45 protein-coding genes are annotated in these 42710 nt (G+C 69.0%); 31 read left to right on the top strand and 14 right to left on the bottom strand.

Going from position 1 to position 42710, the window contains the following annotated elements:
- Positions 1-215: 215 nt before the first annotated feature.
- Positions 216-1028 (top strand): DUF72 domain-containing protein, encoded by an 813-nt coding sequence (locus tag ACT6XY_RS10950; RefSeq protein WP_444748375.1) that lies wholly within the window; start codon positions 216-218, stop codon positions 1026-1028.
- A 6-nt stretch (positions 1029-1034) separates the two neighbouring features.
- Here ACT6XY_RS10950 and upp read toward each other — a convergent pair whose 3' ends face one another.
- The 4 genes from upp to ACT6XY_RS10930 all read right to left on the bottom strand — a co-directional run bounded on the left by upp (position 1035) and on the right by ACT6XY_RS10930 (position 6385).
- Positions 1035-1664, bottom strand: coding sequence for a uracil phosphoribosyltransferase (upp, locus tag ACT6XY_RS10945; protein WP_444748374.1), 630 nt, complete (start codon positions 1662-1664; stop codon positions 1035-1037).
- A 35-nt stretch (positions 1665-1699) separates the two neighbouring features.
- Positions 1700-2938, bottom strand: coding sequence for a URC4/urg3 family protein (locus ACT6XY_RS10940; protein ID WP_444748373.1), 1239 nt, complete (start codon positions 2936-2938; stop codon positions 1700-1702).
- Positions 2939-3212: 274 nt separating this feature from the next.
- Positions 3213-4466: a GTP cyclohydrolase II gene (locus ACT6XY_RS10935; RefSeq protein ID WP_444748372.1), complete on the bottom strand. Its 1254-nt coding sequence runs from the start codon at positions 4464-4466 to the stop codon at positions 3213-3215.
- 89 nt (positions 4467-4555) lie between these two features.
- Positions 4556-6385, bottom strand: a complete 1830-nt coding sequence (locus tag ACT6XY_RS10930; RefSeq protein WP_444748371.1) for a cation:proton antiporter domain-containing protein — start codon at positions 6383-6385, stop codon at positions 4556-4558.
- Positions 6386-7088: 703 nt separating this feature from the next.
- On the opposite strand from ACT6XY_RS10930, the gene ACT6XY_RS10925 reads away from it, so the two are divergent.
- The 6 genes from ACT6XY_RS10925 (at position 7089) to ACT6XY_RS10900 (ending at position 11214) form a co-directional block, all read left to right on the top strand.
- A complete protein-coding gene (locus tag ACT6XY_RS10925) occupies positions 7089-8234 on the top strand; it encodes a type III PLP-dependent enzyme (RefSeq protein WP_444748370.1) in 1146 nt (381 codons plus the stop codon).
- 126 nt (positions 8235-8360) lie between these two features.
- Positions 8361-8957, top strand: a complete 597-nt coding sequence (locus tag ACT6XY_RS10920; RefSeq protein ID WP_444748369.1) for a GNAT family N-acetyltransferase — start codon at positions 8361-8363, stop codon at positions 8955-8957.
- A gap of 106 nt (positions 8958-9063) precedes the next feature.
- The gene (locus ACT6XY_RS10915) at positions 9064-9399 is read left to right on the top strand and encodes a hypothetical protein (RefSeq protein WP_444748368.1); all 336 of its coding nucleotides are present in this window, start codon (positions 9064-9066) and stop codon (positions 9397-9399) included.
- 128 nt (positions 9400-9527) lie between these two features.
- Positions 9528-9992 carry an Lrp/AsnC family transcriptional regulator gene (locus ACT6XY_RS10910; RefSeq protein WP_444748367.1) on the top strand — a complete coding sequence of 155 codons (465 nt, stop codon included), beginning with the start codon at positions 9528-9530 and terminating at the stop codon, positions 9990-9992.
- 2 nt (positions 9993-9994) lie between these two features.
- On the top strand, positions 9995-10384 hold the full coding sequence (locus ACT6XY_RS10905) for a RidA family protein (RefSeq protein WP_444748366.1): 390 nt from the start codon (positions 9995-9997) through the stop codon (positions 10382-10384).
- A gap of 23 nt (positions 10385-10407) precedes the next feature.
- Positions 10408-11214 carry a creatininase family protein gene (locus tag ACT6XY_RS10900; RefSeq protein ID WP_444748365.1) on the top strand — a complete coding sequence of 269 codons (807 nt, stop codon included), beginning with the start codon at positions 10408-10410 and terminating at the stop codon, positions 11212-11214.
- A 34-nt stretch (positions 11215-11248) separates the two neighbouring features.
- On the opposite strand, the gene ACT6XY_RS10895 is transcribed toward ACT6XY_RS10900, so the two are convergent.
- Positions 11249-11770, bottom strand: coding sequence for a DedA family protein (locus tag ACT6XY_RS10895; RefSeq protein WP_444748364.1), 522 nt, complete (start codon positions 11768-11770; stop codon positions 11249-11251).
- 149 nt (positions 11771-11919) lie between these two features.
- Here ACT6XY_RS10895 and ACT6XY_RS10890 point away from each other — a divergent pair, with 149 nt between their 5' ends.
- The gene (locus ACT6XY_RS10890; RefSeq protein ID WP_444748363.1) at positions 11920-12891 is read left to right on the top strand and encodes a phosphoribosylaminoimidazolesuccinocarboxamide synthase; all 972 of its coding nucleotides are present in this window, start codon (positions 11920-11922) and stop codon (positions 12889-12891) included.
- Positions 12892-13131: 240 nt separating this feature from the next.
- Here ACT6XY_RS10890 and ACT6XY_RS10885 read toward each other — a convergent pair whose 3' ends face one another.
- A complete protein-coding gene (locus ACT6XY_RS10885; protein WP_444748362.1) occupies positions 13132-14208 on the bottom strand; it encodes a transketolase family protein in 1077 nt (358 codons plus the stop codon).
- A gap of 12 nt (positions 14209-14220) precedes the next feature.
- Entirely contained in the window at positions 14221-15075 is an 855-nt protein-coding gene (locus tag ACT6XY_RS10880) for a transketolase (RefSeq protein ID WP_444748361.1), read from the bottom strand.
- A gap of 238 nt (positions 15076-15313) precedes the next feature.
- Here ACT6XY_RS10880 and ACT6XY_RS10875 point away from each other — a divergent pair, with 238 nt between their 5' ends.
- Positions 15314-15796, top strand: a complete 483-nt coding sequence (locus tag ACT6XY_RS10875; RefSeq protein ID WP_444748360.1) for a nuclear transport factor 2 family protein — start codon at positions 15314-15316, stop codon at positions 15794-15796.
- 10 nt (positions 15797-15806) lie between these two features.
- On the opposite strand, the gene ACT6XY_RS10870 is transcribed toward ACT6XY_RS10875, so the two are convergent.
- The 4 genes from ACT6XY_RS10870 to ACT6XY_RS10855 all read right to left on the bottom strand — a co-directional run bounded on the left by ACT6XY_RS10870 (position 15807) and on the right by ACT6XY_RS10855 (position 19161).
- Positions 15807-16337 carry a hypothetical protein gene (locus ACT6XY_RS10870; protein ID WP_444748359.1) on the bottom strand — a complete coding sequence of 177 codons (531 nt, stop codon included), beginning with the start codon at positions 16335-16337 and terminating at the stop codon, positions 15807-15809.
- 77 nt (positions 16338-16414) lie between these two features.
- Entirely contained in the window at positions 16415-17038 is a 624-nt protein-coding gene (locus ACT6XY_RS10865; protein ID WP_444748358.1) for a 2,3-bisphosphoglycerate-dependent phosphoglycerate mutase, read from the bottom strand.
- 22 nt (positions 17039-17060) lie between these two features.
- Entirely contained in the window at positions 17061-17867 is an 807-nt protein-coding gene (gene dapB / locus ACT6XY_RS10860; RefSeq protein WP_444748357.1) for a 4-hydroxy-tetrahydrodipicolinate reductase, read from the bottom strand.
- Positions 17868-17928: 61 nt separating this feature from the next.
- Complete coding sequence (locus ACT6XY_RS10855) at positions 17929-19161, bottom strand: M20 family metallo-hydrolase (protein ID WP_444748356.1); 1233 nt, start codon at positions 19159-19161, stop codon at positions 17929-17931.
- Positions 19162-19352: 191 nt separating this feature from the next.
- On the opposite strand from ACT6XY_RS10855, the gene ACT6XY_RS10850 reads away from it, so the two are divergent.
- Together ACT6XY_RS10850 and ACT6XY_RS10845 are read left to right on the top strand one after the other, a co-directional pair.
- Positions 19353-20000, top strand: coding sequence for a DUF1007 family protein (locus ACT6XY_RS10850; protein ID WP_444748355.1), 648 nt, complete (start codon positions 19353-19355; stop codon positions 19998-20000).
- A complete protein-coding gene (locus tag ACT6XY_RS10845) occupies positions 19997-20971 on the top strand; it encodes a nickel/cobalt transporter (RefSeq protein ID WP_444748354.1) in 975 nt (324 codons plus the stop codon). Before ACT6XY_RS10850 ends, ACT6XY_RS10845 begins: the two co-directional genes overlap by 4 nt.
- A 109-nt stretch (positions 20972-21080) precedes the next feature.
- Here ACT6XY_RS10845 and ACT6XY_RS10840 read toward each other — a convergent pair whose 3' ends face one another.
- A complete protein-coding gene (locus tag ACT6XY_RS10840) occupies positions 21081-21614 on the bottom strand; it encodes a GcrA family cell cycle regulator (protein WP_444748353.1) in 534 nt (177 codons plus the stop codon).
- A 398-nt stretch (positions 21615-22012) separates the two neighbouring features.
- Between ACT6XY_RS10840 and ACT6XY_RS10835 the strand changes: the two genes are divergently transcribed.
- The 3 genes from ACT6XY_RS10835 to argF all read left to right on the top strand — a co-directional run bounded on the left by ACT6XY_RS10835 (position 22013) and on the right by argF (position 25302).
- A complete protein-coding gene (locus tag ACT6XY_RS10835) occupies positions 22013-22987 on the top strand; it encodes an alpha/beta hydrolase family protein (protein WP_444748352.1) in 975 nt (324 codons plus the stop codon).
- Positions 22988-23191: 204 nt separating this feature from the next.
- Positions 23192-24388 (top strand): aspartate aminotransferase family protein, encoded by a 1197-nt coding sequence (locus ACT6XY_RS10830; protein WP_444748351.1) that lies wholly within the window; start codon positions 23192-23194, stop codon positions 24386-24388.
- Positions 24385-25302 (top strand): ornithine carbamoyltransferase, encoded by a 918-nt coding sequence (argF, locus tag ACT6XY_RS10825; RefSeq protein ID WP_444748350.1) that lies wholly within the window; start codon positions 24385-24387, stop codon positions 25300-25302. Before ACT6XY_RS10830 ends, argF begins: the two co-directional genes overlap by 4 nt.
- On the opposite strand, the gene ACT6XY_RS10820 is transcribed toward argF, so the two are convergent.
- Entirely contained in the window at positions 25299-26195 is an 897-nt protein-coding gene (locus ACT6XY_RS10820; protein ID WP_444748349.1) for an esterase/lipase family protein, read from the bottom strand. The two genes, argF and ACT6XY_RS10820, sit on opposite strands and share 4 nt — an antisense overlap.
- Before the next feature lie 175 nt (positions 26196-26370).
- Between ACT6XY_RS10820 and leuC the strand changes: the two genes are divergently transcribed.
- The 12 genes from leuC to ACT6XY_RS10760 all read left to right on the top strand — a co-directional run bounded on the left by leuC (position 26371) and on the right by ACT6XY_RS10760 (position 38712).
- Positions 26371-27780, top strand: a complete 1410-nt coding sequence (gene leuC, locus ACT6XY_RS10815) for a 3-isopropylmalate dehydratase large subunit (protein WP_444748348.1) — start codon at positions 26371-26373, stop codon at positions 27778-27780.
- Between the two features lie 302 nt (positions 27781-28082).
- Positions 28083-28640, top strand: coding sequence for an invasion associated locus B family protein (locus ACT6XY_RS10810; protein WP_444748347.1), 558 nt, complete (start codon positions 28083-28085; stop codon positions 28638-28640).
- Complete coding sequence (locus ACT6XY_RS10805) at positions 28631-29161, top strand: invasion associated locus B family protein (RefSeq protein WP_444748346.1); 531 nt, start codon at positions 28631-28633, stop codon at positions 29159-29161. The genes ACT6XY_RS10810 and ACT6XY_RS10805 overlap by 10 nt, the downstream gene beginning before the upstream one ends.
- A 79-nt stretch (positions 29162-29240) precedes the next feature.
- A complete protein-coding gene (gene rlmN / locus ACT6XY_RS10800) occupies positions 29241-30500 on the top strand; it encodes a 23S rRNA (adenine(2503)-C(2))-methyltransferase RlmN (RefSeq protein WP_444748345.1) in 1260 nt (419 codons plus the stop codon).
- Positions 30501-30632: 132 nt separating this feature from the next.
- Complete coding sequence (locus ACT6XY_RS10795; RefSeq protein ID WP_444748344.1) at positions 30633-32039, top strand: serine hydrolase domain-containing protein; 1407 nt, start codon at positions 30633-30635, stop codon at positions 32037-32039.
- A 114-nt stretch (positions 32040-32153) separates the two neighbouring features.
- Positions 32154-32612: a hypothetical protein gene (locus ACT6XY_RS10790; protein ID WP_444748343.1), complete on the top strand. Its 459-nt coding sequence runs from the start codon at positions 32154-32156 to the stop codon at positions 32610-32612.
- Positions 32609-32911 carry a cupin gene (locus ACT6XY_RS10785; protein ID WP_444748342.1) on the top strand — a complete coding sequence of 101 codons (303 nt, stop codon included), beginning with the start codon at positions 32609-32611 and terminating at the stop codon, positions 32909-32911. The genes ACT6XY_RS10790 and ACT6XY_RS10785 overlap by 4 nt, the downstream gene beginning before the upstream one ends.
- 156 nt (positions 32912-33067) lie before the next feature.
- The gene (locus ACT6XY_RS10780; protein WP_444748341.1) at positions 33068-34681 is read left to right on the top strand and encodes an ABC transporter substrate-binding protein; all 1614 of its coding nucleotides are present in this window, start codon (positions 33068-33070) and stop codon (positions 34679-34681) included.
- 93 nt (positions 34682-34774) lie between these two features.
- Positions 34775-35758: an ABC transporter permease gene (locus tag ACT6XY_RS10775; RefSeq protein WP_444748340.1), complete on the top strand. Its 984-nt coding sequence runs from the start codon at positions 34775-34777 to the stop codon at positions 35756-35758.
- 8 nt (positions 35759-35766) lie between these two features.
- Positions 35767-36723 carry an ABC transporter permease gene (locus ACT6XY_RS10770; RefSeq protein WP_444748339.1) on the top strand — a complete coding sequence of 319 codons (957 nt, stop codon included), beginning with the start codon at positions 35767-35769 and terminating at the stop codon, positions 36721-36723.
- Positions 36724-36730: 7 nt separating this feature from the next.
- Positions 36731-37714 (top strand): ABC transporter ATP-binding protein, encoded by a 984-nt coding sequence (locus ACT6XY_RS10765; protein ID WP_444748338.1) that lies wholly within the window; start codon positions 36731-36733, stop codon positions 37712-37714.
- Positions 37711-38712, top strand: a complete 1002-nt coding sequence (locus ACT6XY_RS10760) for an ABC transporter ATP-binding protein (RefSeq protein ID WP_444748337.1) — start codon at positions 37711-37713, stop codon at positions 38710-38712. Before ACT6XY_RS10765 ends, ACT6XY_RS10760 begins: the two co-directional genes overlap by 4 nt.
- A gap of 188 nt (positions 38713-38900) precedes the next feature.
- On the opposite strand, the gene hppD is transcribed toward ACT6XY_RS10760, so the two are convergent.
- Positions 38901-40031: a 4-hydroxyphenylpyruvate dioxygenase gene (gene hppD / locus ACT6XY_RS10755; RefSeq protein WP_444748336.1), complete on the bottom strand. Its 1131-nt coding sequence runs from the start codon at positions 40029-40031 to the stop codon at positions 38901-38903.
- A 124-nt stretch (positions 40032-40155) separates the two neighbouring features.
- On the opposite strand from hppD, the gene ACT6XY_RS10750 reads away from it, so the two are divergent.
- From ACT6XY_RS10750 to ACT6XY_RS10730, 5 genes are all read left to right on the top strand, one after another.
- A complete protein-coding gene (locus ACT6XY_RS10750) occupies positions 40156-40668 on the top strand; it encodes an Lrp/AsnC family transcriptional regulator (RefSeq protein ID WP_444748335.1) in 513 nt (170 codons plus the stop codon).
- Between the two features lie 54 nt (positions 40669-40722).
- Positions 40723-41247, top strand: a complete 525-nt coding sequence (locus tag ACT6XY_RS10745; RefSeq protein WP_444748334.1) for a hypothetical protein — start codon at positions 40723-40725, stop codon at positions 41245-41247.
- A gap of 75 nt (positions 41248-41322) precedes the next feature.
- A complete protein-coding gene (locus ACT6XY_RS10740; protein ID WP_444748333.1) occupies positions 41323-41685 on the top strand; it encodes a nuclear transport factor 2 family protein in 363 nt (120 codons plus the stop codon).
- A gap of 66 nt (positions 41686-41751) precedes the next feature.
- Positions 41752-42381, top strand: a complete 630-nt coding sequence (gene eda, locus ACT6XY_RS10735) for a bifunctional 4-hydroxy-2-oxoglutarate aldolase/2-dehydro-3-deoxy-phosphogluconate aldolase (protein ID WP_444748332.1) — start codon at positions 41752-41754, stop codon at positions 42379-42381.
- Between the two features lie 90 nt (positions 42382-42471).
- Positions 42472-42710 (top strand): hypothetical protein (locus ACT6XY_RS10730; protein ID WP_444748331.1); only part of this gene is annotated, 239 nt, incomplete at its 3' end.

Raw genomic sequence — 42710 nt, 5'->3', positions numbered from 1 at the left:
AATCTGGCCCCCGCAACCAAACACAAAAGCCCCGCACGGCGAAAGCCCGCGGGGCTTTTTGCTGTTCACGCAGCAGGAATCGGGTCGCGCGGACCCCGCCGCCCCGCCATGCGTTGCCGGAAAGGCCGGCGGCCGGTGACGCGGTTCCGGCAGCGAGGCTCCTGCCACGACCGGGTTCGGTCGGGAGGCAAGGTCGGGTCATCCGGGAGGTTTCGATGGCGAAGAGCGGCGCGATACGGGTGGGCATCGGCGGCTGGACGTTCGAGCCCTGGCGCGGCTCCTTCTACCCCGAAGGACTGACGCAGAAGTTTGAACTCGCCCACGCCAGCCGGCATGTGACCGCGATCGAGATCAACGGCACGTTCTATGGGACGCAGAAGCCGGAGAGCTTCGCCAAATGGCACGACGAGACGCCGGACGATTTCGTCTTCGCGATGAAAGGGCCGCGCTTCTCGACCAACAGGCGCGTGCTCGCGGAGGCCGGGCCGTCCATCGAAAGGTTCGTCGGCAGCGGTATCGCCCGGCTCAAGGACAAGCTCGGCCCGATCAACTGGCAGATGGCGGCGACCAAGGCCTTCCAGCCGGAGGATTTCGAGGCCTTCCTGGCGCTGCTGCCGGCGGAGGCCGAAGGCATCGCGCTGCGCCACGTGGTCGAGGTCCGCCATCAGAGCTTCATGACGCCTGAGTTTCCGGCCCTGCTCGCCCGCTATCGCGTCGGTGCCGTGTTCGCCGACGAGCCGGACTATCCCTTCTTTTTCGATCCGACCGCCGATTTCGTCTATGTGCGGCTGCAGTGCGCCCGCGAGGAGGAGCCAGTCGGCTATCCGCCGGCGGTCCTCGACCACTGGGCTGGCCGTGCGGCGGTCTGGGCCAGCGGCGGGCTGCCGGAGGACCTGCCGCTGCTCGACCCGAAGCGGCGCGTGAAGAAGACCCCGCGGGAGGTCTTCGTCTTCATGATCAACGGCTTCAAGCCGAAGGCGCCGTTCGCGGCCATGAGCCTGATCGAGCGCCTCGGGCGAGGGGCCTGAGGCCCGCTACTTGGTGCCGAACATGCGGTCGCCGGCATCGCCGAGGCCCGGCACGATATAGCCGTGGTCGTTGAGGTGGCTGTCGATGGACGCGGTCCAGATGCCGACCTCGGGGTGATGTGCGTGGAAATTGGCGACCCCCTCCGGCGCCGCGAGCAGGCAGACGAAGCGCATGTTTGCGACGCCGCGCTCCTTCAGCCGGTCGACGGCGGCGATGGCGGAATTGGCTGTCGCGAGCATGGGGTCGATGATGACGACGAGGCGGTCGGCGACGTCCTCGGGCGCCTTGAAATAGTACTCCACCGCGGTGAGCGTCGCTGGGTCGCGGTAGAGGCCGATATGGGCGACGCGGGCGGAGGGGACGAGCTCCAGCATCCCGTCGACGAAGCCGAGGCCGGCGCGCAGGATGGGGGCGAAGACCAGCTTCTTGCCGCCGATCTGCGGCGCCATCATCGTCTGCAGCGGCGTCTCGATCTCGGTCATCTCGAGCGGCAGGTCGCGCGTCACCTCGTAGCAGAGCAGCATGCCGATCTCGTGCAGCAGCTGCCGGAAGCCCTTGGTGGAGCGGTTCTTGTCGCGCATCAGGGTGAGCTTGTGCTGCACCAGCGGATGATCGACGACGGTGACCCTGTTCATGCGCCCCTCCAGGCGGTCTCGATGCGGATGCGATCCTAGAAGACGGTGCCGTCGCTGACGACCCTGATCGGCGGACCGCCGTCGGAGCGCTTCTCGCGCGCGAGCCTGCGCCCGGCCGCCCAGGTGCCGCCCTCGAGGACGCGCGCCAGGGGGAAATCCTCCGCCGACAGGTTCAGGCGTTCGCGGACCAGCGGCGCGATCGCGTCGAGGAGCGCCACGGTGAGGCCGCGCCACTCGACCACGAGGGCGCTGTCGACCGTGTTGTCGGCGCCGGCCATGGCCGGATCGCGCAGGGCGAGGACACCCATGTCCACGAAGAGGCCGCCGTTGCGATATTCCGGCAGGCCCGTCAGCCCGCCGACGTGGGTCACCGTGAGGCCGGCGCTCTCCAAAGGCTCGATCAGCGAGTAGGAGAGCCATTGCGAGAGCTTGTGGAACGGGATGAGGCCGTCGCTGGCGTCGCCCGCGCGGATCAGCGGGTGGTGCCAGCAGTCTCCGAGCGCGATGCCGCCGAGGGTGACCCGGCTCGGCCAGATGGGCCCGAGATAGGCGAGGACCGCGGCGAGGATGGCGGTGGCCGGCAGGCGTCCGTCTTCCGCAGCGGCGGCGAGGTGGTCGAAGAGGCCGCCGGGGCGCGGCGTGTCGCGGTTGCCGAAGACGGCGGGGGCGTTCGCGGCGACGGCGCCGAGCCTGGCGAGCAGGGCGGCACGCCCTTCGAGGCCGACCAGCGGGTTCTCAGGCCCGACCTGGAAGCCTGCCGCGATGTCGGCGGCGGTGATCGCGGCGAGCCGCGCCGCATCGGCGCGCGGGCTCACCCCGTCGGCGGCGAAGGCGCCGGCCTCGAACATGCGCAGGGAGGCGACGGCGAGGCCCTCGGACTTCGAGAGCTCCGCCCCCGTCGCGGCGTCGCGGTAGCGCCAGGCCATGCCGGCGCCGGCGTCGAGCAGGACCGAGACGATGGCGAGGTCGAAGGCGGTGCGGCCCCGTTCCGTGGGATCGGCGATCCGGGCGAGGAGTTCGGCGCCGAGGTCGCGGCCCCCGGCCACGAAATGGCGCCAGCGGGCATGGAAGGGAATGACGAGGTCGGGATAGTTGGCGCGGATCACCTCGACGACGAGGTCGGCAGCGGCCGGCAACCGGTCCATGACGACGGTGAAGGCGGTCAGCCTCCCGTCGATCCCGAGCTCCAGCATCTTGGCCGAGCGCTCCCGCACGGCCGAGGCGGTGAGGAGCGCGCGGGCGGCCCGCGGGGCGTCGAGCATGGCGAAGGCCATCAAGGCGTCTCCGGCTGGAATGTCATGGCACCGTCGGCCCTGCACCGACCAAGTGCGTCCTTCGAGGCTCGGCACCGGACGATGCTGACGCATCGCCGGGGGCCTCGCACCTCAGGATGAGGGGGCTTGTGCCCTGCACCGGCTCCGGATCGGGCAGGGCTGCGACCTGTAGGCCGGATCACGCTGCAGGACGCTTCCCTCCTCATCCTGAGGTGCGAGGGCGCAAGCCCGAGCCTCGAAGGACGCACTTGGGCTGTGCAGTGGCGACGCACCATCAGAAATCTTCGATCTTGCGGCCGACGACGCGCGCGAGATCCTCTGCCGAGGGCGCGGGCTCCGGCGTGAAATAGCCGGCGGCCTTCTTCGCCTCCATTTCCACGGAGGCGTCGGTGGGCACGAGGCCGGCGGGGATCGGCACGCGCTCCACCACGTCGATGCCGGCGGCGACGAGGGCGTCGTACTTCATGTTGGACATGGACATGAAGCGGTCGATGCGGCGGATGCCGAGCCAATGCATGACGTCGGGCATGAGCTGCTGGAAGCGGGCGTCCTGCACGCCGGCGACGCATTCGGTGCGCTCGAAATAGGTGGCGGCCTGATCGCCGCCCTCCTGGCGCTTGCGGGCATTGTAGACGAGGAACTTCGTCACCTCGCCCAGAGCCCGGCCTTCCTTGCGGTTGTAGACGATGAAGCCGACGCCGCCGTTCTGGGCGTCGCGGGCGGCCTCCTCGATGCCGTGGACGAGATAGGGCCGGCACGTGCAGATGTCGGAGCCGAAGACGTCGGAGCCGTTGCACTCGTCGTGCAGGCGCCCGGAGACGAAGGTCTGGGGGTCGCCGAGCTTCGCAACATCGCCGAAGAGATAGACGGTGGTGTTGCCGATGGGCGGCAGGAACACCGAGAAGTCCGGCCGCGTCACGAGTTCGGGATACATGCCGCCGGTCTGCTCGAAGAGCGTGCGGCGGAGGTTCGTCTCCGACGTGCCGAAGCGCTCGGCGATGCCCGGCAGGTACCAGACGGGGTCGATGGCGATCTTGGTGCAGGCGATGTCGCCGCTCTCGCGGACGATGCGGCCGTCGGCCGGCAGACGCTTGCCGATGTCGTGCTGCAGCTCGGGAAGGGTCAGCCGTGCCTTGGTGATGGCGATGGAGGGGCGGATGTCGACACCTTCCGCGATATCGCGGCGGAAGGCCTCGCCGACGAGGTGGCCGAAGGGATCGATGGAGACGATGCGTCCGGGCTCGGACCATTGCGGGAAGGGGCCGATGTCCACGACGGGGTGGGTATTGGTGAGGTCCGGTCGCTGGATCGGGTTGAGGGCGCCGGCAGAGACGGCGAGGGCGCGGTAGAGCGCGTAGGAGCCGCCGTGGGTGCCGATGGCGTTGCGGTCGGAGGCGGCGTTGACGGTTGCGACGACCGGCCCGCGTTCTTCCGGCGTCGCGGCGCCCCAGGCGATCTTGAAGCGTGACGCCGTGCCGGCGCCGGGATGCGAGGTCAGCCTGATGTGACCCGACTTGTTGACGCTCATCCTGTCCTCGATGCCGGAAGGCCCTGCGGAACGGATACGGCCCCCCGTCCGGAATGGCGGAGGGCCGTCAGTGAGCGATGGATCATGGCTCAGCTTCGTGACGTCGGCAAGACCCGCGCCGGAGCCGCGTTTTCGGGATGGGTCGAGCGCACCGCGTTGCGCACCCGGGCTTCATCCACGCCGGCATCCTGGAGTTCGCGGCGGAAGGCGTCGCGCCGCTCGTGCACCGAGGCGATGACCTTGCCGGCGGGCACGCCGAGATCGAAGAGGACGGCCTCGGAGAGCTGGAGGCTTGCCTCGATCGTCTCCGGCACGGCATCGGTGACGCCGAGGCTGTAGAGTTGCTTGGCATGGTCGGCGTCGCGGGCGCGGGCGATGATGGTGAGGCCGGGGTTGAGGCTGCGGGCGACCTGCGCAATCTCGTCCAGGGCGCCGCCGGTGTGCAGGGTGAGGACGAGCGAGGCGGCGTCGCGGATGCCGCACTGCTCGAGGAAGGGGCCGTTGTTGGCGTCGCCGAAGAAGACGGCGTGACCCCTGCGTCGCAGGTGGGCGATCTCGCGCGGGTCGCTGTCGACCGCGACATAGGGCACCTGGTGGCGTGCCAGCATCTCGCAGACGAGCTGGCCGACACGGCCGTAGCCGACGACGATGACGCGCTTGCCGGCGGCGGTGGGCGGGCCGACGGCGAGTTCGGGATCCGGCGCCGCCTTCACCGCCAGGCGGCCGGTGATCCAGGCGCCGAAGCGGTCGAGAAGCGGCACGGTCGCCATGCTGATGGCCGTCATGGTGGTGATGAAGGCGCCGGTCTCCGGGCTGACGACGCCCGCCGCGGTCGCCTGGCCCATGGTGACGAAGGCGAACTCGCCGGCGGGGCCGAGCAGCAGGGCCGAACGGATCGCCACCGGCCAGCTCTGGCCGAAGGCGCGCACGAGCGGCACGAGGATGGCGATCTTCAGCGCGATCAGGGCCGCGACCGCGAGGGCGTAGGCGAGAGGCGCGGCGAAGAGCGCCTTCACATCGATCGACAGGCCGACGGAGAAGAAGAAGGCGCCGAGGAGGATGCCCTTGAAGGGCTGGAGGGTGGCCTCGATGGCGCGGCGATACTCGGTCTCGGCGAGGAGAAGGCCGGCGACGAAGGCGCCGAGCGCCATGGAGACGCCGAAGGCGGCGGTGACGACGCCCGTGCCCACCACGATGAGGATGGCCGCGGCCATGAAGACCTGCGGCTCGTGCAGCGCCGAGACCTGGCGCAGGAAGGGCCGCAGCACCCGTCGTCCCACCGCGACGACGACGAGGACGGCGAGGATGCCCTGGCCGATGGCCATGACGAGGCCGAGGGCGACCGATCCCTCCTGGCGCTGGGACAGCGCGCCGATGAGAAAGAGGAGCGGGATGACCGCGAGATCCTGCATCAGCAGGACGGCGAAGGTGGTGCGGCCGCTGGTGGTGGTCAGCCGCTTCTGCTCCGCGAGGTGCTCGACGACCACCGCCGTGGAGGAGAGCGCCAGTGCGCCGCCGACGAGGAGGGCCGCGGCGACGGGACGGCCGACCCACCAGGCGACGCAGGCGATGACCGTCGCGGTGAGGACGACCTGCAGCGAGCCGAGGCCGAGGACGAGGCGCTTCATGCGGGTGAGGCGCTCGTAGGAGAGCTCGAGCCCGATCAGGAAGAGGAGGAAGACCACGCCGAGTTCGGCGAAGGTGCCGATCTGCCGGCTGTCGGTGACGGTGATCCAGCTGAGCCACGGCCAGGTGCCTGCCATGCCGCCGAGGGCGCCGGGGCCGACCAGGGCGCCGATACCGAGGAAGGCGAGGGCCGGGCTGATGCCGAGGCGCTTGAGAAGCGGCACCGTGACCGCCGTCGAGGCCAGGATGATCAGGACGTCCTTGTAGGCGGCGAGTTCGACCGCGGCGGCCATGCGTCTTGACGTCCTCGGGTTCCGGCGCCGGCGGGCTGTCCGCGCCTTGCCGATTCATAGCGGGGCCTGCGGCGTTTTGTCCACGAAGACGGCGCCCGGGCGGCTGAAATGAGGCGGGGTTAACCCGATGGCCGGCCAAGCAAATTTTCTTGAACAGGGAGAACCGAAAGGCCTTGCACCCGGTGCGGAATCTGCTATCTACGGCGCTGCCCAATTTCGCACGTGCCTGTGGTTGCGTGCCGGTTGGTGGGCATCCGGACAAGAGGCCGGACAGCCGCCCGAAGACTTGGGAATGCGCCGGGACCTACCGGGCCGTGTTCCAGGGGCGTCGCAAGACGCGGGGTCTTCGATACCTAACCGGCAGCCGGAGGCAAACCGGCGAACCCTGCCCTCCGCAGGGGACGCGACTTGAAGCAACGACGATCGGGCTTTTTTGGTCTCAGCTGGTGTCCAGAGCCAGCTACCGAAGAGGCTTGTTCTTCTTGCCGGCCGTGCGGATCGGGGATGTCCCCTTTCCAATCGAAGGCGTCTTCATCTTGCTGACGGGTGTCCAGCCCGGCCGCGGAAGAGATGTCTCGGCGAACGTCATCGGGTTGCCGACGTCACCGGTGTTCCGTCTCCACAGCGGACCTGGGAAACGAAAGCGGCCCATGGGTTCAACCCTTTGCTGGTCCTCGCGAGAGAGGGCTGGGGGGACATCAAAATGACCGACCGTATCCGCGAATTCCTCCGCAACCGCCGCGACGATGGCCCGATCATGGTCGTCGATCTCGAGGTCGTTGCCGCCAACTTCGCCAAGTTCGCCCGGGCGCTGCCCGACACGCGCGTGTTCTACGCCGTGAAGGCGAACCCGGCCCCCGAAATCCTCAACCTGCTCGCCGAGATGGGCTCGTGCTTCGACTGCGCTTCCGTGGTCGAGATCGAGCAGGCTCTCGCGACCGGCGTCTCCGCCGACCGCATCTCCTTCGGCAACACGATCAAGAAGGAGAAGGACATCGCGCGCGCCCTCCAGTACGGCGTGCGCCTGTTCGCGGTCGACTGCGAGCCGGAGGTCGAGAAGATCGCCCGCCAGGCCGAGATCATCGGCGCGAAGGACGTCAAGGTCTTCTGCCGCTTCCTGCAGGACTGCGAGGGCGCCGAGTGGCCGCTCTCCCGCAAGTTCGGCTGCGCGGCGGAGATGGCTCCGCGCGTCCTCGAGCATGCGCACCGCCTCGGGCTGCAGGCCTACGGCCTGTCGTTCCACGTCGGCTCGCAGCAGACGAACATGGGTGCCTGGGACCAGGCGCTGACCACCGCCTCCTCGATCTTCGCCACGCTCGCCGAGCGCGGCATCGAGCTGAAGATGGTCAACATGGGCGGCGGCTTCCCGACGAAGTACCTCAAGGACGTTCCGGCGGCGGAAGCCTATGGCGCGGCCATCTTCGAGGCGCTGACCAAGCATTTCGGCAACCGTCTCCCGGAAACGATCATCGAGCCGGGTCGCGGCATGGTCGGCAACGCCGGCATCATCGAGTCCGAGGTCGTGCTCATCTCGAAGAAGTCGGACGAGGACGAGGTGCGCTGGGTCTATCTCGACATCGGCAAGTTCCACGGTCTCGCCGAGACCATGGACGAGGCGATCCGCTATCCGATCCGCACGGAGCGTGACGGCGACGAGACGGCCCCCTGCGTGCTGGCGGGACCGACCTGCGATTCGGTCGACGTCATGTACGAGAAGAAGCCCTACGACCTGCCCGTGTCGCTCTCCATCGGCGACAAGGTGCTGATCGAGGCGACGGGTGCCTATACCACGACCTATTCCACGGTCGGCTTCAACGGCTTCGCGCCGCTGGCGAGCGTCTGCATCTGACGCTCCTCATCCCGCCCGGGTGACCGGGCGGGCCTCCGCCAAAGCCCCGAAGCGTCCCGACCGGCCGTGGCTCTCCGCCCGGCACGAGGGCTGTCGTCACTCTCTCGCCAGAGAAGGACCGCGGCCATGACCGTGCACGTCTCCCCCATGGGCCTGGAGCCCGCCTTCACCTCCGCCATCGTCGTCGCCGACGAGCGATCGAGCCATGTCGAGCCGCGCGAGGCGCTGCTCGATGCTGCCTTCGGCGCGGACCGCTTCGAGAAGACCTCCGAGCGCCTGCGCGAGGGGCGGATGCCGGCCGACAGGCTGGCGCTGGTCGCGACGTCCGGCGCGCGCCTCGTCGGCACCGTGCGGCTGTGGAACGTGACGCTCGGTCCCGACCGGCCGGCGCTGCTGCTCGGGCCCCTGGCGGTGGACGGCACGGTCCGCGCGGCGGGAATCGGCGGCCTCCTGATGCGGGAGGCGATCGAGCGGGCGCGGGAGGAGGGCCACCGCGCCGTCATCCTCGTCGGCGATGAACCCTACTATCGGCGCTTCGGCTTTGCGGCCGCGAAGATGGAGCGCCTGTGGATGCCGGGACCGGTGGAGCGGTCTCGGTTTCTCGGGCTGGAACTGGTTCCGGGCGCTCTGGACGGCGCCCGTGGTCTGGTGAGCCCGACGGGCAGGGAAGTGCCGCGCTGGCAAGGCCTGGAACTTGGCCAGGCGTGGCGCATTGCTGCCTGAGAGGCGGTGACGCATGCCGGTCACAGTTCCTCAATCTGTGGCCGGCATGCTCTCGACCGGGACGTGGCGGAAGGCTAGAGTTTCGCCAACGCATCGGGAGCATCTCATGATCGCCAAGTTCGCCACCGGCCTCGTCGCACTGACGGCTGTCTTCGCCGTCGAGGCGGCCGTGCACCAGGCGGAGGCGCAGCAGCGCCGCCGTGCGGTTCCCGAGGTTCGCGTGTCGCGTCCGAGCTGGCTGGTGACACCGAAGGTCTCGTTCCCGGGCGAGCGCCTGACGGCCCGCCCCGACATTCTCTACGCCCCCTATACCGTCACCGGCGAGCCGGTCGCCATGTCCACCAGCATGCGCGGCAGCCGCGTCGGTCGCGACCGGTTCTGGGGCGCCCCGGCCTATACGGTGAACTGGCCCTGGCCGGCCGCCTTCTACGCCGGCAACTGAGCGCCGGCCCCTCGTCCCGGGCGGTTTCGCGGCAGGCGTGCATAAGACACTCGTCTCGCTCGCCACGGCGTGCGGGACCGTCTAAACCTCTCGGCAAGATCAATTCCCAGTGAAGGGATGCCCAGGGGATGGACGACACAGACCGACGCATTCTCTCCGTCCTGCAGACCGATGCCTCGCTCTCCATCGCCGAGGTCGCGGCGCGTTCCGGCCTGTCGACGACACCGGCCTGGAAGCGCATCCAGAAGCTCGAGGCCGAGGGCATCATCAAGGGGCGCGTGGCGCTCCTCGACCCGAAGAAGCTCGGCCTCGGCCTCACCGTCTTCGTCTCGGTGGAAACGGCCGATCATTCGGAGGGCTGGCTCGGCCGCTTCGCCGAGATCGTCGCCGCCATGCCCGAGGTGATGGAATTCTACCGGATGGCCGGTGACGTCGACTACATGCTGCGCGTCGTGGTGGCCGACATGGACGCCTATGATGCCTTCTACAAGCGCCTCATCGCGCAGATGCCGCTGAAGAACGTCACCTCCCGCTTCGCCATGGAGCGGATCAAGCAGACGACCGCCCTGCCGATCCAGACAGGCAAGCCCTGACCATGCTCGAGAAGCTGACACCGGCCGCCATGCCGGCCCCCTTCGCCAAATATTCCCACGCCGTGGTCGTTCCGGCGGGCACGCGGATGCTGTTCTGCTCCGGCCAGCTCGGCCTCGCGCCGGACGGCGTCATTCCCGACAGCGCCGAGGCGCAGGCCGACCTGTGCTTCGCCGCGATCGGCCACATGCTGGCCGCCGCCGGCATGGACTTCGCCGACATCGTCCGCATCAATGCCTTCGTCACCGACCGGGCGCACATGGCGGGCTACATGGCCTCGCGCGACCGGCACGTGGCCAGCCCGCCGCCGGCCTCGACGCTGATGATCGTGACCGGCTTCACCCGGCCCGAATTCAAGGTCGAGGTGGAGGTGGTGGCGGCGAGGGCCGGTTGAGGCCGGAGAAGACGGAGGGCGCCATGCTGCCGCGACAGCTCTGGGGCGACATGACCACCGAGGAGTTCCGCGCGGCGGAGACCAGCTCGTGGATCGCCGTGCTGCCCATCGCCGCCGTCGAACAGCACGGGCCGCACCTCGCCGTCTCCGTCGACACGGTGATCGCCGAGGGCAATGTCCAGGCGGTCCGCGACATCCTGCCGAAGGGGTTGCCCGCCACCTTCCTGCCGACGGTTTGGATGGGCAAGTCGGACGAGCACGTCGCCTTTCCCGGCACGATCACCATCACGGCGGAGACGCAGATCCGGCTCCTGACCGAGATCGGCGACAGCATCGCGCGGGCGGGCGTGCGCAAGCTCGTCCTCGCCAATTCCCACGGCGGCAATGTCGCGACGATGGAGATCGTCGCGCGCGAGCTCAGGCGGCGGCACGGCATGTTGGTCGTGCAGTGCTCCTGGCATCGGCTCGGCTCGCCCGAGGGTCTCTTCCCCGAGGCCGAGCACGTCCACGGCATCCATGGCGGCGCCATCGAGACCTCGCAGATGCTGCACTTCCGCCGTGACCTCGTGCACATGGCCAAGGCGCGCGACTTCGTCTCCGCGGCCGTGCTGATGGAGCAGCGCTATCGGCACCTGCGCGCGACGCAGCGCATCTCCTTCGGCTGGATGAGCGAGGACCTCTCCACCGCCGGGGCCATGGGCAATGCGGCGGCGGCGACGCCGGCGAGCGGGCGCGAGCAGACCGAGTTCACGGCGCGCGCCTTCGTCGAGCTGCTGCAGGACGTTCACGCCTTCCCGGTCGAGCACCTGGGGACGGCGACGCTGGCCTGAGGCCGGGATCGTCGTGGTGGTCGCCCAGGTCCTGTCAGTGCATTCCCGGCAGATATTTGCCGAGCATGCTGCCGGGCGCGAGCAGCGCGCCAGCCCAGATGAAGGCCGACAGGATGTTGGCGATCTGGAACTTCCACTGCGACATGGCCAGCATCCCCGCCACCAGCGGCACCGAGGCCCTGAGCGGCCCGGAGAAGCGGCCGATGAAGATCGCCCAGATTCCCCACTTTTCGAAGAAGGCATGACCCTTCGGCAGCATGTCCGGATGACGCGACAGCGGCCAGATCTTGCCGATCCTGTCCTTGAACACGTAGCCGAACCAGTAGGAGACGGCGTCGCCGAGGGTCGCCCCCAGCGCCGCGGCGACGAGGATCGGCCAGAAGGGGATGCCGGCCGTGCCGATCAGCGGGCCGAAGGCGACGATCATCGCCCAGGCCGGCACGACCAGCGAGAGCACGGCGAGCGACTCGGCGAAACACAGCGCGAAGATGATGGCGGGAGCCCAGGCCTGGTTGGCTTTGACGAACTCGATGACCGGGGTGACGTAGGCTTCCATGCATCTCACGCTAGGGAAAGAAGGCCGCGCGAGCGAAGACGATCCCGCCCCCCGGGTCAAGCCATCGGCGGTGGACAAATGGTCCCGCCGGTCGACGCCGGGCCCGCCGGAGCGCTAAGGAAGAAGCGTTCCGGGGGAGACAGACGGCCATGGATCTGGCGAAGCTCAAGGCGAACGCCCACCGCGTGCTGGGCGACGCGACCATCCCCGAACTGCCGAACCCCTATCACGGCAAGGTCCGCGACAATTACGATCTCCCCGACGGCAGCCGCATCATCATCGCCACCGACCGGATCAGCGCCTTCGACCGCATCCTCGCGGCGATCCCCTTCAAGGGCGAGGTGCTGACGCAGACGGCGCGCTACTGGTTCGAGGAGACGGCGGACATCTGCCCGAACCACGTCATCGCCTACCCCGACCCCAACGTGGTGGTGGGAAAGCGCCTCGACATCCTCCCCGTCGAGATCGTCGTGCGCGACTATCTCGCCGGCACCACCGGCACCTCCGTGCTGACGCTCTACAAGAAGGGCGAGCGGCAGATGTACGGCATCACGCTCCCCGACGGCTTGAGGGACAACCAGCGCCTGCCGCAGCCGATCATCACGCCGACCTCCAAGGCCTTCGACGGCGGCCACGACGAGCCGCTCTCGCCGGAGCAGATTCTCGAGCAGAATCTGGTGACGGCGGAGCAGTGGGAGACGCTGACGCGCTATGCCTTCGCGCTCTTCGCCCGCGGGCAGCAGCGCGCGGCGGAGCGAGGGCTGATCCTGGTCGACACAAAATATGAGTTCGGCACCGATCGCGACGGCCGCATCGTGCTGGCGGACGAGATCCACACGCCGGATTCGAGCCGCTACTGGAAGGCTGAAAGCTATCCCGCGCGCTTTGAAGCGGGCGAGAAGCCGGAGAGCTTCGACAAGGACTTCGTCCGGAACTGGGTGGTGGCGCGCTGCGACCCCTACAAGGACGACATCCCGGAGATCCCGCAGGACGTGATCGTCGCGACCGCGGCCGTCTATATCGAGGCCTTCGAGACGATCACCGGCAAGCGCTTCGAGATCGGGGCGGACGAGGGCCCGGTGATCGATCGCATCCGGGCGAACCTGGCCGGCTATTTCTGAAGGGGGCGGCGGGGCAGGACAAGAATGCCCCACCCGCCCCCTCCCCTCGCTCCGCGATGGGATGGGGGCTTCGGCGTCCCGCTCATCCTGCGACGTCGCACCGGGCTCGACCGTCCCATGTCATACCGGTTGGGTCAGGCTCTTTGGGCGTGGGTTAGGGCGCGACGCCATAATCCCCTCTCCGCGCGCAGCGCGGGGAGGGTGCGGGTGGGGCCACTGCCTCGACCGTGCGTCAGACCGTCAAGCCTTCAGCGCCTTGCGCACGGCCGCGGCGACGCCCTCGCCGTCGAGGCCGTAATGGCGATAGAGGTGGGTCGGCGGACCCAGCACCGCGTAGGCGTCGGGCATGCCGACCTTGGTCAGGCGGGTGCTGAGGCCCTCTTCGGCGATGACCTCGGCGATGGCCGCCCCGAAGCCGCCGGTGACGTTGGCCTCTTCCGCCGAGACGATGGGCCCGCGCTTCGCCGCCGCGCGCACTGCCCCCAGGTCGAGCGGGCGGACCGAGTACATGTCGACCACCGTGATCTCGATGCCCTCCGCCTTCAGGATGTCATGGGCGTCGAGGCCGGCCTTCACCAGGTTGCCGATGGCGAGCACGGTCGCGTGGCGACCCTCGCGCAACGTGTTGGAGCCGCCGATACGGAAGTCGAATTCCTTGTCGTAGACGACGGCCTCGCGGCCGCGCCCGGCGCGGAAATAGATCGGCGCGGGGTGGTGGATGTTGGTGCGCAGGGCCGACGACAGGGCGTTGCCGTCGCAGGGCGCCATGAGGGTGAGGTTGGGGATGGCGCGCAGCGCGCCGATGTCCTCGCAGCAATGGTGCGAGGTGCCGTAGAAGCCCATGGCGATGCCGGAATGGGTGCCGACCATCTTCACCGGCAGATTGGTGTAGCAGATGTCGTTTCGAATGTTCTCGACGCCCATGAGGGCGAGGAAGAACGAATAGTTCGAGATGACCGGCGTGAGGCCCATGGTGGCGAGACCCGCAGCGGCGCCGATCATGTTCCGCTCGGCGATGCCGAAGTTGAAGTAGCGGTCCGGGTATTTCTGGCCGAAGCCGATGACCTGGGTGGGGCGCCCGAGGTCGGCGGTGCAGACGACGATGTCGTCATGGCCGGCCTCCGCGAGCTCGATCAGCGTCCTGCCAGTGGTGAGCTGGCGCGACAGGCCGAGGGAGACGACCATGTCCCAGGACCGCTCGTCGAAATCGTCGGTGACGGTGGATTCGGCGAGGTCGATGGTCTTCTTCAGCTCGGCCGACATATAGGCCATGCCGGGGGCAGGCGGATTGGCGCGGTACTTCTCGCTCTGGCTCATGTGCTCAGTTCCTTACCCGATCTCGCCGGCTTCGATCTCGGCATAGGCCCGCTCGATGTCCTTCGGGCCGAGGAAGCCGAGGTGCCACTGCCAGGTGCCCTCCATGAAGGAGACGCCCTTGCCGGCGACCGTGTAGGCGAGGACGCAGGCCGGGCGGCCGTCGGGGGCGTTGAGGGCCCGGTTCAACGCGTCGAACGTCGCGTCGATGTCGTGGCCGTCCTTCAGCACGATGGTGTTCCAGCCGAAGGCCTCCCACTTCTCCTTGAGAGGCTCGGAGCGCAGCGTCTGCTGCGGGTCGCCGTCGGAGCCGGCGCCGTTGATGTCGACGATGCCGACGAGATTATCGAGGCCGTAGTGGGCGCCGGCCTGCGCCGCCTCCCAGATCTGGCCCTCGTTCATCTCGCCGTCTCCCATCAGGCAGACGGCGCGGGCGGGCGAGCCCTTCAGCCGGGCGCCGAGGGCCATGCCGACGGAGACGGAGAGGTTGTGGCCGATGGAGCCGGAGGAGAAGTCGATGCCCGGCACCTTCTTCATCTCGGGATGGTCGCCGAGGAAGGACCCCATGCGGCTGTAGGTGTCGAGCCATTCGGCGGGGAAGAAGCCGAGATCGGCGAGCACCGGGAAGAGCCCGATGGCGGCGTGGCCCTTGCCCATGGTGAAGCGGTCGCGATCGGCCCAGCGCGGCTCGTCCGCCTTCACGTGGAGGAGCTGGTAATAGAGCAGCGCCACGATCTCGGCCATGGAGAAGGACGAGCCGTAATGGCCCGAGCCGCAGATGTCGGTGAGCCTCACCGTCTCGCGGCGGATCAGTTTCGCCTTGTCTCGGATGAGCGAGCGGTCGACGTTGCGCACGGCGCGCGACGGCATGGCATTTCTCCCGGTGGTCTTTTTAATCGATTTATGGCTGATGGTAGGTCACAAGCCCGCCGCCCCGCAAGCCTTGCCTGAGGGCCGCCGGCAGGCTGCGTCAGCCGGAGCTTCGGCGCTGGCGAGGGGCAAGCCCGCGAGGTCGGCTCCTGCCATATTCGCCGAATGCCTCTGTTGATTTGTGCTATCTCTGTCTCATAATTGCGCACGCAATCTGAGTGCATGGAGCTGCGCGACAATGGTGCTGCAACTCGTCACCGACGAGCTCGGTCTCGAACAGAAGCTGAAGGTGGCCTATTCCGCCTGGGCGCGCGGCGACACCGTGGCGCTCGTCTCCCAATGCGGCGAGGATTGCGAATTTACGCTGGTGGGCAACGCCGTGCTCAACCCTCATGCCGGCCTGCGCGTCGGCATCGCCGGGCTGACGGAGGTGCTCGCCCATTTCCACCGGATGTTCGAGGTGCGCGAGTTCCTCATCGAGAAGATCGTCGTGAAGGGCGAGGACGCCTTCGTGCACTGGCACTCCTCGCTGAAGTTCCGGCCGAACGGGCGTGTGATCGACAGCGAGCGCTGCGACCTCATCCGCTTCCGCGGCGGGCTCATCCAGAGCATCAAGTGCTTCTACGACTCCGCCTCCATGGCGATCACCACCGGGCGAGCGCAGGTGGCGAGCGCGGATGCGCGCATCAGCCTGCCGCCGGCCGGGCTCAAGGTGTCGTAAGGCCCTCGTCTCAGCGCCGGAGGAAAGACGTGTAGCGCACCGGGCAGGCCGGCTGCCGGCAGCCGACCGGGATGAGCTGGATCGTCCCGTTCGAACTTTCGCGGGGCGTATGGCTGAGGCTGCTCGATGGCCGCTGCGCGTTGGCGGTGGCTAGGATGTTGCCGCGGCCGTCGCGCAGGATGAGCTGGACGCCGTCGCAATTGGAGCAGACGGCGCCAAACGTCACCGCCTCGCCAGCCCGCAGGCCCGCTCCCCAGCGCCGGCCCTGGTTCCCATCGGCGGTGAAGTTGTACCCGCCCTCGTGAAACGGTTTCCAGCCGTTGCCGACCCATCGGCGAAGGACCGACTGCCAGGCATCATCCATCGATTGGGCCTGCGCCGGAACGCCCGCGGCGACCACGGCAAAACCGGCCGCGAAGAGCGCTGCCGTCACAAATCCACGCGTCATCTCATCGATCCCATCGAACCTGGGGCCGCTCTCAAGCGGACGGTCCAGCACAACGCGGTCGATGCTGTCACAGGATACCGTCACGGGCAACAAATGGAGACACGTCGCAAACGGATATGCCCGATGGCGCGGCGACGGACCCGTGAGCAAGACCCCGCGCCGCTGCCGTCTCAGCCCTCCATAACCTGCTTCGACGCCACCGTCGTGTCGGCGTTCAGCCGGTAGACCAGCGGCACGCCGGTCTTCAGCTCGAGCGAGGGGATCGTCTTGTCGTCGAGATGGTCGAGGACCATGATCAGCGCGCGCAGCGAATTGCCGTGGGCGGCGACCAGCACGCGCTCGCCGCGCATGACCCGCGGCAGGATCGTCTCGACGTAGTAGGGCAGCACGCGGGCCACCGTGTCCTTCAGGCTCTCGCCGCCGGGCGGCGGCACGTCGTAGGAGCGGCGCCAGATGTGGACCTGCTCGTCGCCGTACTTGGCGGCGGTCTCAGCCTTGTTGAGGCCGGAGAGGTCGCCGTAGTCGCGCTCGTTGAGGCGGAAGTCCTCGATGGTGGACAGGTCGGGCTGGCCGATCTCGTCGAGGATGAGCTTCAGCGTGTGCTGGGCGCGGGTGAGCGCCGAGGTGAAGGCGACGTCGAAGCCGAGGCCCAGCGCCTTGAGGCCGCGGCCGGCCGTCTTCGCCTCCTCGATGCCCTTCGGCGTCAGGCCGGGGTCCTTCCAGCCGGTGAAGAGGTTCTTCAGGTTCCACTCGCTCTCGCCGTGGCGGGTGAGCACGAGAAGCCGTTCGGTCATGGGGATCAGATCCTGTGAGGGGTCAGAGGCCGAGGACATCGGCCATGGAATAGAGGCCCGCGGGCTTGCCGTGGGCCCAGAGCGCCGCCTTCAGCGCGCCGCGGGCGAAGAGGGCGCGGTCCTCGGCATGATGGCTCATGACGATGCGCTCGGCGGGGCCGGCGAAGATCACAGAATGGTCCCCGACCACAGTCCCGCCGCGCAGGGCGGCGAAGCCGATGTCGCCGCGCCGGCGGGCGCCGGTCTGCCCGTCGCGACCGCGGTCGGACCGGCCGGCGAGGTCGATGCCACGGCCGGCCGCCGCCGCCTCGCCAAACATCAGGGCGGTCCCCGAAGGCGCGTCGATCTTGCGGTTGTGGTGCATCTCCAGGATCTCGACGTCGAAGTCCTCATCGAGGGCTTCCGCCGCACGCTTCACCAGCGCCGCCAGCAGGTTCACGCCGAGCGAGAAATTGCCCGACTTGACGATGGTGCCGATGCGCGCCGAGGAGGCGATGGCGTCGTTCTCGGCGTCCGAGAACCCCGTCGTGCCGCAGACATGGACCTTTCGGTGCTTGGCCGCCATCCCGGCGATCTCCACGGAGACGCGGGGGATGGTGAAGTCGATGATGCCGTCGGCCTGGGCCAGCGCGGCGTCCATGTCGGAGCTCACGGCGACGAGGGTGCGCCCGACGCCGGCGAGCAGTCCCGCATCCTCGCCGATGGCGACGTGGCCCTCCGGCTCGATGGCGCCGACGAGCTTGAGGCCCGCCGTCTCCTGGACAAGACGGACGAGAACCCGGCCCATGTGGCCGGCCGCTCCGGCGATGACGACGCGCATGTCGGACATGGATGGCCCCTTGGTCGCTGCCGGTGCGCTGTACCAGCAGCGCCCCGGGATGGAAAGCGCGTCAGCCGCGCGAGTCGTAGGCGAGGACTGCCTCGAGCAGCACCTGGGCGCCGTTGCCGCAATCCTCCAGCGCGGCGCTCTCGGCCTCGTTGTGGCTGAGGCCCTCGGCGCAGCGCACGAAGATCATGGTCGTGGGGCAGACACGGGCCGTGTACATGGCGTCGTGGCCGGCGCCGGAGGTGATCTCGCGCGACGGCAGGCCGAGCTTCTCGACCGCCGCCTTCACGGAAGCGATCAGGGTGGCGTCGAAGGGCTGGGCGGGCGAATCCTGCAGCGGCTGGACGTCGTATGCGGCATCGTGGCGGGTCGCTGCCTCGGCGATGGCGATCTTCGCCGCCGTGACCATGGTCTTCAGCACGTCGTCGGCGTGGTGGCGCATGTCGAGGGTGAAGCGCATCTCGCCGGGGATGATGTTGGGCGAGCCGGGATAGGCGGAGACGATGCCGATGGTGGCGAGACCGCCGTTATCGATGGCGATCTGGCGGATCTGCTGGGCCGCCTCGGCGAAGGCAGCGAGCGCGTCGCGGCGATAGGCCATGGGCGTGGTGCCGGCATGGCTCTCACGGCCGGTGATGGTGCAGTTGAACCACTTGATGGCCTGGATGCCGGTGACGATGCCGACCGACAGGTTCTCCTCGTCGAGGATGGGGCCCTGCTCGATGTGGATCTCGAAATAGGCCTGGAAGGCGAGGGCGCCCGGCGTCTCATTTCCGCGATAGCCGATGGTCTCCAGCGCAGCACCCTGGGTGATGCCGTCCTTGTCGGTCACGGCGTCCATCTGCGCCTGGGTATAGGCGCCGGCATAGACGGCCGAGCCCACCATGGAGGGGGAGAAGCGCGCGCCTTCCTCGTTGGTCCAGTTCACGAGGCAGAGCGGCGACTGGGTCTCGTAGCCCGCCTGATGCAGGGTCTTCAGCACCTCGAGACCGCCGAGGACGCCGAGGACGCCGTCGAACTTGCCCCCCGTCGGCTGGGTGTCGAGGTGGCTGCCCATGGCGATGGGCTTGCGGCTCATGTCCTTGCCCGGGCGCACCGCATACATGTTGCCGGCAGTGTCGACGTGGACGGTGCAGCCGAGGGCCTCGCATTCCCGGCGGAACCAGTCGCGGACGCGCCGGTCCTCGTCTGACAGCGACAGGCGCCTGATGCCGCCCTTGGGCGTGCCGCCGATGGCGGCCGTCTCCATGAGCATGTCCCAGAGCCGGCGGCTGTCGATGGTGAGGTTGGCGAGCATGGAAGTCCCCCAGGCGGTATCCGGTATCGAGAGGGCGGGACCATTCCACCCGCCAGCGCCGCAGGCAAGCCGCGCCGGCGCACGGGTCGCCCGCTTCCCCGGGGTTCAACCTCCTGTTAACCATGACGGCCGCCATATCTTGGCCGTCTTCCCCGCCTTATCACTGGCGTGACCGACCAACAGGGTTCGCCGTGCCGAAAGCTCGCCTCCTCGCCCTCTGCGCCCTGGCCCTGGTGCTCGCCACCGCGCGGCCGGCCGAAGCCCATCCCCACGTCCAGGTCGAGACCGAGACGCAATTGCTGCACGACGCGGCAGGGCAGGTCACCGGCTTCCTGCACGTGTGGACCTTCGACGAGATGTATTCGAGCTTCGCCACGCAGGGGCTCGACAAGAACGGCGACGGCCAGTTCTCCCGCGAGGAGCTGGCCGAACTCACCAAGGTCAACGTCGAGCATCTCGGGCAGCAGAAGTTCTTCACCGTGCTGCGCCACGAGCGGCGCTACGTCTCGTTCGGCGAGGTGCGCGACGCCTGGTCGGAGGTGGTCGGCGGCAAGCTCCGGCTGCACTTCACGGTGCCGATCGCGACGCCCTTCAAGGCCGCCGGACGGCCCCTGACCCTCGAGGTCTACGATCCCGACTACTTCGTCGCCTTCACGCCCGCCGACGGCGAGCCCATGCGGCTCGTCGCCGCGCCCACCGGCTGCCGGCTCGACTACACCCCGCCCAAGGGCAGCAGCGCCCCGGTCGGGACCCTGTCGGAGAGCTTCTTCCAGGCCCTCGGTGCCAACGCCAATTTCGGGCAGCAATTCGCCGGCCGCTTCACGGTGACCTGCCCGTGACGCCATCGCGACGCGCCGGCGCGGTCATCGCCGGGCTGGTCCTTGTCATCTGCGTGCTGGCGCTGGCGCCGGCCCTCGCCCAGGCGCCGCCCTCGGCCTTCGGCGGCGCCCGCCCTCCGGCGCCCGGCGGCCTCTTCGGCTGGATCATCGAACAGCAGGCGCAGTTCTACCGACAGCTCTCGGCGGCCGTGCGCGGCATCCGCGCCGGCCAGAGCGGCGCGCTGTGGACGCTGATCGGATTGTCGTTCCTCTACGGCGTCTTCCATGCGGCAGGCCCTGGCCACGGCAAGGCGGTGATCTCGTCCTACATCGTCGCCAACGGCGCCACGATCCGGCGCGGCGTGGCGCTGGCGGCGCTGTCCTCGCTCGTTCAGGCGCTGACGGCGATCGCCCTCGTCGGCTTCCTCGCTGCGCTTCTCGGCGTCACCGCCCGCACCATGAGCCGTGTCGTCAACTGGGTGGAGATCGCCGCCTACGGGCTGATCATCGCCATCGGCCTGAGGCTGACCTGGCAGAAGGGCCGCGCCTTCCTCGCCCGCCTCGCTGCCTGGCGCCAGAACCGGCCCGTGGCGGGCATGGCCTGCGACGACAATTGCGTTCACCTGCCGGCAGCCGAGCAGGTGGCGCGCATTCAATCCTGGCGCGAGGCGCTGGCGGTGATCGTCAGCGTGGGCCTGAGGCCCTGTACCGGGGCCGTGCTCATCCTCGTCTTCGCGCTCTCGCAGGGCATCGTGCAGGCCGGGGTCGCCGCGACCTTCGCCATGGCGGTGGGGACGGCCATCACGGTGGCGGCCATCGCGACCCTTGCCTCGGGGGCCAAGGAGATCGCCGTGCGTCTCGCTTCGGCGCGCACGGGCGCGGCGACGCTGGTGCTGAGCGCGGCCGAACTCGCGGCCGCGGCCGTGGTGGTGCTCTTCGGCGCCGGGCTGCTCACCGGCTATCTCGTCGTCGAGCGGATGATGCCGTTCTAGGGGCGTCCCTGCCGCTCAAGAAAAAACCCTCTCCGTCGCCGGAGAGGGTTCGTTGGATTTCATCGCTTTTCTTGGGTTGTAGAGGTCCGCCGCCTCAAGGTTTCGCGCGTCAGCGTCCGCCGGCCTGCTTGCGGTCGCGGCGGCGGTCCGCCACGGGCTGGTAGGCGATGCGTGCGTGGTAGGCGCAATAGGGAATGCCGGTGCCAGACCGGGCGCCGCAGTAGCGGAAGTCGTCCTTGCCCGGCTCGCCGATCGGCCAGCGGCAGGAATATTCCTTCAGCTCCATGATGGTGCAGCGCTCGCCCATGGGCACGACATTGTCGACTTCCGGCATGCGGGCGACTTCGGATTCCGGCACGAGGTCCGGGGCCGGGCGCGGCTTGAAGGCGAGATTGGAACGCGAGGCCGGCATGGAGGGCCGCGGCGGCGCCGAGGGTGCGCTGCGCGGCGCCTTGCGGGCGCGGGGGGCGGTGGAGGAGGGCGCCTTGGCGCGGCCGGACAGCCCGAGGCGATGGACCTTGCCGATGACGGCGTTGCGGGTCACCTGACCGAGCTCGCCGGCGATCTGGCTGGCGCTCAGTCCGTCGTTCCAGAGCTTCTTGAGGAGCTCCACCCGCTCGTCGGTCCACTGCAACTGCTGCATGTTTCCGTCTCCTCCTGGAAGGCCGCGGGCCTTCGGAATCCGCAAGTCATCGCCGCCCCGGGTGAAGCGTCGCTGCCTGCCGATACCCTTGTCACTAAGGTCCGCCGCACGAGATGTCGTATGCCGACGGCCGGACACTACGCTATTGATTGAATCGGCGGCAAGAGTCCGGCGAATCTCGCTTTCGTTTTCCCCAAGCTGGTCAGGCCTTCCGGGAATCCGTCCACAGCCCCCGGCGACAGTTGCACCCGCCGATGGTTGAGTCTTACCAAGACCTTAAGGTTGGTGTTGTTTTTGAGTCACTCCCCGCCGGATCTTTCGTCGTCGACCGGCTCCATCCGCCGCTTGCCGATCGAAACGGTCTCGGGGGCCGTCCGTTCCCTCTCCAAGGCGTCCATATGTCGTTGCTGCAGGCAGAAACAGAGCTGCGTTTCGAGGGAGCCCGAGGGGCCCCGCTCGCCGGCACGCTGACCTTGCCGGCATCCGGCGACAAGGTGCCAGCCCTGTTGCTGATCCAGGGGAGCGGGCCGACGGACCGCGACGGCAACCAGCCGCCCCATCTCCTCACGGATCTCCTGAAGGACCTGGCGCTGTTGCTGGCCGAACTCGGCATCGCCAGCCTGCGCTGCGACAAGCGCGGCATGGGCGCCGTTGCCACAAGCCTGCCGAAGGATCCGGCGGCGCTCGCCGACTTCGTGCGCTGGGAGCATTTCGTGGAGGATGCGCGGCTCGCGCTCGCCCAGCTGGCGGCGCAGGAGGGCGTGGACGCCCGGCGGGTCGGCATTCTCGGCCACAGCGAGGGTGGGCTGATCGCGCTCGACCTTGCCGCGAGCGGCCGCGCGCAGCCGGCCATGCTGATCCTGGCGGCCACCACCGGCCGCCCGATCGCCGCGGTGTTGCGCGACCAGCTCGCAGGGCTCGGGCGCATGCAAGGCGCGCCGGAGGCGGTTCTGGACGCCCTGCTCGACGAGAACGACCGGATCCTCGCAGGGCTGGCTGCCGGCGCCGGCTATCCCGAAACCGTCTCGCCCGGCCTGGCGGGGCTCTATCCGCCCTATCTCCGGCACTACTGGGAGGGGTTCGCCGCCCGCGACCCGGCGGTTCTCGCCTCAGGCTGCGCGTGTCCTGTCTTCGTCCTGGCCGGGAGCGCCGACGTTCAGGTGCTGGCCGACCGCGATGTGCCGGCGCTGGCTGCGGCACTGTCCGGGCGCAGCGCAGCGGGAGGGGCGCGGCATGCGGTGGAAGTCCTCGCGGATGCCAGCCACAATCTCAAGGCGGTCGCCGGACCGGACGATCCCGGTCATGGCGGTCCCCTTCATCCCGGCGTGCGCCCGGCGCTCGAGGCCTGGCTCGGGGAGAACGGCTGGCTCTGAAGGGCGCGCACGTCGCCTGCGCAAGGAGGACGGCCAGGGGGTCCGGCCGGGGCCGGAAGCTTAGCCGGGACTGCTGCGGCGCAACACGCCGGGGATGGCGCGAACCTTGACTTTCCGCCCCCCGGATCGCATAGAATTGACCGCGCCGCCCTTCGGGGCGGCCGTTTTTTTCTGGGTTTCCGGGAGTTTCGACGGGAGGTCGAAGTGATCACGCCGCTGATGCCGAACTATGCACGGACCGAACTCGCCTTCGAGCGGGGCGAGGGCTGCTGGCTGGTGACGGCGGACGGGCGACGAGTCCTCGACTTCGGCGCCGGCATCGCGGTGAATTCCCTCGGCCATTCGCACCCGCATCTCGTCGAGGCGCTGGTGCAGCAGGCGCAGAAGGTCTGGCACGTCTCCAACCTGCACAACGTGCCGGAGGCGGAGCGGCTGGCGAAGCGGCTGATCGAGGCGACCTTCGCGGACTCGGTGCTGTTCTGCAATTCGGGCGCGGAAGCCAACGAGGGCGCCATCAAGATGGCGCGCAAGTACCACGCCGTGCGCGGCGAGGAGAACCGCTACCGCATCATCACCTTCGAGGGCGCCTTCCACGGCCGCACGCTCGCCACCATCGCCGCCGGCGGCCAGAAGAAGTACCTCGAGGGCTTCGGCCCGAAGGTCGAGGGCTTCGACCAGGTGCCGTTCGGCGACCGCAAGGCGCTGGAGGCGATGATCGGGCCGGACACGGCGGCGCTGATGATCGAGCCGATCCAGGGCGAGGGCGGCCTGCGCGAGGTTCCGACCGAGGAACTGCGCTATCTGCGCGAGCTCTGCGACGCCAACGGCCTGCTGCTGATCTTCGACGAGGTGCAGACCGGCGTCGGCCGCACCGGCAAGCTCTTCGCCCACGAATGGGCGGGCGTCACGCCAGATATCATGGCGATCGCCAAGGGCATCGGCGGCGGCTTCCCCATGGGTGCGGTCCTGGCGGTGGAGAAATGTGCCGCCGTCTTCACGCCCGGCACCCACGGCACCACCTTCGGCGGCAATCCGCTGGCGGCGGCGGTCGGCAATGCCGTGCTCGACGTCATCCTGGAGCCGGGCTTCCTGGAAGAGGTGCAGCGCAAGGCCCTGCTGTTCAAGCAGAAGCTCGCCGGCCTCGTCGACCAGCACCCGAAGGTGTTCGAGGGCGTGCGCGGCGCGGGTCTGCTCACCGGCCTCAAGTGCGTCGTCCCCAACGGCGACGTGACCGCCGAGGCGCGCCGTGCGGGCCTCTTGGTGGTGCCGGCCGGCGACAACGTCATCCGCCTCATCCCGCCGCTCGTCGTCTCCGACGCCGAGATCGACCTCGCCGTCGGCATGCTCGACAAGGCGGCGACTAGTCTCGAGGCGCAGATGGTCAAGGGAGCGGCCGAGTGACCCATGCTCCCCGTCATTTCGTCGACCTCGCCGATTTCGGCGGGGCCGAGCTGAAAGCCATTCTGGACAAGGCAGGCGCGCTGAAGCGCGTCCGCCGCACTCCCGAGGCCGGCAAGCCGCTCGCCGGCAAGGTGCTGGCGATGATCTTCGAGCGGCCCTCGACCCGCACCCGCGTCTCGTTCGACGTCGGCATGAGGGAACTCGGCGGCGAGACGATCATGCTCACCGGCGCCGAGATGCAGCTCGGCCGCGGCGAGACGATCTCCGACACCGCCAAGGTGCTGTCGCGCTATGTCGACGCCATCATGATCCGCATGCTCGACCACAACGCTGTGCGCGAACTGGCGGAGGCGGCGACGGTGCCGGTCATCAACGGCCTCACCAAGCTGTCGCACCCCTGCCAGATCATGGCCGACATCATGACCTTCGAGGAGAAGAAGGGCTCGATCCGCGGCAAGACGGTGGCCTGGGCCGGCGACACCAACAACGTCCTCGCCTCGTGGATCCAGGCGGCTCCCCGCTTCGGCTTCAAGCTGAACATCGCGACGCCCGAGGAACTGGCGCCGCGCCGCGAGGTGATCGCGGCGGCCCAGCGCGAGGGCGGCGACGTGTCCTGGACCTCCGACCCCTACCAGGCGGCGGAGCGCGCCGACTGCATCGTCACCGACTGCTGGGTGTCGATGGGGGACGAGGATGCCGGCCGCCGCCACAACCTGCTCAAGGCCTACCAGGTCAACAAGCAGCTGATGAGCGCGGCCAGCTCCGACGCCATCTTCATGCACTGCCTGCCCGCCCATCGCGGCGAGGAGGTCACGGACGAGGTCATGGACGGCCCGCAGTCCGTGGTCTTCGACGAGGCGGAGAACCGGCTGCACGCGCAGAAGGGCGTGCTGGCCTGGTGCTTCGGCGTCTAGCGCGTGCCGCTCCTCGCCTCCGAACGGGCGGGGAGCAGTACGGCGCCAGCGGGTCTTGCGGCGGCCTCGGCCGTCGCCTGCCTGCCCTTCGCCAGAGCGCGGCGGATGAGCCCGTCCGTGGCCGCGGGCCGGTAGGGCCTGAACCGCCCCTCGGGCTGGGCGAGCCGGTCCGCCAGAACCTGGAAGACCAGCGGATTGTGCGGCAGGCCGATATGGCTGCTCGCCACCTCGACGCTTTCCGACAGCGGCCCCTTCGCCTCGACGCAGCACTGCCAGGCGCAGATCCCGTCGGTGCGGCTGTAGATGGCGGTGGTGGGCACCGGCGGCGGCAGGGCGAGGCGGCCGCCCATGTGCTGGTCGCAGGTGTCGACGGCGAGGCCCGATGCCCATTCATAGATCCGCCAGGCGCGTGTCGCCCGCGGCGAGCCGGCAAAGGGGCTGCCCAGCGTAACCACCGACCGCGTCAGGTGGGGAAAGGCCTTGGCGAGCTGGCGGGCATAGATGCCACCGAGGCTGGTGCCGACCAGGCTGACCTTGCGGCCGTGCCGGTCGGCGATGGCGGCGAGGCGGGCAGCGAGGTCGGCCTCCAGCGTGCCGCGGGGCCCGCGGTTGATGCCGAAGCCCCAGCCATAGGCGGCATAGCCGAGGCCGGAAAGGAAGCGGCGCATCGGCAGCGAAGCCCAGTCTGAGGACATGAGGCCGGGAAGGACGAGGACCGGGTGGCCGTCGCCGCGCGGGGCCTGCCGCAGCGCGCGGCGCATGAGGGCGAGCCGCGCAAGCTCGCCGAGGGCGCGTATCTCCAGAGCGAGCAGGCGCAGCGGCGGCGGGGCGGGCTGGGCGAGGGCGGTGACCGCCGCGCGGGGGCCGGGGCTAATCTGGGGCGTCGTGGTCATCGGGTCCGCTCTCGCCTGCTTTCTCGGGTGGTGCTTGGATGAGGAATGCACCGCGGGCGGTCCCGGTTCCCACGCACCGCCGGGCCGCCCTGACGCCCCCGCCGCTTGACGGCTCTTCTCTCCGGAACCATTCAAGGCTAAGAGACCCGCCACCTTTTCGAACGGGAGGTCCGCCATGGCCGCGCCGCGCACGCTGTACGACAAGATCTGGGACGACCACGTGGTCGAGACGCAGGACGATGGCACCTGCCTGCTCTACATCGACCGCCACCTCGTCCACGAGGTGACGAGCCCGCAGGCCTTCGAGGGCCTGCGGACGACGGGGCGCAAGGTGCGCGCGCCGCAGAAGACGCTGGCCGTCGTCGACCACAACATCGCGACGACGCCGGACCGCAAGTTCGGCATCAAGGACGAGGAGAGCCGCACCCAGGTGGAGGCCCTCGCCCAGAACGCCAAGGAATTCGGCATCGAGTATTACGACGCCGCCGACATCCGTCAGGGCATCGTCCACGTCATCGGGCCGGAGCAGGGCTTCACCCTGCCGGGCACGACCATCGTCTGCGGCGACAGCCACACCTCGACCCACGGCGCCTTCGGCGCGCTCGCCCACGGCATCGGCACCTCGGAGGTGGAGCACGTCCTCGCCACCCAGACGCTGATCCAGAAGAAGGCGAAGAACATGCTCGTCCGCGTCGACGGGCAGCTGAAGGACGGCGTCACCGCCAAGGACATCATCCTCGCCATCATCGGCGAGATCGGCACGGCCGGCGGCACCGGCTCGGTCATCGAATATGCGGGCGAGGCCATTCGTTCGCTGTCGATGGAAGGGCGCATGACCGTCTGCAACATGTCGATCGAGGGCGGCGCCCGCGCCGGCCTGATCGCGCCGGACGAGAAGACCTACGCCTATCTGAAGGGCAAGCCGAAGGCGCCCAAGGGCATGGCCTGGGACATGGCGCAGTCGTACTGGGAGACGCTCTTCACCGAGGAGGGCGCCCATTTCGACCGCACGGTCGTGCTCGACGCCAACGCGCTGCCGCCCATCGTCACCTGGGGCACGAGCCCGGAGGACGTCATCTCCATCGCCGGCGTCGTGCCGGACCCGGATGCGATCGAGGACGAGAACAAGCGCACCTCCAAGTGGCGCGCGCTCGACTACATGGACCTGAAGCCGGGCACGAAGATCACCGACATCCGCCTCGACAAGGTGTTCATCGGCTCCTGCACCAATTCGCGCATCGAGGACCTGCGCGAGGTCGCCCGCGTCGTCCGCGACAAGAAGGTGGCCTCCACCGTGTCGGCCATGATCGTGCCGGGCTCGGGGCTCGTGAAGGAACAGGCCGAGCAGGAAGGCCTCGACAAGATCTTCATCGCCGCGGGCTTCGAGTGGCGCGAGGCGGGCTGCTCCATGTGCCTCGCCATGAACCCCGACCGCCTGCAGCCGGGCGAGCGCTGTGCCTCGACCTCGAACCGCAATTTCGAGGGCCGTCAGGGCTACAAGGGCCGCACCCATCTGGTCTCGCCGATCATGGCGGCGGCGGCGGCGATCGAAGGGCACTTCGTCGACATCCGCACCTGGGGCTGATCGACCGCATGGCCCATCCCGGGGCGTTGTGCGCTCCGGGGTCACGGGTTTTCTTCCGTTGCGTAACGGTTGGCAGCGCCCCGCGCGCCTCACCGGCGGCTGTCCGCCCTAGTCTTGCCCCGTTTGGCCGTAGATTACCGTCCGGGGAGCGACGTCAGGGCCGGGATTTGCCGTTCGAGGGGCCATTCGCACAGGATTCGCCCACGAATTAACCTCCTGTTTACCCTGATCTTCGACACCTACGGGGCAAGTCCGGCGGGGCCGCCGTTCCCGTTCGCCCGTTTCCAGAGCCGAGTATTGCGATGCGCTGCACCCGAATCCTCTCCGTCCTGGCCTTCTCGGCCGTCGCCCTGGCCGTGACCAGCGCCGGCGCGCAGCAGCGACAGCAGGCCCAGGCGAGCCGCCCGGCCGCCGGCGGAGGCGCCCAGCAGGGATCGGCCGTGGCCCAGTTCGGCGACTGGGGCGTGTTCACCTCCACCACCCCGCGCGGCAAGGTCTGCTACGCCGCCTCGCAGCCGAAGACCCGCGCCCCCGGCAACCTGCAGCGCGACCCGGCCTTCTTCTTCCTCACCTCCCGGCCCGGCGAGAACGTCCGCAACGAGGTCTCCCTCACCCTCGGCTTCCCGCTGAAGGGCGACGCCACCGCGACCATCGGCTCCACGAGCTTCGCCCTCTACACCCAGGCGACGGGCGCGTGGATCAAGAACGCCGCCGAGGAAGGCCGCCTCGTCCAGGCGATGCGCGGCGGCTCGCAGCTCACCGTCCGCTCGACCTCGGGCCGCGGCAACGTGACGACCGACACCTATTCGCTGACCGGCCTCGCCCAGGCGCTCGACCGCGTGGCGCAGGAATGCCGCTGAGGCCGGCGGGAGCGGTTTTCGCTCTCGCCATCGCGGTCGGCGCCGCCGCCGCCGACACGCGGCCGCGTGGCACGGCCCGCATCGTCGAGCGTCACGCCGACTGGTCGGTGGTCGTCGCCGAGACCGACCGCGGCAAGCACTGCTACGCCGCCGCCCAGCCCCGTACACGGCGGCCCGAAGGGGCGGTGAGGGGACCGGCCTTCGTCTTCGTCACCACCCGGCCGACCGACCAGGTTCGCGACGAGTTTTCCGTCGAATTCGGCTTCGAGGTGGCCGCCGGGGCGGAACTGACCGTCGGGGACGAGACGTATCCGCTGGCCGGCGACACGGTCGGCGCCTGGATCCGGGAGATCGCCGACGAGACACGGCTGGTCGCGGCGATGCGGACCCATCCCCAGATGAGCCTGCAATCGACCTCCTTGCTCGGTGAGCGGACGGTGGACACCTATGCCCTCGCGGGGTTCGCCGAGGCCCTCGCCCGGGCGCGGCGGGAATGCGCCGATCCCAACACGACGAGCTGAAGCCTCAGGCGCGCCAAAATCCTGCGTCAGGACGCGGCTTTCGTGCTATAGGCCCGCGCTTGCCAGGAACCACGTCCCGATGCCGACGCTCGATCTCGCGAATGCCAAGCCCGTGGTGGTGCCGCCCGCCACCACCGAACCCCGCGCCCTGCCGGCCAAGCCCTCGCTGGTCGGCCAGGGCCGCGACGAGCTGAAGGCGGCCCTCGCCTCCATCGGCATCGAGGGGCGCGAGGCGCGCATGCGCGTCTCCCAGCTCTGGGGCTGGATCTACCAGCGCGGCGCCAGGACCTTCGAGGAGATGTCCAACGTCTCCAAGCACCTGCGGCAGGCGCTGGCGGAGGCCTACACGCTCGACCGGCCGGAGGTGGTGGCCGAGCAGGTGTCGCAGGACGGCACCCGCAAGTGGCTGATGCGCATCCCCCCGTCCATGGCCGGCGAGAAGTGGCATGAGATCGAGACGGTCTATATCCCCACGCGCGACCGCGGCACGCTCTGCATTTCCAGCCAGGTCGGCTGCACGCTCACCTGCTCCTTCTGCCACACGGGCACCCAGAAGCTGGTGCGCAACCTCACCGCGGCCGAGATCGTGGCGCAGGTGATCGTCGCCCGCGACCATCTCGGCGACTGGCCGGGGCAGGTGCCGCCGGAGGGCGCCTTCGTGCCGACGGATGGCGGGCGCTTCGTCACCAACATCGTCTTCATGGGCATGGGCGAGCCGCTCTACAACGTGGAGAACGTCACCGGTGCGCTGATGACCCTGCTCGACCCCGACGGGCTGCAGTTCTCCAAGCGCCGCGTGACGCTGTCGACGTCCGGCGTGGTGCCGGAGATCGGCCGGGTGGGCGCTGAAACGGGGGTGGCACTCGCCATCTCTTTGCACGCGGTGCGCGACGACCTGCGCGACGAGCTGGTGCCGCTCAACCGCAAATATCCGATCGCCGAGCTGCTGGAGGCCTGCCGCGCCTATCCCGCGGCGTCGAACGCGCGGCGCATCACCTTCGAGTACGTGATGCTCAAGGGCGTCAACGATTCCATCGACGACGCCAGGCGGCTGGTGCGACTCCTGAAGGGCATCCCGGCCAAGATCAACCTCATCCCGTTCAATCCCTGGCCGGGTTCGCGCTACGAGTGTTCGGACTGGGAGCAGATCGAGCGCTTCTCCGAGGTGGTCTTCGAGGCGGGCTATTCCTCTCCGGTGCGCACCCCGCGCGGCCGCGACATCCTCGCCGCCTGCGGCCAGCTCAAGAGCGAGACCGAGCGGCTGCGCGCCAAGGACAAGGCGGCGCTGATGAGCAAGGCCGAGCAGGACGCCTTCCGCGCCATGAGCATGGTCGACTGACCGGCGACCCTGCGCCCGCCGCGCGGCAGCCGCCGCCGGCGCGCGCTTGACCCTCTCCCGGGCGGGTGGTGAGCTTTCGGCGACCGGCACAACAAGACCGGCCGAGACCATCACGATCCCGGGAGGATCCCCATGACCGTCCAAGCACTGTCGCCCGTGCGCGCCGGGGCCGTCGCCCTCGCGATGGCCGCACTCGTGCTCACCCCATCCATCGCCTCCGCCCAGTTCGGCCCGGGTCCGGGAGCCGGGCAGGGACCCGGCGGCCGCTTCGAGCGTGACGAGCGCGGCGGCTTCGACCGTGGCCAGCGCCCGGATCGCGACGGTCGTCGCGGACGCGGCGAGGACACCGTCATGGGCTTCTCGCGCGAGAGGCTCGGCCGCATCGGGCCGGTCATGCGCGAGCAGGTGGACCGCGGCATGTTCCCCGGAGCGGTGACGCTGATCGCCAGGCGCGGCCGGATCATCCATTTCGAGGCGCACGGCTTCCGCGACGCGGCGAAGACGCAGCCCATGACGCGCGACACGATCTTCATGCTTGCCTCGATGACCAAGCCCATCGTCTCCACCGCGGCGGTGATGCTGATCGAACAGGGGCGGATGAAGCTCTCCGACCCGATCGCCACCTGGCTGACCGAGCTCAAGGACATGAAGGTGCAGGTCGAGCGGCGCAACGCCGACGGCACGACGACGACCGAGGACGTGGCGCTGGCCCGGCCGATCACGGTGCAGGACCTCCTGCGCCACACGGCCGGCTTCACCTATGCCGGCTCGGTGCGCTCGCCGCGTCTCAAGCAGCTCCTCGACGACCAGAACATCGAGGCCCGCACCGCCAACATCACCGGTGACGAGATGCTGCGCCGGCTCGGCCAGATTCCGTTGATGCACCAGCCGGGGACGGCCTTCGAATATTCCATCTCCGTGGACGTGCTCGGCCTGCTGCTGGAGCGCGTCTCCGGCAAGCGGCTCGACATCCTGATCAAGGAAATGATCCTCGACCCGCTCGACATGCGCGACTCCGCCTGGTTCGTACCGGAGGGCCGGCGCTCGCGTCTCGCCGAGGCGCTGGATTCCGACCCGGCCAAGGCCGGCATGTGGACCTCCTACCGCATCTTCGAGAACCCGGCCGACCACGGCCAGTACTTCAAGGGCGGGGCCGGCATGGTCTCGACGGCGGAGGACTATTTCAAGTTCGCGCAGATGATCCTCAACGGTGGCCAGTTCGAGGGGCGCCGTCTGCTTTCCACCAAGTGGGTGGAGTTCATGCTGTCGAACCATACGATCGGCATGGGCGGTTCGACCGCGGCCTCGACGGGGCCGGGCTACGGCTTCGGGCTCGGCTTCGCCGTGCGGCTGCAGGACGGCTTCGCGGTCGCGCCGGGCTCCACGGGCGATGCCATGTGGGCGGGCGCCTGGGGCACGAGCTTCACCATCGATCCGCGCGAGGGGATCGTCGGCATCCTGATGGCGCAGGGGCCCTCGAACCGCGTGCACACCCGCATGCTGTTCAAGAACCTGATCTACGGGGCGGTGGTGCGCTGAGCTCGACCGAGCGAGCCGCCGCCCTCCCGCAGGAGAGCGGCGGTCGCCCGAAGCACGGGGGGCATGCCGCGGCCGCGCTATCGCCCGTGGCCGTGGCCGATTACGGTCCCGCCCATGAATCGCTTCGCCTTCTATCTCGTCAGGCTGCTGCGGGTGGCGCTCGGCTTCATCGCCGGCCTCGTGGTTGCCGCGGCGATGGTGGTCATCCTCGACCTCAACAAGGGGCGGCTGCCCGAGCCGCTGGCCGGCGCCGCGACCGTCGGATTCTACGCCTTCCTCGCGGCGCGGCTGTTCTGGCCGCTGCTGCTGGTGCTGCTCGTCGCCGAGGTCCGGCGCTGGCGCTCGCCCGCCTTCCATCTCGGCCTCGGCCTGCTCGCTGCCCTCGCCGCCCTCTCCTGGACCTATCTGCAGGCACCCGCCGAGGCGCCCGACCCGATCCTCGGGGAGGAGCCGGTCCTCACGGTCACCCGCGTCGCCGTCACGCTGGCCGCCGGCCTCGCGGGCGCCCTCGTCTCCTGGTTCATCGCCGGCCGTTCCGCCGGCCTCCAGCCTCCTGAAAGGACCCGTCCATGACCTTCACCTGCCGCCCGCCCGCCGACCCGCAGCTCCTGATCGAGAACGACAAGATCAAGGTGACACGCTGGAACTTCTCCGACGGCGCCGAGACCGGCTGGCACACCCACGGCTGGGACTATGTCGTGGTGCCGCTCTCCGACGGCAAGCTGATCGCCGAGCTCGGCGACGGCACCTCGGGCGAGTACGAGATGAAGACGCACGAGCCCTATTTCCGCAAGGAAGGGGTTAACCACAACATCGTCAACATCACCGGCCGCGACTTCGCCTTCATCGAGATCGAGATCAAGCCGTCCTGACGGTCCGGACCTGCGCGGCCGCCAGCCCTGAAACGGTGGTGAACCGCGGCATTTGGTCACCGCAGACGCGGTGACAGGCCCAAGAACGCTGTCTATCATCTTTCCAATGAGCCGGGGTCCAACCCCGGCTGCAACCGATGTTGCGGAGGTGGATCGATGCGTCTTGGTTTCAAATTCCTGGCGGGGGCGATGATCGCCGCCGCAACGTTCGTGACGGCCGTTGAGGCACGGACGGTCCGCTGGGCCCGTTCGGTGGATGCCCAGACGCTCGACCCGATGTCGGCCAATATCGGGCCGACGTCCAACCTCGTCCACCAGATCTACGAGCCGCTGGTGATCCGCGGCTATGACGGCAAGCTCGTCGCCACCCTCGCCACTGAGTGGCGCATCATGCCGGACGACCCGACGGTTTGGGAGTTCAAGCTCCGCCAGGGCGTCAAGTTCCACGACGGCTCCGACTTCACCGCCGACGACGCGATCTTCTCCTTCGAGCGCGCCCGCAAGCCGACCTCCGACTACCGCGGGCTTCTCACCTCCATCGACAGCGTCACCAAGGTCGACGACCACACGATCCGCCTGAAGACCAAGGCGCCGAACCCGCTGCTGGTCGAGAACCTCACCAACATCTTCATGATGTCCAAGGCCTGGGCGGAGAAGAACAACGCCCTCGAGCCGCAGAACATCCGCGAGCGGGCCGAGAACGGCGCCACCCGCAACGCCATGGGCACCGGCCCCTTCACCCTCGTCTCGCGTGAGCCGGACGTGCGCACCGTGATGCGCCAGTTCGCCGGCTACTGGGGCAAGGGCCAGTTCCCGATGCAGGTGACCGAGCTGATCGTCGTGCCGATCCAGCAGGACGCTACCCGCATCGCGGCGCTGCTCTCCGGCGAGGTGGACGTCGTCCACGACGTGCCGGTGCAGGACATCGCGCGCCTGCAGCAGAGCCAGGGCATCAAGGTGACGACCGGTCCGGAGAACCGCGTCATCTTCCTCGGCTTCAACGTCGGCGATGCCGAGCTGAAGTCCTCCGACATCAAGGGCAAGAACCCCTTCGCCGACGTGCGCGTGCGCAACGCCATCAACATCGCGGTGAACCGCGAGGCGATCACCCGCGTCGTCATGCGCGGCCAGGGCCAGCCGATCGGCTATATCGGCTCGCCCTTCATCTCCGGCTATTCGGCCGAGCTCGCGGCGATCCCGCGCTTCGACCCCGCCGCCGCCAACCGCGCGCTGGACGAGGCGGGCTATCCGCGCCGCGCCGCCGAGGGCAACACGCGCTTCTCGGTGTCGCTCCAGTGCACCAACAACCGCTACGTGTCCGACGAGAACATCTGCCAGGCCGTGGTGGCCATGCTCGGCCAGGTCGGCATTCGCGCCAACCTCGTCGCCAAGCCCGCCGCGCAGCACTTCCCCGAGCTGCAGCGCCAGGAGCTCGACTTCTTCCTCGTCGGCTGGGGCATCCCGACCTACGACGCGGAATACATCCTGACCTTCCTCTACCACACGCGGACGGCGAACAACGGCACCTGGAACGGCACGCGCTATTCCAACCCGACGCTGGACGCGCGCATGCTCGCCCTGCAGACCATGTCGGACGTTCCGCGCCGCAATGCCGAGCTCGCCGACATCCAGAAGCAGCTGCGCGAGCAGGCCATCTACATCCCGCTGCACATGCAGTCGATCAGCCACGCCTCGCGCGGCGGCATCGAGGTGCCGGTGCATCCGGATGCCGGCGCCTGGTTCAAGCTGTTCCGCTTCGCCGGCTCCTGATCCCTCCGACCTGATGGCGAGGCCCTTTCCCGCACGCGGGAAGGGGCCTCGCTGCATTCGTTTTCCCCGTCCCGCGTTCACCGGTCGCCCTTCATGATCGCCTATGTCGTCAAGAGTCTCGCCCAGGCGGTCCTGGTCATGCTGGCCGTGGCCCTGGTCGCGTTCTCGATGTTCCGCTTCATCGGCGACCCCGTCTCCAACCTCGTCGGGCAGGAGGCGACGCTGCAGGACCGCGAGCAGCTCGCCCGCGACCTCGGCCTGATGGATCCCTTCCCTGTCCAGTTCGCCCGCTTCGTCGGCAACGCGGCGCAGCTTCAGTTCGGCGTCAGCTACCGCCAGGGACGCCCCGTGGCCGACCTGATGGCGGAACGGCTTCCGGCGACCGTCGAACTGGCGCTCCTCTCGGCGCTCTTCGCCCTCGTCGTGGGCATCGCGCTCGGCGTCTACACCGCCATCAACCGGAACGGGTTCCTCTCCCACGCCATCCTGTCGGTGTCGCTGATCGGCGTGTCGCTGCCGACCTTCCTGATCGGCATCGGCCTCATCTGGCTCTTCGCCGTGGAACTGCGCTGGCTGCCCTCGTTCGGGCGCGGCGACGTGGTGAAGATCGGCTGGTGGTCGACGGGCCTCCTGACGGCTTCGGGCCTGAAGTCGCTGGTCATGCCGGTTCTGACGCTGGGCTTCTACCAGCTCACCCTCATCATGCGCCTCGTGCGGTCAGAGATGCTCGAGACCATGCGCACCGACTACGTCAAGTTCGCCCGTGCCCGCGGCGTGCCGGAGCGCACCATCTGGTTCCGCCATGCGCTGAAGAACACGATGGTGCCGGTGATGACCATCGCCGGCCTGCAGCTCGGCGGCGTCATCGCCTTCGCCATCGTCACCGAAAGCGTCTTCCAGTGGCCCGGCCTCGGGGCGCTCTTCGTCCAGGCGGTGCAGTTCGTCGACATCCCCGTCATGGCCGCCTACCTGATGTTCGTCGCCTTCGTCTTCGTGGTCACCAACCTCGTGGTCGACCTCCTCTATTTCGCGCTCGACCCACGCCTGCGCGGCGCGGGTCCGGCCTCGGCCCATTGAGGCGCGCCATGACCGCCATCGACGACACGCCGAAGCCGCGCCTCACGCTGAAGGCCGGCCTCGCCCGCGCCTGGGAGTCCGACCTCGCCTGGAGTTTCCGCCATTCGCCGGTGGCGATGGTGGCGGCCGCCATGACCGTGATCCTGCTCGCCGCCTCGTTGGGCGCGAACTGGATCGCCCCGCAGGACGCCTTCGACCCGGCCGCGCTGAACCTCCTCGACGCCTATACCAAGCCGGGCGAGGCCGGGATGGGCTCCAACACGGTCTACTGGCTCGGCACCGACAACCAGGGCCGGGACCTGTTCTCCGCCATCCTTTACGGCTCGCGGGTGTCGCTGTTCGTCGGCTTCTCCTCCGTCGCCTTCTCGGTGGTGATGGGGGTCGGGCTCGGCCTGCTCGCCGGCTATCTCGGCGGGCGGACGGACGCCTTCATCATGCGCGTCGCCGACATCCAGTTGTCCTTCCCCGCCATCCTCATCGCGCTTCTGTTCTTCGGCGTGGCGCGCGGGCTCATCCCGCCCTCGCAGCACGAACAGATGGCGATCTGGGTGCTGATCGTCGCCATCGGTCTGTCGAACTGGGCGCAATATGCGCGCACGGTGCGCGGCTCCACCATGGTCGAGCGCAGCAAGGAATATGTGCAGGCGGCGCGCGTCATGGGCCGCCCGCCGATCTTCATCATGGCGCGCCACATCCTGCCGAACGTCACCGGGCCGGTGCTGGTGATCGCTACCATCAACCTGGCGCTCGCCATCATCGAGGAGGCGACCCTGTCCTTCCTGGGCGTCGGCGTTCCCGCCACCCAGCCCTCGCTCGGCACGCTGATCCGCTTCGGCCAGCAGTACCTGTTCTCCGGCGAGTGGTGGATCCTGTTCTTCCCGGCGCTGGCGCTCGTCCTGCTGGCGCTCTCCATCAACCTGCTCGGCGACTGGCTGCGCGATGCCCTCAATCCGAAGCTGAGGTGAGGGGCCGATGACCACTCCCGTCCTCTCCGTCCGCGACCTCGTCGTGCAGTTTCCCACCCGGCGCGGGGTGCTGACCGCCGTCGACCGCATCTCCTTCGACATCGCGCCCGGCGAGGTCGTCGGCGTCGTCGGCGAATCCGGTGCCGGCAAGTCGATGACCGGTGCCGCCGTCATCGGCCTGCTCGAACCGCCCGGCCGCATCGCAGGCGGGGAAATCCTGCTCAAGGGCGAGCGCATCGACAACCTCGCCCCGGAGGCCATGCGCAAGATCCGCGGCAAGCGCATCGGCATGGTGTTCCAGGACCCGCTGACCTCGCTCAACCCGCTCTACACGGTCGGCGAGCAGCTGATGGAGACCATCCAGACCCATACGCGGCTGACGAACGCCCAGGCGCGGGCCCGCGCCATCGACCTGCTGACGGAGGTGGGCATCCCGGCTCCGGACAAGCGCATCGACGCCTATCCGCACCAGTTCTCCGGCGGCATGCGCCAGCGTGTCGTGCTGGCGCTGGCGCTCTGCGCCGAGCCGGAGCTCGTTATCGCCGACGAGCCCACGACGGCCCTCGACGTGTCGGTGCAGGCGCAGATCATCACGCTCCTCAAGAACCTCTGCAAGGAGCACGGAACAGCAGTGATGCTGATCACCCACGACATGGGCGTCATCGCCGAGACGGCCGACCGCGTCGCCGTCATGTATGCCGGGCGCATCGCCGAGATCGGCCCGGTGCAGGACGTCATCAAGCGCGCCCGTCATCCCTACACGGAAGGGCTGATGGGCTCGATTCCCTCGCTGGACGCGACGTCCGACCGGCTGGTGCAGATCCCCGGGTCCATGCCGCGGCTGACCGCTATCCCGCAGGGCTGCGCCTTCAACCCGCGCTGCCCCAAGGTCTTCGATCGCTGCCGCGTCGAGAGGCCGGATCCCATGGCCGTGGGCGGCTCGCAGGTCGCCTGCTGGCTCTATGCGGCGGGCGAGGAGAAGGCGGCATGAGCGAGCCCCTGGTCACCGTCCGCAACCTGTCGCGCACCTTCGACGTGTCGAAGCCCTGGCTCAACCGCGTGCTGGAGCGCGAGGAGCGTCGTCTCCTGCGCGCCGTCCAGGACGTGTCCTTCACCATCGGCCGGCGCGAGACCTTCGCCCTGGTGGGCGAATCCGGCTCCGGCAAGTCCACCGTCGCCAACATGGTGGTCGGCCTGCTCGAGCCTTCCGCCGGCTCCGTCGTCATCGACGGCGTCGACATGGCGAAGGCGGGCGGCGGAGCACCGCTGAAGGAGGTGCGCCGGAAGATCCAGATGATCTTCCAGTCGCCCTATGCCTCGCTCAACCCGCGCTGGCGGGTGGACCGCATCGTCGCCGAGCCGATCCGCGCCTTCGGCCTGATGAGCGATGCCCGCGAGATCGAGGCGGAGGTCGGGCGCCTCCTCAGGACCGTCGGCCTCGACCCGGCGGACGGCGCCAAATATCCGCACGAGTTCTCCGGCGGCCAGCGCCAGCGCGTCGCCATCGCCCGGGCACTCGCTTCGAGGCCGGAATTCATCGTCTGCGACGAGCCGACCTCGGCGCTCGACGTGTCGGTGCAGGCGCAGATCCTCAACCTGATGCGCGACCTGCAGGACGAGTTCGGGCTGACCTACCTCTTCATCTCGCACAATCTGGCGGTGGTCCGGCACATGGCGACGCGGATCGGCGTGATGTATCTCGGCCGCCTCGTCGAGGTCGCGCCGGGCCGGCAGCTCTTCGCCGCGCCGCGCCATCCCTATACGCGCATGCTGCTCGACGCCGTCCCCGACCTCGACATGACGGGCCGCGCGCGCAAGCCGGTGCTGGGCGAGATCCCGAACCCGATCACGCCGCCGTCCGGCTGCCCGTTCAATCCGCGCTGCCCGCTCGCCAACGGCCGCTGCCGCAGCGAGGTTCCGGCCTCGGTGACGGACGCGTTCGGGACGGTCGCCTGCCACGCGGTGACGGAGGGGCGGCTCGCGGCGTGAGGCGCGGACGAGGCCCGTCTCCGGCCTTGAAAGAAAAGTCGTGGATGCCCGGGACAAGCCCGGGCATGACGTGATCAGGGTGTCAGCTGTTCTCAGCAGGTTGCTCGGGAACCGTCGTCATGCCCGGCCTTGTGCCGGGCATCCACGACTTCCTGCCCAAGCCATGTTCTAGCTGCCCGAGCGTGCCTTCACGCCGCCTTGCCGCCGATGACCCCGCGCCGGATCTGGTCTTCCTCGATGGATTCGAACAGGGCGCGGAAGTTGCCCTCGCCGAACCCGTCGTCGCCCTTGCGCTGGATGAACTCGAAGAAGATCGGACCCAGCACCGTGCCGGAAAAGATTTGCAGGAGCACGCGGGACATGCGGCCCTCCTTCTCGCCGATGGCGACCGCGCCTTCCCCGTCGATGAGGATGCCGTTGTCCTTCATCCGGTCCACCGGCTCGCCATGGCCGGGCACGCGGGCGTCGACCTTCTCGTAATAGGTCGCAGGGGGCGAGGGCATGAACGGAAGGCCGTTGGTCCGCAGCGCCTCGACGGTCGCATAGATGTCGCGCGAGCCGCAGGCAATGTGCTGGATGCCCTCGCCCTTGTACTCCTTGAGGTATTCCTCGATCTGGCTCTTGTCGTCGAGGCTCTCGTTGATTGGGATGCGGATCTTGCCGCAGGGGCTGGTGAGGGCGCGGGAGATGAGCCCGGTGAGCTTGCCCTCGATGTTGAAGAAGCGGATTTCGCGGAAGTTGAACAGTTTCTCGTACCAGCCGGCCCAGTGGTCCATGCGGCCGCGGTGCACGTTGTGGGTGAGGTGGTCGAGATAGTAGAGGCCGGCCTGTTCCGGGTGCGGGTCGCGCTCGCCGGTCCAGACGAAGTCGACGTCGTAGATCGAGCCCTTGTCGCCGTAACGGTCGACGAAATAGAGCAGCGAGCCGCCGATGCCCTTCACCGCGGGGATGGAAAGCTCCATCGGGCCGACCTTGCCGACATAGGGCTCGGCGCCGAGGGCGATGGCGCGCTCGTAGGCATATTTCGCGTCCCTGACGCGGAACGCCATGGCGCAGGCGCAGGGCCCGTGCTCGGCGGCGAAGGCGGCGGCGAAACTGTCGGGCTCGGCGTTGACGATGTAGTTCACGTCACCCTGGCGGAAGAGGGTCACGTCCTTCGAGCGGTGGCGAGCGACGGCCTGGAACCCCATCAGGGAGAGAACCTGCTTCAGCGCTGCCGGGTCCGGATGGGCGAATTCGACGAACTCGAAGCCGTCGGTGCCCATGGGGTTGTGGGCGCTGATCTCGGCGGGCGGAGCTTCGTGGGGGAACGGGCCCATGGCGTCATCCTCTGATGGTGTCGTTCGAGGCTTCCATTATCGTGCGGATTCGACGCACGAGGCGTGAGAACGGCGCGGCATATCGGCTATTGCATGCACATCACGTGCGTGGTTGGGTACCTAGATGCACGAGAATGTCTCCGTCGACGGCTTCGACCTGCGCCTGCTGGACGCGCTCCAGGAGGATGGCGCACGAACCAACCAGCAACTCGCCGAGATCGTCCGTCTGTCGGCGAGCCAGGTCTCCCGCCGTCGCCAGCGGCTCGAGGAGGAGGGGCTCATCCGCCGCTATCGCGCCGACCTCGACGCGGCCCGGCTCGGCTTCGGCGTCACGGTCTACATCTTCGTGTCGCTCGCCACCCATTCGGGGCTCAACGCGAAGCGCTTCGGCGACCTCGTCCGCGCCATGCCGGAAGTGCAGGAGGCCCACGCCATGACGGGCGATGCGGACTATCTCCTGAAGCTCGTCGTGCGCGACCTCAAAGGGCTCTCCACCCTCGTCAACGAGGTGCTGCTGCCGCACGAGAGCGTGGCGCGGGTGCGCTCGTCCATCGTGCTGGAGACGCTGAAGGATCAGGCCCTCCTGCCGCTGACGCCGCGCACAAGCGGACACGGGAGTGCCGCGCCGGCGCGATGAAAGCGAAATGCGGCGATGCGACCTCGTCCGCATCATCCACCGGACCCGCCTGCCATGCCCTCCGCCCTCGCTTCCCCCACCCGCCGCGCCGCGCTCGCATTCATCGCCGCCGCGCTCGCCGGCGCCGCCTCGGCCAACGAGGCGCAGCTCGTCGCCGGCCTCGAGGGGGATCATCCCGCCGGCTACTATCGCCGCGCGGCGGACCTGTTCCGTGCGGGACGGCGGGACGAGGCGGTCTTCGTCTTCTATCTCGGCCAATTGCGCTACCGCACCCATCTGGCGGCGCGCCCGGACCTTCCGCGCGATCGTGACGCCGCCGCCTTCGCCTCGCTGTCGGAGGTGGTGGGCCGGCCGGTCAATGAATATGCCTTCGGCGACATCCCCGCACTCGACCGCACCCTCCAGGCGGTGCTCGCCTATGACGCTGCCCGTCCCGACGCCTTCACGCCGCCGGACCGTTTCCCCCAGGCGAGCCGGTCGAACCGCGAGGGGATGGAGCGCTTCCGCGCCCAGATCGTCGCGCAGCAGCAGAGCATCCGCGCCCAGCGCGTCGCCAATGGCCTCACGAACCGCAACTGAGCGCATCCTCCTGACGGATTCCGGCGCGGGCGCGTTTATCCCCCGAGGGGGCCGGTCCCCTCCTGGAGAGATCACATGCCTCAGCGCAGCACCGTCGACCGCTTCGTCGCCATGGTGGAATCAGGTGACCATGTCGGGGCGATCGAGACCTTCTATGCCGAAGACGCCTCGATGCAGGAGAACCTGGCGCCGCCGCGCGTCGGCAAGGCAGCGCTGATCGCCCACGAGAAAGCGGCGCTGGCGCGCGTCGCGGCGGTCCATACCCACGCTGTGAAGACCCTGCTGGTGGACGGCGACCACGTCGCGATCCACTGGATCTTCGACTTCACGCTGCCGGACGGGTCGACCCGCCGGTTCGACGAGATGGCGCTCCAGACCTGGCGGGGCGAGGAGATCGTCACGGAGCGGTTCTTCTACGACCCCTCCACCACACGCTGACGCCGTACGCCGTTTCCGCGCCGCCGGGCAGATGCTAGGTGTCTTCGACAGACGAGAGACACCGCCATGCTTCCCGACGCCCGCCCGCTGCTCGCCCTCGCCCCCGTCATTCCCGTCCTCACCATCAAGGACGTCCGTCACGCCGTGCCGCTGGCGCGGGCGCTGGCGGCCGGCGGACTGCCGGTCATCGAGGTGACGCTTCGTACCCCGCAGGCGCCGGACGCCATCCGCGCCATCGCCCGCGACGTGCCGGAGGCGCTGGTGGGGGCCGGCACCATCACGCGGACGGAGGACATCCAGGTGGCGACGGCGGCGGGGGCGCGCTTCCTCGTCTCTCCCGGAACGCCCGCGGCGCTCGCCGACGCCCTCGCCGCCGTGCCCATCCCGGTCCTGCCGGGCTGCGCCACGGTGACGGAGGCCATGGCGCTGGCCGCCCGCGGCTTCACCGCGCTCAAGTTCTTTCCCGCCGAGCCCTCGGGCGGGGCGGCCTTCCTGAAGAGCCTGTCGGGCCCGCTGCCCGGCCTCGTCTTCTGCCCCACGGGCGGCATCGACGCGGCGAAGGCCCCGGCCTATCTGGCGCTGGCCAATGTCGGAGCGGTCGGCGGCTCGTGGATCGTGCCGGACGACGCGCTGGCGGCGGGCGACTTCGACCGCATCACGGCGCTTGCACGCGCGGCACGGGCGCTGCGCCCCTGACGCTGCCGCGGCCTTGAAATCGGCCACCTTGTCGCACTTGTTGCACGGTGACCGATGCATAGATCGGAGCGGCACTTCAGGGAGGAAGCTTTGACCGACATTTCCAGGATTCTGACCTCCGTCCTTTCGGGCGGGCGGCAGCAGGGCGGCTCGGGCGGCCTTCTCGGACAGCTGGCGGAGATGGCCCAGCGCGGACAGGGCGGCGCGGGCGGGCAGGGCGCTTCCGGAGGAGGGCTTGGCGGCCTGCTCGGAAGCCTCGGCGGCTCCGGTGCCCAGGGCCAGGGCGGCGGCGGGCTGATGGACCAGCTCGGCGCGGTGCTCCGCAATGC

The sequence above is a fragment of the Phreatobacter sp. genome (assembly GCF_052440005.1).
Lineage (GTDB): Bacteria > Pseudomonadota > Alphaproteobacteria > Rhizobiales > Phreatobacteraceae > Phreatobacter.
Note: the sequence above shows the minus strand (reverse complement) of the source record. Positions and strands in the feature narration are given on the sequence as shown.

Excerpts from the sequence above, each read along its gene's own strand:
- ACT6XY_RS10880 (WP_444748361.1), bottom strand. The coding sequence starts at position 15,075 with ATGCCGTCGCGCGCCGTGCGCAACGTCGACCGCTCGCTCATCCGAGAC.
- ACT6XY_RS10810 (WP_444748347.1), top strand. The coding sequence starts at position 28,083 with ATGCGCTGCACCCGAATCCTCTCCGTCCTGGCCTTCTCGGCCGTCGCC.
- ACT6XY_RS10910 (WP_444748367.1), top strand. The coding sequence starts at position 9,528 with ATGGACGACACAGACCGACGCATTCTCTCCGTCCTGCAGACCGATGCC.
- ACT6XY_RS10795 (WP_444748344.1), top strand. The coding sequence starts at position 30,633 with ATGACCGTCCAAGCACTGTCGCCCGTGCGCGCCGGGGCCGTCGCCCTC.
- ACT6XY_RS10940 (WP_444748373.1), bottom strand. The coding sequence starts at position 2,938 with ATGGCCTTCGCCATGCTCGACGCCCCGCGGGCCGCCCGCGCGCTCCTC.
- upp (WP_444748374.1), bottom strand. The coding sequence starts at position 1,664 with ATGAACAGGGTCACCGTCGTCGATCATCCGCTGGTGCAGCACAAGCTC.
- ACT6XY_RS10905 (WP_444748366.1), top strand. The coding sequence starts at position 9,995 with ATGCTCGAGAAGCTGACACCGGCCGCCATGCCGGCCCCCTTCGCCAAA.
- ACT6XY_RS10740 (WP_444748333.1), top strand. The coding sequence starts at position 41,323 with ATGCCTCAGCGCAGCACCGTCGACCGCTTCGTCGCCATGGTGGAATCA.
- ACT6XY_RS10925 (WP_444748370.1), top strand. The coding sequence starts at position 7,089 with ATGACCGACCGTATCCGCGAATTCCTCCGCAACCGCCGCGACGATGGC.
- eda (WP_444748332.1), top strand. The coding sequence starts at position 41,752 with ATGCTTCCCGACGCCCGCCCGCTGCTCGCCCTCGCCCCCGTCATTCCC.
- ACT6XY_RS10900 (WP_444748365.1), top strand. The coding sequence starts at position 10,408 with ATGCTGCCGCGACAGCTCTGGGGCGACATGACCACCGAGGAGTTCCGC.
- ACT6XY_RS10765 (WP_444748338.1), top strand. The coding sequence starts at position 36,731 with ATGACCACTCCCGTCCTCTCCGTCCGCGACCTCGTCGTGCAGTTTCCC.
- ACT6XY_RS10915 (WP_444748368.1), top strand. The coding sequence starts at position 9,064 with ATGATCGCCAAGTTCGCCACCGGCCTCGTCGCACTGACGGCTGTCTTC.
- ACT6XY_RS10920 (WP_444748369.1), top strand. The coding sequence starts at position 8,361 with ATGACCGTGCACGTCTCCCCCATGGGCCTGGAGCCCGCCTTCACCTCC.
- ACT6XY_RS10935 (WP_444748372.1), bottom strand. The coding sequence starts at position 4,466 with ATGAGCGTCAACAAGTCGGGTCACATCAGGCTGACCTCGCATCCCGGC.
- ACT6XY_RS10750 (WP_444748335.1), top strand. The coding sequence starts at position 40,156 with ATGCACGAGAATGTCTCCGTCGACGGCTTCGACCTGCGCCTGCTGGAC.
- ACT6XY_RS10885 (WP_444748362.1), bottom strand. The coding sequence starts at position 14,208 with ATGAGCCAGAGCGAGAAGTACCGCGCCAATCCGCCTGCCCCCGGCATG.
- ACT6XY_RS10890 (WP_444748363.1), top strand. The coding sequence starts at position 11,920 with ATGGATCTGGCGAAGCTCAAGGCGAACGCCCACCGCGTGCTGGGCGAC.
- ACT6XY_RS10840 (WP_444748353.1), bottom strand. The coding sequence starts at position 21,614 with ATGCAGCAGTTGCAGTGGACCGACGAGCGGGTGGAGCTCCTCAAGAAG.
- ACT6XY_RS10780 (WP_444748341.1), top strand. The coding sequence starts at position 33,068 with ATGCGTCTTGGTTTCAAATTCCTGGCGGGGGCGATGATCGCCGCCGCA.
- ACT6XY_RS10895 (WP_444748364.1), bottom strand. The coding sequence starts at position 11,770 with ATGGAAGCCTACGTCACCCCGGTCATCGAGTTCGTCAAAGCCAACCAG.
- ACT6XY_RS10950 (WP_444748375.1), top strand. The coding sequence starts at position 216 with ATGGCGAAGAGCGGCGCGATACGGGTGGGCATCGGCGGCTGGACGTTC.
- ACT6XY_RS10865 (WP_444748358.1), bottom strand. The coding sequence starts at position 17,038 with ATGACCGAACGGCTTCTCGTGCTCACCCGCCACGGCGAGAGCGAGTGG.
- rlmN (WP_444748345.1), top strand. The coding sequence starts at position 29,241 with ATGCCGACGCTCGATCTCGCGAATGCCAAGCCCGTGGTGGTGCCGCCC.
- hppD (WP_444748336.1), bottom strand. The coding sequence starts at position 40,031 with ATGGGCCCGTTCCCCCACGAAGCTCCGCCCGCCGAGATCAGCGCCCAC.
- ACT6XY_RS10760 (WP_444748337.1), top strand. The coding sequence starts at position 37,711 with ATGAGCGAGCCCCTGGTCACCGTCCGCAACCTGTCGCGCACCTTCGAC.
- ACT6XY_RS10835 (WP_444748352.1), top strand. The coding sequence starts at position 22,013 with ATGTCGTTGCTGCAGGCAGAAACAGAGCTGCGTTTCGAGGGAGCCCGA.
- ACT6XY_RS10805 (WP_444748346.1), top strand. The coding sequence starts at position 28,631 with ATGCCGCTGAGGCCGGCGGGAGCGGTTTTCGCTCTCGCCATCGCGGTC.
- ACT6XY_RS10875 (WP_444748360.1), top strand. The coding sequence starts at position 15,314 with ATGGTGCTGCAACTCGTCACCGACGAGCTCGGTCTCGAACAGAAGCTG.
- ACT6XY_RS10855 (WP_444748356.1), bottom strand. The coding sequence starts at position 19,161 with ATGCTCGCCAACCTCACCATCGACAGCCGCCGGCTCTGGGACATGCTC.
- dapB (WP_444748357.1), bottom strand. The coding sequence starts at position 17,867 with ATGTCCGACATGCGCGTCGTCATCGCCGGAGCGGCCGGCCACATGGGC.
- ACT6XY_RS10775 (WP_444748340.1), top strand. The coding sequence starts at position 34,775 with ATGATCGCCTATGTCGTCAAGAGTCTCGCCCAGGCGGTCCTGGTCATG.
- ACT6XY_RS10785 (WP_444748342.1), top strand. The coding sequence starts at position 32,609 with ATGACCTTCACCTGCCGCCCGCCCGCCGACCCGCAGCTCCTGATCGAG.
- ACT6XY_RS10745 (WP_444748334.1), top strand. The coding sequence starts at position 40,723 with ATGCCCTCCGCCCTCGCTTCCCCCACCCGCCGCGCCGCGCTCGCATTC.
- ACT6XY_RS10930 (WP_444748371.1), bottom strand. The coding sequence starts at position 6,385 with ATGGCCGCCGCGGTCGAACTCGCCGCCTACAAGGACGTCCTGATCATC.
- leuC (WP_444748348.1), top strand. The coding sequence starts at position 26,371 with ATGGCCGCGCCGCGCACGCTGTACGACAAGATCTGGGACGACCACGTG.
- ACT6XY_RS10790 (WP_444748343.1), top strand. The coding sequence starts at position 32,154 with ATGAATCGCTTCGCCTTCTATCTCGTCAGGCTGCTGCGGGTGGCGCTC.
- ACT6XY_RS10770 (WP_444748339.1), top strand. The coding sequence starts at position 35,767 with ATGACCGCCATCGACGACACGCCGAAGCCGCGCCTCACGCTGAAGGCC.
- ACT6XY_RS10820 (WP_444748349.1), bottom strand. The coding sequence starts at position 26,195 with ATGACCACGACGCCCCAGATTAGCCCCGGCCCCCGCGCGGCGGTCACC.